The 54,224-nt window shown below is 62.4% G+C and carries 60 protein-coding genes and 1 tRNA gene (2 of these 61 cut by a window edge); 32 read left to right on the top strand and 29 right to left on the bottom strand.

The features are described from left to right. From E0502_RS10775 to E0502_RS10765, 3 genes are all read left to right on the top strand, one after another. Positions 1 to 227, top strand: partial view of a TadE/TadG family type IV pilus assembly protein gene (locus tag E0502_RS10775; RefSeq protein WP_137678009.1) — the 3' portion only. Its footprint begins 166 nt before the window's first position; only the last 227 of its 393 coding nucleotides appear in the window; its start codon lies beyond the left edge, outside the window; its stop codon occupies positions 225 to 227. Between the two features lie 138 nt (positions 228 to 365). Further along, positions 366 to 1,820 carry a chymotrypsin family serine protease gene (locus E0502_RS10770; protein WP_137678008.1) on the top strand — a complete coding sequence of 485 codons (1,455 nt, stop codon included), beginning with the start codon at positions 366 to 368 and terminating at the stop codon, positions 1,818 to 1,820. Continuing rightward, positions 1,798 to 2,283: a hypothetical protein gene (locus E0502_RS10765; protein WP_137678007.1), complete on the top strand. Its 486-nt coding sequence runs from the start codon at positions 1,798 to 1,800 to the stop codon at positions 2,281 to 2,283. The genes E0502_RS10770 and E0502_RS10765 overlap by 23 nt, the downstream gene beginning before the upstream one ends. A gap of 52 nt (positions 2,284 to 2,335) precedes the next feature. On the opposite strand, the gene E0502_RS10760 is transcribed toward E0502_RS10765, so the two are convergent. Further along, on the bottom strand, positions 2,336 to 3,838 hold the full coding sequence (locus E0502_RS10760) for a SulP family inorganic anion transporter (RefSeq protein ID WP_137678006.1): 1,503 nt from the start codon (positions 3,836 to 3,838) through the stop codon (positions 2,336 to 2,338). 130 nt (positions 3,839 to 3,968) lie between these two features. Here E0502_RS10760 and E0502_RS10755 point away from each other — a divergent pair, with 130 nt between their 5' ends. Continuing rightward, a complete protein-coding gene (locus E0502_RS10755) occupies positions 3,969 to 4,307 on the top strand; it encodes an excalibur calcium-binding domain-containing protein (protein WP_240049024.1) in 339 nt (112 codons plus the stop codon). A gap of 9 nt (positions 4,308 to 4,316) precedes the next feature. Here E0502_RS10755 and E0502_RS10750 read toward each other — a convergent pair whose 3' ends face one another. The 3 genes from E0502_RS10750 to E0502_RS10740 are packed head-to-tail and all read right to left on the bottom strand — an operon-like array spanning position 4,317 to position 6,728. Then, the gene (locus E0502_RS10750) at positions 4,317 to 4,928 is read right to left on the bottom strand and encodes a 2-hydroxychromene-2-carboxylate isomerase (RefSeq protein WP_137678005.1); all 612 of its coding nucleotides are present in this window, start codon (positions 4,926 to 4,928) and stop codon (positions 4,317 to 4,319) included. Positions 4,929 to 4,936: 8 nt separating this feature from the next. Further along, entirely contained in the window at positions 4,937 to 6,145 is a 1,209-nt protein-coding gene (locus E0502_RS10745; RefSeq protein ID WP_137678004.1) for a trans-sulfuration enzyme family protein, read from the bottom strand. 43 nt (positions 6,146 to 6,188) lie between these two features. Further along, positions 6,189 to 6,728, bottom strand: coding sequence for a TetR/AcrR family transcriptional regulator (locus E0502_RS10740; protein WP_137678003.1), 540 nt, complete (start codon positions 6,726 to 6,728; stop codon positions 6,189 to 6,191). Between the two features lie 74 nt (positions 6,729 to 6,802). Here E0502_RS10740 and E0502_RS10735 point away from each other — a divergent pair, with 74 nt between their 5' ends. After that, positions 6,803 to 7,201 carry a hypothetical protein gene (locus tag E0502_RS10735; RefSeq protein ID WP_137678002.1) on the top strand — a complete coding sequence of 133 codons (399 nt, stop codon included), beginning with the start codon at positions 6,803 to 6,805 and terminating at the stop codon, positions 7,199 to 7,201. Here E0502_RS10735 and E0502_RS10730 read toward each other — a convergent pair. Beyond that, on the bottom strand, positions 7,198 to 7,401 hold the full coding sequence (locus E0502_RS10730) for a hypothetical protein (protein WP_137678001.1): 204 nt from the start codon (positions 7,399 to 7,401) through the stop codon (positions 7,198 to 7,200). The two genes, E0502_RS10735 and E0502_RS10730, sit on opposite strands and share 4 nt — an antisense overlap. 304 nt (positions 7,402 to 7,705) lie before the next feature. Between E0502_RS10730 and E0502_RS10725 the strand changes: the two genes are divergently transcribed. Further along, positions 7,706 to 8,872: a phospholipid carrier-dependent glycosyltransferase gene (locus E0502_RS10725; protein ID WP_240049023.1), complete on the top strand. Its 1,167-nt coding sequence runs from the start codon at positions 7,706 to 7,708 to the stop codon at positions 8,870 to 8,872. Here E0502_RS10725 and E0502_RS10720 read toward each other — a convergent pair. From E0502_RS10720 to E0502_RS10690, 7 genes are all read right to left on the bottom strand, one after another. Next, positions 8,869 to 9,501: a DUF2238 domain-containing protein gene (locus E0502_RS10720; RefSeq protein ID WP_137677999.1), complete on the bottom strand. Its 633-nt coding sequence runs from the start codon at positions 9,499 to 9,501 to the stop codon at positions 8,869 to 8,871. The two genes, E0502_RS10725 and E0502_RS10720, sit on opposite strands and share 4 nt — an antisense overlap. 10 nt (positions 9,502 to 9,511) lie before the next feature. Then, on the bottom strand, positions 9,512 to 10,603 hold the full coding sequence (locus E0502_RS10715) for a glycosyltransferase family 2 protein (protein WP_137677998.1): 1,092 nt from the start codon (positions 10,601 to 10,603) through the stop codon (positions 9,512 to 9,514). 9 nt (positions 10,604 to 10,612) lie between these two features. Beyond that, entirely contained in the window at positions 10,613 to 11,671 is a 1,059-nt protein-coding gene (gene leuB, locus E0502_RS10710) for a 3-isopropylmalate dehydrogenase (RefSeq protein WP_137677997.1), read from the bottom strand. A 112-nt stretch (positions 11,672 to 11,783) separates the two neighbouring features. Then, positions 11,784 to 12,383: a DNA repair protein RecO gene (recO, locus tag E0502_RS10705; RefSeq protein WP_137677996.1), complete on the bottom strand. Its 600-nt coding sequence runs from the start codon at positions 12,381 to 12,383 to the stop codon at positions 11,784 to 11,786. Positions 12,384 to 12,395: 12 nt separating this feature from the next. After that, the gene (locus tag E0502_RS10700; protein WP_137677995.1) at positions 12,396 to 12,647 is read right to left on the bottom strand and encodes an accessory factor UbiK family protein; all 252 of its coding nucleotides are present in this window, start codon (positions 12,645 to 12,647) and stop codon (positions 12,396 to 12,398) included. 37 nt (positions 12,648 to 12,684) lie between these two features. Beyond that, positions 12,685 to 13,233 (bottom strand): TspO/MBR family protein, encoded by a 549-nt coding sequence (locus E0502_RS10695; protein ID WP_137677994.1) that lies wholly within the window; start codon positions 13,231 to 13,233, stop codon positions 12,685 to 12,687. A 97-nt stretch (positions 13,234 to 13,330) separates the two neighbouring features. Further along, positions 13,331 to 14,080: a TlyA family RNA methyltransferase gene (locus E0502_RS10690; protein ID WP_137677993.1), complete on the bottom strand. Its 750-nt coding sequence runs from the start codon at positions 14,078 to 14,080 to the stop codon at positions 13,331 to 13,333. Between the two features lie 79 nt (positions 14,081 to 14,159). On the opposite strand from E0502_RS10690, the gene E0502_RS10685 reads away from it, so the two are divergent. The 3 genes from E0502_RS10685 to E0502_RS10675 all read left to right on the top strand — a co-directional run bounded on the left by E0502_RS10685 (position 14,160) and on the right by E0502_RS10675 (position 16,983). Continuing rightward, the gene (locus tag E0502_RS10685) at positions 14,160 to 14,684 is read left to right on the top strand and encodes a hypothetical protein (RefSeq protein ID WP_137677992.1); all 525 of its coding nucleotides are present in this window, start codon (positions 14,160 to 14,162) and stop codon (positions 14,682 to 14,684) included. Beyond that, positions 14,669 to 15,235 (top strand): hypothetical protein, encoded by a 567-nt coding sequence (locus tag E0502_RS10680; RefSeq protein ID WP_240049022.1) that lies wholly within the window; start codon positions 14,669 to 14,671, stop codon positions 15,233 to 15,235. The genes E0502_RS10685 and E0502_RS10680 overlap by 16 nt, the downstream gene beginning before the upstream one ends. Positions 15,236 to 15,903: 668 nt before the next feature. Continuing rightward, entirely contained in the window at positions 15,904 to 16,983 is a 1,080-nt protein-coding gene (locus E0502_RS10675) for a branched-chain amino acid aminotransferase (protein WP_137677991.1), read from the top strand. A gap of 3 nt (positions 16,984 to 16,986) precedes the next feature. Here the strand turns inward: E0502_RS10675 and E0502_RS10670 are convergent, their stop codons facing one another. Then, positions 16,987 to 17,586 (bottom strand): hypothetical protein, encoded by a 600-nt coding sequence (locus E0502_RS10670; protein ID WP_137677990.1) that lies wholly within the window; start codon positions 17,584 to 17,586, stop codon positions 16,987 to 16,989. A 110-nt stretch (positions 17,587 to 17,696) separates the two neighbouring features. Here E0502_RS10670 and trhO point away from each other — a divergent pair, with 110 nt between their 5' ends. Genes trhO through E0502_RS10655 form a run of 3 tightly spaced genes read left to right on the top strand, consistent with a single transcriptional unit; the run spans position 17,697 to position 19,760 of the window. Beyond that, entirely contained in the window at positions 17,697 to 18,647 is a 951-nt protein-coding gene (trhO, locus tag E0502_RS10665; protein ID WP_137677989.1) for an oxygen-dependent tRNA uridine(34) hydroxylase TrhO, read from the top strand. Further along, positions 18,644 to 19,297, top strand: coding sequence for a glutathione S-transferase (locus E0502_RS10660; RefSeq protein WP_137677988.1), 654 nt, complete (start codon positions 18,644 to 18,646; stop codon positions 19,295 to 19,297). The genes trhO and E0502_RS10660 overlap by 4 nt, the downstream gene beginning before the upstream one ends. Before the next feature lie 34 nt (positions 19,298 to 19,331). After that, positions 19,332 to 19,760 (top strand): hypothetical protein, encoded by a 429-nt coding sequence (locus E0502_RS10655; RefSeq protein WP_137677987.1) that lies wholly within the window; start codon positions 19,332 to 19,334, stop codon positions 19,758 to 19,760. Here E0502_RS10655 and E0502_RS10650 read toward each other — a convergent pair. Next, positions 19,757 to 20,686 carry a LysR family transcriptional regulator gene (locus E0502_RS10650; RefSeq protein WP_137677986.1) on the bottom strand — a complete coding sequence of 310 codons (930 nt, stop codon included), beginning with the start codon at positions 20,684 to 20,686 and terminating at the stop codon, positions 19,757 to 19,759. The two genes, E0502_RS10655 and E0502_RS10650, sit on opposite strands and share 4 nt — an antisense overlap. Before the next feature lie 103 nt (positions 20,687 to 20,789). On the opposite strand from E0502_RS10650, the gene E0502_RS10645 reads away from it, so the two are divergent. After that, on the top strand, positions 20,790 to 21,503 hold the full coding sequence (locus tag E0502_RS10645; RefSeq protein ID WP_137677985.1) for a pirin family protein: 714 nt from the start codon (positions 20,790 to 20,792) through the stop codon (positions 21,501 to 21,503). A gap of 74 nt (positions 21,504 to 21,577) precedes the next feature. Beyond that, a complete protein-coding gene (locus E0502_RS10640; RefSeq protein WP_137677984.1) occupies positions 21,578 to 22,162 on the top strand; it encodes a nitroreductase family protein in 585 nt (194 codons plus the stop codon). 71 nt (positions 22,163 to 22,233) lie between these two features. Here E0502_RS10640 and E0502_RS10635 read toward each other — a convergent pair whose 3' ends face one another. The 4 genes from E0502_RS10635 to E0502_RS10620 form a co-directional block, all read right to left on the bottom strand. Further along, positions 22,234 to 22,815 carry a hypothetical protein gene (locus E0502_RS10635; protein ID WP_240049020.1) on the bottom strand — a complete coding sequence of 194 codons (582 nt, stop codon included), beginning with the start codon at positions 22,813 to 22,815 and terminating at the stop codon, positions 22,234 to 22,236. A 122-nt stretch (positions 22,816 to 22,937) separates the two neighbouring features. Further along, the gene (locus E0502_RS10630) at positions 22,938 to 23,546 is read right to left on the bottom strand and encodes a hypothetical protein (RefSeq protein ID WP_240049019.1); all 609 of its coding nucleotides are present in this window, start codon (positions 23,544 to 23,546) and stop codon (positions 22,938 to 22,940) included. Between the two features lie 81 nt (positions 23,547 to 23,627). After that, positions 23,628 to 25,685, bottom strand: a complete 2,058-nt coding sequence (locus E0502_RS10625) for an NAD(+) synthase (protein WP_240049156.1) — start codon at positions 25,683 to 25,685, stop codon at positions 23,628 to 23,630. A 342-nt stretch (positions 25,686 to 26,027) separates the two neighbouring features. Beyond that, positions 26,028 to 27,041 (bottom strand): DNA topoisomerase IB, encoded by a 1,014-nt coding sequence (locus tag E0502_RS10620; protein ID WP_137677981.1) that lies wholly within the window; start codon positions 27,039 to 27,041, stop codon positions 26,028 to 26,030. Between the two features lie 110 nt (positions 27,042 to 27,151). Between E0502_RS10620 and yghU the strand changes: the two genes are divergently transcribed. The 3 genes from yghU to E0502_RS10605 all read left to right on the top strand — a co-directional run bounded on the left by yghU (position 27,152) and on the right by E0502_RS10605 (position 29,518). Continuing rightward, complete coding sequence (gene yghU / locus E0502_RS10615) at positions 27,152 to 28,003, top strand: glutathione-dependent disulfide-bond oxidoreductase (RefSeq protein ID WP_137677980.1); 852 nt, start codon at positions 27,152 to 27,154, stop codon at positions 28,001 to 28,003. Beyond that, the gene (locus tag E0502_RS10610) at positions 27,997 to 29,394 is read left to right on the top strand and encodes a glycoside-pentoside-hexuronide (GPH):cation symporter (RefSeq protein WP_137677979.1); all 1,398 of its coding nucleotides are present in this window, start codon (positions 27,997 to 27,999) and stop codon (positions 29,392 to 29,394) included. The genes yghU and E0502_RS10610 overlap by 7 nt, the downstream gene beginning before the upstream one ends. Before the next feature lie 49 nt (positions 29,395 to 29,443). Beyond that, positions 29,444 to 29,518: transfer RNA gene (locus tag E0502_RS10605), tRNA-Gln, on the top strand. 40 nt (positions 29,519 to 29,558) lie between these two features. Here E0502_RS10605 and E0502_RS10600 read toward each other — a convergent pair. The 7 genes from E0502_RS10600 to E0502_RS10570 all read right to left on the bottom strand — a co-directional run bounded on the left by E0502_RS10600 (position 29,559) and on the right by E0502_RS10570 (position 39,090). Further along, positions 29,559 to 30,476, bottom strand: a complete 918-nt coding sequence (locus E0502_RS10600; protein WP_161593765.1) for a DUF1499 domain-containing protein — start codon at positions 30,474 to 30,476, stop codon at positions 29,559 to 29,561. A 56-nt stretch (positions 30,477 to 30,532) separates the two neighbouring features. Next, a complete protein-coding gene (locus E0502_RS10595) occupies positions 30,533 to 31,213 on the bottom strand; it encodes a retropepsin-like aspartic protease family protein (RefSeq protein ID WP_137677977.1) in 681 nt (226 codons plus the stop codon). Between the two features lie 45 nt (positions 31,214 to 31,258). Beyond that, entirely contained in the window at positions 31,259 to 32,227 is a 969-nt protein-coding gene (locus tag E0502_RS10590; protein WP_137677976.1) for an NAD(P)/FAD-dependent oxidoreductase, read from the bottom strand. Between the two features lie 38 nt (positions 32,228 to 32,265). Next, positions 32,266 to 33,252, bottom strand: a complete 987-nt coding sequence (egtD, locus tag E0502_RS10585) for an L-histidine N(alpha)-methyltransferase (protein ID WP_137677975.1) — start codon at positions 33,250 to 33,252, stop codon at positions 32,266 to 32,268. After that, entirely contained in the window at positions 33,252 to 34,538 is a 1,287-nt protein-coding gene (egtB, locus tag E0502_RS10580; protein ID WP_137677974.1) for an ergothioneine biosynthesis protein EgtB, read from the bottom strand. Before egtB ends, egtD begins: the two co-directional genes overlap by 1 nt. An 87-nt stretch (positions 34,539 to 34,625) precedes the next feature. Next, positions 34,626 to 36,014, bottom strand: a complete 1,389-nt coding sequence (locus E0502_RS10575) for a class II 3-deoxy-7-phosphoheptulonate synthase (protein ID WP_137677973.1) — start codon at positions 36,012 to 36,014, stop codon at positions 34,626 to 34,628. Between the two features lie 127 nt (positions 36,015 to 36,141). Then, positions 36,142 to 39,090 carry a M16 family metallopeptidase gene (locus E0502_RS10570; RefSeq protein ID WP_137677972.1) on the bottom strand — a complete coding sequence of 983 codons (2,949 nt, stop codon included), beginning with the start codon at positions 39,088 to 39,090 and terminating at the stop codon, positions 36,142 to 36,144. Positions 39,091 to 39,187: 97 nt separating this feature from the next. On the opposite strand from E0502_RS10570, the gene E0502_RS10565 reads away from it, so the two are divergent. The 7 genes from E0502_RS10565 (at position 39,188) to E0502_RS10535 (ending at position 43,534) form a co-directional block, all read left to right on the top strand. Beyond that, positions 39,188 to 39,766, top strand: coding sequence for a NifU family protein (locus tag E0502_RS10565; protein WP_137678781.1), 579 nt, complete (start codon positions 39,188 to 39,190; stop codon positions 39,764 to 39,766). A 32-nt stretch (positions 39,767 to 39,798) separates the two neighbouring features. Continuing rightward, the gene (locus tag E0502_RS10560) at positions 39,799 to 40,407 is read left to right on the top strand and encodes a malonic semialdehyde reductase (protein WP_137677971.1); all 609 of its coding nucleotides are present in this window, start codon (positions 39,799 to 39,801) and stop codon (positions 40,405 to 40,407) included. Between the two features lie 70 nt (positions 40,408 to 40,477). Then, a complete protein-coding gene (tsaB, locus tag E0502_RS10555; protein WP_137677970.1) occupies positions 40,478 to 41,125 on the top strand; it encodes a tRNA (adenosine(37)-N6)-threonylcarbamoyltransferase complex dimerization subunit type 1 TsaB in 648 nt (215 codons plus the stop codon). Further along, positions 41,125 to 41,577, top strand: a complete 453-nt coding sequence (gene rimI, locus E0502_RS10550) for a ribosomal protein S18-alanine N-acetyltransferase (RefSeq protein WP_338047319.1) — start codon at positions 41,125 to 41,127, stop codon at positions 41,575 to 41,577. The genes tsaB and rimI overlap by 1 nt, the downstream gene beginning before the upstream one ends. Positions 41,578 to 41,718: 141 nt before the next feature. After that, on the top strand, positions 41,719 to 42,159 hold the full coding sequence (locus E0502_RS10545) for a Ros/MucR family transcriptional regulator (RefSeq protein WP_137677968.1): 441 nt from the start codon (positions 41,719 to 41,721) through the stop codon (positions 42,157 to 42,159). 77 nt (positions 42,160 to 42,236) lie between these two features. Further along, positions 42,237 to 42,671 carry a Fur family transcriptional regulator gene (locus tag E0502_RS10540; RefSeq protein ID WP_137677967.1) on the top strand — a complete coding sequence of 145 codons (435 nt, stop codon included), beginning with the start codon at positions 42,237 to 42,239 and terminating at the stop codon, positions 42,669 to 42,671. Next, a complete protein-coding gene (locus tag E0502_RS10535) occupies positions 42,671 to 43,534 on the top strand; it encodes a lysophospholipid acyltransferase family protein (RefSeq protein ID WP_137677966.1) in 864 nt (287 codons plus the stop codon). Before E0502_RS10540 ends, E0502_RS10535 begins: the two co-directional genes overlap by 1 nt. 18 nt (positions 43,535 to 43,552) lie before the next feature. On the opposite strand, the gene E0502_RS10530 is transcribed toward E0502_RS10535, so the two are convergent. Continuing rightward, a complete protein-coding gene (locus E0502_RS10530; RefSeq protein WP_137677965.1) occupies positions 43,553 to 44,068 on the bottom strand; it encodes a hypothetical protein in 516 nt (171 codons plus the stop codon). A gap of 87 nt (positions 44,069 to 44,155) precedes the next feature. Between E0502_RS10530 and miaB the strand changes: the two genes are divergently transcribed. The 4 genes from miaB (at position 44,156) to E0502_RS10510 (ending at position 47,781) form a co-directional block, all read left to right on the top strand. Next, complete coding sequence (miaB, locus tag E0502_RS10525; RefSeq protein WP_137677964.1) at positions 44,156 to 45,508, top strand: tRNA (N6-isopentenyl adenosine(37)-C2)-methylthiotransferase MiaB; 1,353 nt, start codon at positions 44,156 to 44,158, stop codon at positions 45,506 to 45,508. Between the two features lie 125 nt (positions 45,509 to 45,633). After that, a complete protein-coding gene (locus tag E0502_RS10520; RefSeq protein ID WP_137677963.1) occupies positions 45,634 to 46,662 on the top strand; it encodes a PhoH family protein in 1,029 nt (342 codons plus the stop codon). 2 nt (positions 46,663 to 46,664) lie between these two features. Beyond that, complete coding sequence (locus E0502_RS10515; protein ID WP_240049151.1) at positions 46,665 to 47,333, top strand: SH3 domain-containing protein; 669 nt, start codon at positions 46,665 to 46,667, stop codon at positions 47,331 to 47,333. 58 nt (positions 47,334 to 47,391) lie between these two features. After that, positions 47,392 to 47,781, top strand: a complete 390-nt coding sequence (locus E0502_RS10510; protein WP_137677961.1) for a hypothetical protein — start codon at positions 47,392 to 47,394, stop codon at positions 47,779 to 47,781. A gap of 72 nt (positions 47,782 to 47,853) precedes the next feature. Here the strand turns inward: E0502_RS10510 and E0502_RS10505 are convergent, their stop codons facing one another. After that, the gene (locus E0502_RS10505; RefSeq protein WP_204517956.1) at positions 47,854 to 48,735 is read right to left on the bottom strand and encodes an OmpA family protein; all 882 of its coding nucleotides are present in this window, start codon (positions 48,733 to 48,735) and stop codon (positions 47,854 to 47,856) included. 441 nt (positions 48,736 to 49,176) lie between these two features. On the opposite strand from E0502_RS10505, the gene ybeY reads away from it, so the two are divergent. The 3 genes from ybeY (at position 49,177) to E0502_RS10490 (ending at position 51,561) form a co-directional block, all read left to right on the top strand. Continuing rightward, a complete protein-coding gene (gene ybeY / locus E0502_RS10500; protein ID WP_137677960.1) occupies positions 49,177 to 49,665 on the top strand; it encodes an rRNA maturation RNase YbeY in 489 nt (162 codons plus the stop codon). Beyond that, positions 49,662 to 50,603 carry a hemolysin family protein gene (locus tag E0502_RS10495; protein WP_420813500.1) on the top strand — a complete coding sequence of 314 codons (942 nt, stop codon included), beginning with the start codon at positions 49,662 to 49,664 and terminating at the stop codon, positions 50,601 to 50,603. Before ybeY ends, E0502_RS10495 begins: the two co-directional genes overlap by 4 nt. A gap of 73 nt (positions 50,604 to 50,676) precedes the next feature. Beyond that, positions 50,677 to 51,561 carry a LysR substrate-binding domain-containing protein gene (locus E0502_RS10490; protein ID WP_137677958.1) on the top strand — a complete coding sequence of 295 codons (885 nt, stop codon included), beginning with the start codon at positions 50,677 to 50,679 and terminating at the stop codon, positions 51,559 to 51,561. Here the strand turns inward: E0502_RS10490 and E0502_RS10485 are convergent. Then, on the bottom strand, positions 51,558 to 52,484 hold the full coding sequence (locus E0502_RS10485; RefSeq protein WP_137677957.1) for a Tle-like phospholipase domain-containing protein: 927 nt from the start codon (positions 52,482 to 52,484) through the stop codon (positions 51,558 to 51,560). The two genes, E0502_RS10490 and E0502_RS10485, sit on opposite strands and share 4 nt — an antisense overlap. A 19-nt stretch (positions 52,485 to 52,503) precedes the next feature. After that, entirely contained in the window at positions 52,504 to 52,962 is a 459-nt protein-coding gene (locus E0502_RS10480; protein ID WP_137677956.1) for a peptidylprolyl isomerase, read from the bottom strand. Between the two features lie 194 nt (positions 52,963 to 53,156). Here E0502_RS10480 and mgtE point away from each other — a divergent pair, with 194 nt between their 5' ends. After that, on the top strand, positions 53,157 to 54,224 hold the 5' portion of the coding sequence (gene mgtE, locus E0502_RS10475; protein WP_192895953.1) for a magnesium transporter. 378 nt of this gene lie beyond the right edge of the window; the window shows 1,068 of its 1,446 coding nt (coding positions 1-1,068); the start codon lies at positions 53,157 to 53,159; its stop codon lies off the right edge, out of view.

Raw genomic sequence — 54,224 nt, 5'->3', positions numbered from 1 at the left:
AGGTCGACCCGACCGCGACGGAAAGCGAAGTGCTCGACCGGGTGCGGAGCGAACTTGTCACGATGGACCCGGACAATATCACCAAGCTGACTTTTCAGCGCGGCACCACCGACGGCGCCGATTACGGCAGGGTCACTGTCGAATACAAGGTCGAGGCGCTGATCCCGCTGCTGCCGGTCCCGCCGATCACGCTGAGCGAAACCAAGCAGGTATGGCTGCCGCAATAACCACGCGGCTCGGCATCCGTTGTTTAGTAACAAAACAAACTATTGTTAAGTTGTTGAGTTTTTTATTGTTTTACTGGAACCAATACTTAGCCCAATTGTAAATTGCATAGTGAGGACTCCCGTCAAGAGGAGTTGACCATGTCAATTCGCAAACTACTACTGAGCGCATCCTGTCTTTCGTTGTTCGCCGCACCCGCCGCGCTTGCCAGCCCGGACGGCGGTGATCCAGTCCTTGTCTCCGATGCCGAAGCCCTGGCCATGGACGCACAGCAGTATGCGCGTGCCTATGGCGTCAGTTTCGAAGAGGCCGCACGCCGCATGCTGTTGATGCACGACAGCGGCGACCAGGTGGCTCAGGTGGAAGAGACCAATTCGAGCCAGCTCGCCGGGGCATTTTTCGATCACTCGGGCGAATTTGAACTGGTCGTCAGGGTTACCGGCAATGCCGGACGCGGTCCGGCTCGGTTCCAGCGCCGTGCCGCCAACGCTGAAGCCCGCGAAAAGCGTGCGGAGATCCGTCAGATGGAAATGGCCGAGCGGCGCGAACAGCGCGCTGCCCGGCTGGCAGAAGTTGGCCTGTCCGAAGCGCAGATCGACAAAGCTGCCGAGATCATCGATTCCCCGCAATCGGCTGCGATCAGCTATCGCACCGGCGCTCCTAAAACGGAGAAAGCCGCGCGCAGCAACATCAGGCAAAATCGTACGGCAATCGCGAACGTTCTGGGCCAGAACAATTTCGGCTACGGCTACAATGTCCGCGACGGCAGTTACCGCGTTATGGTGACCGCCGAAGGCACAGAAGCCGAACGGCTTGCTAGCAAGAAGAACGCGCTGGAGGCCTTGCTCGGCGGGCCGGTCGATCTGGAGATCAGTGCGGTGCCGACGGTGCTTAACCACACGCGTGGCGGGACCGCGCTCAATGCATCCAGCACGTCTTCAAGTCATAGCTGCACCGGCGGGTTTGTCGGTTATGAAGGCTCGGACCGGACAAAGCTCGGCCTTCTCACCGCTGGCCATTGCCGGAACAGTGCTTATTTCAAGAACCCGTACGACGGATCGAACTACGCCATCAGTGTTCCGACTGCCAGCCGCGATCGGTTTGACGCAGGGATGGACATGCAGTGGATGACGGCAAGTCACGTCGCTGAAGGGAAGTTTTACGCGACAAACTCCTCGTCCGTGCGCACCGTGACGGGCTACCGCTCCCGCTCGAACACCAGTGACACCGGCTTCTTTGGCACAGCAGACGGTTCCTTCATCTGCCATTATGGCAAAACGACAGGGCAAAGCTGCGGCGAAGTCTACGACAAATATGCTGCGCCCGACTACCAACCTTACGGTTGCTCTATGGGCCCTACCATAGTTGCTTGCGACGATGAATTTGTGGAGGTTCGCAACAAGGTGGTGAGCGGAGAGGCCCAGCTGGCTTGCTGGGATGGCGATAGCGGCGGACCATGGTTCGCATATGGCGTTGCCTTCGGCATTCACTCGGGCGGCGCACCGACGAGCTCAGCTCCCGGGCGATGCACAAAGGCATTCTACACCCCCATCGAAAAGGCGGCGAACATCAATGCGACGATTTACATCCCATAAGCTGGCGTTCTCCTCCGTATTGACTGGCGCTTGCCTGGCAATAACGGCCTGCTCGAACATAACTGAGGACAGCGAGGAACCCGGTCCGACAGCGGCAACTTCGGCCGCAGCCGAACCGTCCACATCCGACGCGGGGCAATATGGCGGCATCCCGCAATATAAATCCACGCCGGGTGCGGCCGGGCTCAACGCCCAATTTGCCGGGACGGTCCGTATCAGTCAGGGATGTGTCTACGTTGTTGACGGCGATATCCGCTTGCTGCCGGTGTTCCCGAGCGGATCGGTCAGCTGGGATGCTTCGCGTAGCACATTCACTTGGCGCGGTGCGACCTACGCCGACGGATCAAGCATCACGTTGGGTGGCAGCGAAGGGCGCGGCGGACCGGATATGGATCCGGATCTGTTCACGGTGCTTCCGGACGCCGGGTGCAACTCCGAAGCACTCTGGATAGTCTCGCCCTGACGACAGCCGGTCGGTCCGCCCGTTTGCGGTGGGCCGACCGGTCAGCGGTGCCTCAATGCGGCGCGAGGCCGGTTTCCAGTCCCGTGCGATCTTCCAGCGCGAAGCGGTCGAACAGATCGGCGCTGGCTTTGTTGAGCCCGACGATGCGCGTGTGGCGGCCGTTGCAGCGCATCCGCTCGACAACTTTTTCCAGCGCTTCGATCGCCGAAATGTCCCAGAAATGCGCCTTGGACACGTCGATCACGACATGGTGCGCGGCGTCTTCATACAAGCTTTCCGGCCCCAGCCGTTCCTTGAACCGGTCGACGCTGGCAAAGAAGATCTGGCCGGTGACGACATAGACCGCGCTGTGTTCGCGCCGGATCCGTTCGACCGTGAACATATTGCGCACCTTGCCGGCGAAGAAAATGCCTGACAGCAGCACGCCGGTCAGCACACCCATCGCCAGATCGTGCGTCCAGACCGTGACGATGACAGTCGCCAGCATCACGGCGGAACTTGCCGGCGGATGGCGGCGCAGGTTGGCGATGGAATTCCAGCTGAAGGTCGCGATCGAGACCATGATCATCACTGCGACGAGCGCGGGCATCGGCACCCGCCCGACCCACGGGCCGAGCAGCGTAAGCAGGAACAGCAGGAAGGCACCGGCGGTGAAGGTCGAGAGCCTGCCGCGCCCGCCACTGGCAACATTGATCACCGACTGGCCAATCATCGCGCAGCCGCCCATCCCGCCGAACAGCGCAGCAACGATATTCGCTCCGCCCTGCCCGGCACATTCCTGGCGCTTGTCGCTGTCGGTATGAGTCATGTCGTCGACGATCTGCGCGGTCAGCAGGCTTTCCAGCAGGCCAACGGCGGCCATGGTCGCGGAATAGGGCGCGATGATGCGCAGCGTTTCCCACGTCAGCGGCACGTCGGGCCAATGCAGCACCGGCAGGCCGTCAGGCAGTTCGCCCATCTGGCCGACGGTGTTGACCGGAATGATGAAATACACCGCAACGACCGTCAGCAGCACGATAGCCACCAGCGGGCTCGGCACGGCCTTGGTCAGCCGCGGCAGGCCGTAAATGATGGCGAGACCGGCGGCGACCATGGCATAGGTTTCCCAGCCCATCCCGATCAGTTGCGGCAGCTGCGCCATGAAGATCAGGATCGCAAGCGCGTTGACAAAGCCGGTGATCACGCTGCGGCTGACAAACTGCATCAGCAGATCGAGCCGCAAGACAGCGGCAATCGCCTGGAATATCCCCATCAGGATCGTCGCGGCGAACAGATATTCCACCCCGTGATCGCGCACCAGCGGTATCACCACCACGGCAACTGCCGCCGTAGCAGCGGAGATCATGCCCGGACGTCCGCCGATCAGCGCGATGACCATCGCAATCGCGACAGAGGCGTACAGCCCGACACTCGGGTCGACCCCGGCGATCAGGGCGAAGCCGATCGCTTCGGGGATCAGCGCGAGCGCGACCACGATACCGGCAAGAATGTCGGCGCGCGGCTGCGCGAACCAGTCGCGGCGGAAATCCTCCGCGATGCTGCGGGTCTTGGTCATGGCAAAGTCCGAAAATTGGCGATGGCAACACTACGGTTGCCGGAAAAGACGAGCCGCGCCCCTAGCCATTTATGCTGCAACGCACAACCGGCGTTGGCCCGAATTAACGTTTCGGTGCTATGCCGGGCCGATGCACAAGCGACTCGCAGCATTGCTCGGCTCGGCCATGATCGGCGCACTTGCCATGCCCGCTGTCCCTGCCGCTGCGCACCCTGGCGGCCTGAACAGCGAAGGCTGCCACAACAACCGCAAGACCGGCGATTATCATTGCCACCGCGGCGCAGCTCGAAGAAGCGCCCCTCCGGCGCGGGCGGAATCGAGGGGCGGGCAGGTGTATTACGCGAACTGCGATGCCGTGCGTGCTGCGGGCAAGGCCCCGCTCAGGCGCGGCGACCCCGGCTATCGTCCGGCATTGGACCGCGATAGTGACGGGTTTGCCTGCGAATATTCGCGCTTCAATCCGCGTTGAACCGGCTGGTTATTCAGCCAGTACTTCCTCGATCTGGCCAAGGCGTTCCTTGCCAAAGAACATTTCACTGGCCCCATCACCTGTGACGAAGAATGTCGGGATGCCGAAAGCGCCGCGTTCGACCGCATCGTCGGTGCCATCGACCAGGGCTTGCTTGATCGCCGGGTCCTGTGTTTGCGCGACAAGGCTTTCCGCATCGAAACCTGCGGCACCGATGGCAGCGGCAACCTCGTCAAGATCGGTCACATCCATTCCCCGTTCCCAGATCGCGGGCAGCAGCGCTTCGACAAAATCCACCCGGTCGCCCCCTTCCAGCGCGACCAGCATGCGCTGCAGCGTAATCGAATTGAACGGGAATTTCGGGTTCATGGTAAATTTGCCAAGCCCGTGCTTCGCGATGAACCGGTTCATCTCGAGCATGGCGTAATCGTTCTTGCCCTTCACCTCGGCATCGCGAACAAACGGCGGCGCATTGCCGGTCAGGCGGTGCATACCGCCAAGGAACACCGGGGTCACCCGCAGTTCGGCATCATGCCGCGCAATGATCTCGCGCAGCGGATACCACGCGAGGTATGCGTTTGGGCTGACGAAATCGAACAGCAGTTCAACGGTTTTGGTCATATTGCCTCCTACAGGCCTGCTGCGCTTAGCGCGCGGTCGATGTCTTCGGTCAGGTCTTCGATGTCTTCAAGCCCGACGTTGATCCGCAGCATGCCTTCGGTGACGCCCATTTCCTCACGCGCTTCATCCGTCATCCCTGCGTGTGTCGTGCTGGCCGGGTGGCACATCAGGCTGCGCGCGTCGCCGATGTTGTTGGAAATGTCGATCAACTCCAGCGCATCGAGAATGGCGTGGGCCTGCGCGCGTCCGCCATCGACAACGAAGCTGAAGATCGGTCCGGCGGCGTCCATCTGCTGCATCGCAAGGGCGTGGCGCGGATGGCTGGCGAGACCCGGGTGAAGGATTTTCGGCACCCGGCTCTCGATCATTGTGCCCAGCGCCAGTGCATTTTCGCTCTGTTTGTGGGCGCGCAGGCTTAGCGTTTCCAGGCCTTTGTGAACCACCCACGCGTTGAACGGCGCGAGGTTCGGGCCGGTGTTGCGTTGAAACGGGAGCAGCACGTCATTGATAAACTCTTCGGAGCCGCAGACCGCGCCGGCCAGCACCCTGCCCTGCCCGTCCATCAGCTTGGTCGCGCTATAGGCGATCACATCCGCACCGAATTCCATCGGCCGCTGCAATGCGGCGGTGGCGAAGGCGTTGTCGACCACAGTGGTGATGCCGCGGGACTTCGCCAGCCCGCAGACATACGCGAGGTCGACGATATCCAGCGTCGGGTTGGCCGGGGTCTCGAAGAAGAACACCTTGGTGTTGGGGCGGATCGCCGCGTCCCATGCTTCGTTGACCGCGCTGTCGATGACGGTGGTCTCGATGCCGAACTTGGGCAGCAGGGTGTCAACCAGCCAGCGGCACGAGCCGAACGCGGCGCGCGCGGCGACCACATGATCGCCGGTTTCGAGCTGGCACAGCAGCGCGGTGGTCATCGCCGCCATTCCGCTGGCCTGTGCGCGGCACGCCTCCGCACCCTCCAGCAGCGCGATGCGTTCTTCCAGCATGGCGACAGTCGGGTTCTGCAGGCGCGAATAAGTCATGCCCTCGGCCTCGCCCGCGAAGCGATCCGCCACTTCGCCCGCCGAATGGAACGTGTAGCCAGAGGTGAGGAACAGCGCCTCGCTCGTCTCGCCATGTTCGCTGCGCCAGGTGCCGCCGCGCACCGCCTGCGTTGCTGGGCGCCAATTGCGGGTTACACTGCGGTCGGTTCCGGTCGTCTTCTTCATGGCGGATACGCTTAGGCGGGGAGCCGTGGCGCGACAAGCGGGGCTAAGTTTCCAGCGCGGAAAGCCCGCCTTTGCCGATGTCTTCGCGGCCGATGGCGGCAAGCATCTGCGCGCCTTCGATCTGGGTCAGGACCAGCCGCGCCCCGGTCTGCGGATCCGGATCGTCTGCGGGCAAGTGGTCGGTCACCCATTGCAGCAGCATATCCATGATCGACCCCGCGGCCTGAAGGTAGGCCCGATTGCCCGCTGCGCAGCCGGCGACGATGTCCCACCACAGACGAAAGAACTGCTGAAAGGCGGGCTGTCCGGTGATCTCCAGCACCTGCTCGACACAGGCGCGCCGCGTATCTGCCCGTCCCGGCGGAAATGCGCTGTCGAGTGAGGCAGCAAACATCGCCGCCAGATATTCGAGCAGCGCGGCAACCAGCGCCTGCTTGTTGCCGAAGTGATAGATCAGCATCCGGTCGCTGGTCCCTGCCGCCTTGGCCAGCGGGCGCAGGCTGGCATCGTTCAGCCCGTTCTCGAGCACATGCGCGGCGAGCAAGGGCAGGAGCGTTTCGCGGGAAAGGCGGGTCTTGGCCATGACGCCTTGTAGCGAGTGCTACATCGCGCTACAAGTGTAGCATCTGCTACAAACGATTCGCGGAGAAACCAGCCATGTCGCCCTATCTGATCCTATTCCTTGCCGGTGCTGCGGTTGTCGGCCCGGTCGTGCTCTACCTCGCTTTCGCCAAAAACCCGAAGGGCAGCGCCGCCTTTGCCGCAGCATTGAGCGGCGCCTTTGCGGCCTTCACCGCCGTGACGATCGCAACCGAAGGCGTGATGCCGGTGATCGACAACCATTCGACCAATCTGTGGGGCGTACAGGTGTGGTACGATCTGCTGATCTCGGTCGGGATCGCGCTGCTGTTCGTGGTTCCGCGCGCCCGCAAAGCCGGAATGAATGTGCCGCTCTGGGTCATCGCGGTGGGGCTCACGGCCAGTATCGCGTTGCTCGCCATGGTCGCGCGGCTGTTCTGGCTCGAACGGCAGGCTGCAGCGGCGCAATCTGCCTAAGCGGTTCTGCCTGTAACCGGGTGGCTAGCACGGTGTTCAGCCGCATCCTGTTCGAAATCGAATTCGCGCCAGCCATTGCGGTCACGCAGCATGGGTGTGCCGCAGCTCTGGCATTTGCAGCGGAAGTTCAGCCCGTCATGCCACACGCGGTTCCGGTTGATCGAATGACCGGAAACAGAACAGACAAGCTTTCTAAACATGGCGCGCCTCCAAACCTCGCGGGCGCGCACAATCGCGCGACCTGCATCGTGTTTCCCCCGTTCGCGCGACCACCATTTTCTGTTTTCAGTGCAGTCCTCTAGCAGAGGATTGTTTACATTTCGAGACAGAAACCAATCCCCGTCCGGCATTCAAACCGGCTTGTCGCATATCGAAGCTTTGACTACGCCCAGTCCGATGTCCGGACGTGCCGACCTTCCCGTAGACCCCTGGCGCTGGAACCTGCTTTTGACGGCCGGATTCCTCACCCTTTGCCTATGGCGCATTGGCACCCCTTCGATCCCCATGTTCGACGAGGTGCACTATCTGCCGGCAGCGCGCGAACTGCTGACAACCGGCGGCTGGACGAACCGCGAACATCCGATGCTGGGCAAGGAGCTGATTGCGCTGGGTATCGCGCTGTTCGGCGACAATGCGTTTGGCTGGCGGGTTCTGCCCGCCCTGTTCGGCGCACTTGCGCTGTATTCCGGGATGCGCGCGATGTGGTTCGCCAACCTCTCGCGCTTTGCATCGCTTGCCTTCGGGGTCCTGCTTGGCACCGGCTTCCTGCTCTTCGTCCATGCGCGGATCGCCATGCTCGACGTATTCATGGCCGCGTTCTTCCTGCTCGCGCTGTGGCACTGCGCTGCTGCGGTGCGCGAGCCGGAGACCGGGCGCTGGCGGCTGATCGTTGCAGGCGTCGCGCTGGGCCTCGCAATGGCGTCCAAATGGAATGTCGTGTTTCTGGCGATGCTGCCCGGACTGGCCTTCTTCATTGCGCGCCTGACCGCCGGGCGCCGCCGCCTCATCACCAGCAGGCGGGGCATTCCGGTCGCCGGCATGGCCTTGTGGGAAGCCGCACTGCTGCTCGGCGTTCTGCCGCTGTTTGCCTATTGGCTGACCTTCCTGCCCGCCTATTTCGCGCCGGAGAATCCGCTTGAACCGGGCGGTTTCGTGGCCCTGCACAGCGAAATCATGCGGCTTCAGGCGTCGGTGGTGAAACCGCATCCGTACCAAAGCGTTTGGACCGACTGGCTCTTCAACTTGCGGGCGATCTGGTATCTTTACGAGCCGATCGACGGGGCGCAGCGCGGGGTGGTGCTGCTGGGAAATCCGCTGACCATGCTGCTCGGCATTCCGGCCATGCTGTGGGCCGCGTGGGCAGGTGTGGCGCAGCGCCGGTGGGACGCACTGGCAGTGGTGCTGCTCTTCGCAGTCGCTCTCGGCATGTGGCCGCTCGCGGACAAACCGATCCAGTTCTACTACCACTATTTCCTGCCCAGCTGCTTCCTGCTCGCCGCACTGGCACTGGCGTGCGACGCCCTGTGGCAGCGCGGCTGGCGGTGGAGCGTGCTTGCCCCGCTAGCCGGATCGGTATTGGTGTTCGCTTATTTCTACCCGATCCTCAGCGCATGGCCGCTGGCAAACGAAATGAGCTTTACCAACTGGGCTTGGATCGACGGCTGGCGCTAAGTGCGCGCGCGTTTGCCGGCGAGCACTGCGATGGCCGCAGCGATCAGCGCGCCGCCGAACGCCAGCGCCATATCCCTTTGCGCATCCCACATGTCGCCCTGCTGCCCATTGTAGGCATCGGCATTGCCCGGTGCCATGACCAGCGTCAGCCACCATTCGAAGATTTCATACGCCGCGCTGGCCGCCAGCACCGCTTCGACCGCGACGTAGATCGACCAGCGCGGCGACAATCCCCCTATGCGGTTCAGCAGTTCTCTCAGCACCGGAAACCACAGCAGGCCGAAGGCAAAGTGGACCAGCCGGTCGTAATGGTTGCGCTCCCAGCCGAACAATTCGCTCGGCGTGGTCAGTCCCAGCGATGCGATCCACGCGTCATAGGGCACGAACGAATAGATATAGCGTCCGCCGATTGTGTGCAGTGCAAGGAACAGGCACAGGCAGGCGAGCGATGCGGTGGAGACGCCCCACCGGTGCCCGGCAAAAGCAAGCATCGCGAGTGTGACGAACGTTGGTATCGTCTGGAGCGGAGTGAGCGCCGGATAAGGCGAGTTCCATATGCTCGCGGCGGCGAACAAGGCCGCTGCTATCAATATCCGGATCTGTCCGGCAGTCAGCCTGCCGCGCGTCATTGGTCCTGGATCACTTGTACCGTCCCCACACGAAATTGCTCGACAAGGCGTAATTCCACACCGCGCCGATCACGATCCCGCCGAGTGCCGCAAGCGCCCAGAAAACGCCCTGCCCCGCAAGGAACCCCGCCATCGCGACATTGGCCAGCGCGCCCACCGCACAAGTCGCGCAGAAACCAATCCAGCCGCGCAACACCGGCCCCAATCCTCTCAGGCGCTTGTCCCGATAAGTCAGCCAGTTGTTGAGCCAGAAGTTGAATGTCATCGCGGCAAATGTCGCCGCCGCCTGCGCAGGAAGGAAAGCAATATCGAGCCAGCGGAACAATACGGCGAGCACCGCCATGTGCACGCCGACTCCGAACCCGCCGACCGTGCCGAACAAAGCAAAGCGCGTCGGAATGATGCGTCCGAAAATGCGTTCATACAGCCCGATCAGGAATTCGAAGGCAACCGCACGGTCCAGCTTGCTTGTGCCGCTGCGCCGCGCGGCGAATTGCAGCGGTAGCTCTTTCACCCGCAACTTTTCAGACGAGGTCGCCAGAATATCGAGCAGGATCTTGAACCCCACACCCGATAGTCGCGGGGCGAGCGCCCTCGCGCGCGAGGATTGCATCAGGAAATAACCGCTCATCGGGTCGGTCAGCTCAACTCCGGTGATGCGCCGCGCGATGCGATTGGCCCAGCCCGAAGCTTTCTCCCGCCGTTCGCTCGCCAGCCCGGCCGCGTTGCCGCCTTCGACGAAGCGGCTGGCGACCGCGATATCGGCCTGGTTGGATTGCACCGCCTCCAGCATCCGTGGCAGCAAGGCCGGATCATGCTGGTGATCGGCATCCATCACCGCAACGAAGGGCGCGGCAGTTGCACACATGCCTTCGATCGCGGCTGAGGCCAGACCGCGCCGCCCGATGCGCTGGATCACCCGCATGCGCGGATCGGTCAGCGCAAGCTTGCGCGCTTCCTCTGCGGTGCCGTCTGCGCTGTCGTCATCGACCACCACGACTTCCCAGCCATCGGCCCCCAGCGCCGCTTCGATGCGCTGCACCAGCGGGGCAATATTCTCGCGTTCTTCGAGGGTTGGCAGGATGATGGCGAGCTGAAGCACGCCGCAGACTTAGAGCCGTTCGAGCACCGCGTCACCGATTTCCTGCGTCGAGGCTCTGCCGCCCAGATCGGCGCCGTGCACTCCGGCGGCCAGCGCGCTTGCCACAGCCGCTTCGATCCGCGCGGCATCCTCTCCGCGACCGAAGCTGTGGCGCAGCATCATTGCGGCAGACAGGATCATTGCCATCGGATTGGCTTTGCCTTGCCCTGCGATGTCGGGCGCGGTGCCGTGGATCGGCTCATACATGCCGAAGGTGCCATGCGCGGTTTGCCGCTCCCCCAGCGAGGCGCTGGCGAGAAGGCCGATCGAGCCGACGCACATGCTCGCCTGATCGGACAGAATATCGCCGAACAGATTACCGGTTACAATCACATCGAACCGGCCCGGATCGCGCACCAGCTGCATCGCCGCGTTGTCGACATACATATGGTCGAGCGCCACATCGGGATAATCTGCAGCGGTTTCGACCACCACGTCGCGCCACAGCTGGCTGGTCTCCAGCACATTGGCCTTGTCCACACTGGTCAGCCGCTTCTGCCGCCCCTGCGCCGCGCGGAATGCAGTGTGCGCGATGCGGCGGACTTCATCTTCGGCGTAAGACATCATGTCCCACCCCTCGCGCTGGCCATCGTCCCGCGTGCGCGTGCCCTTCTCGCCGAAATAGACATCGCCGTTGAGCTCGCGCACGATCAAAAGGTCGATCTGCCGCGCGATCTCTGGCTTGAGGCTGGACATGTCCTCCAGCCCGGCAAACATCGTTGCCGGTCGCAGATTGGCGAACAGGCCGAGCTGCGAACGCAGGCCGAGGATCGCCTGTTCGGGCCGCAAGTGCCGTTCCAGATTGTCACACTCGGGATCACCCACCGCGCCGAACAGCACCGCGTCGCTGCCGCGCGCATTGATCAGCGTTTCTTCGGGCAGCGGATGCCCGTGGCGTTTGTAGGCAATCCCGCCCACATCGCCTTCGAGATAGACCGCGCCCGGCAGCCGCAGCGCATCGAGCACCCGCAGCGCCTGTGCCATGATCTCGGGACCGATCCCGTCACCTGCAAAAATTGCAATTTTCACACCCGTTCACCTTCTTCGTCATTGCGAGCGAAGCGAAGCAATCCAGTGCGGCACGGCACCTCGCTGGATTACCGCACCGCCTGTCGGCGGCTCGCAATGACGGAGTACAACCTCAAACCATCCGCCCCAGTCGCTCGCGCAGCCTGTTTCGAGCGGCCATAACATCGGCTTTGCGGTCGGCAAGCAGGTACCGTTCGATCAGCGCCCCCTGACGGCCAAAGATTTCCAGCAGCGGCGCAAGCTCCGCTTCAGCCGCCGGTACTGCGCCGCCATAGCCAAGCTCGCGCAGCATCAGCGCCTCATAGGCAATCATGCCGCGCAGCCATTCGCGCGCCGATCCCGCGTTGCATACCGCATCGAGCAGTCCGCCCAGCGCCGAATAGAGCGAGGGATAGGCATTGCGTTCCGGCAAGGTCGCTGCGGTCAGCGCGGTCGCCCAGGAAATCGCCGCCGCCGCCAGCGGTTCACCCAGCCACGGCCCGCGGCTTTCCACCAGCTCCAGCCGCGCGAAAGGCAGCTGGCTATCGGATTTGGCGCGCAATTCAGCCTCGACACGATTGCCCGGGATGAGCACGGGGCGCAGGTTACGGCCACGGCCGCCCGCAACATAGGCCGCGACGAGTCCGTATTCCTCGGTCAGCATGCGCGCGACGACTGCCGTCTCGCCATGCGAGCGGGCAGCAACCAGGATGGCAGGGGCGCGCAGGTTCATCGCGCGCCGATCTTACTTCGAAGCGAGCTTCGCCTCCAGCGCCGCCAGCCGCTCGGCCAGCTTCTCGTTTTCTTCGCGCGCTCTGGAAGCCATTTCCTTCACCGCGTCGAATTCTTCGCGGCTGACGAAATCCATTCCGCCCATCACTTCTTTCATCCGGTCTCGGGCACTCTCGCGGGCTTCGCGGGTCATCCCGGCAACGGTGCCTGCTGCGCTGTTGGCGAGTTTGACGAAGTCGGCGATAAGGGGGTTCTGGCTTTGCATCCCAGCTATTTGGCTATGCGAGGCCGCTTGCGCAACATCAAAACTCAATCCGCTGCACCGGCTGCGTCGGATCGACTCCGTCGGCCCCGGGATTCAATTGCAGGAACTGGTAGTTGAGCACCGATGCGAACAGCACCCACGCGAGATAGGGAAGCAGCAGCAAGCCGGCCAGCATCCGCACGCGCCAGAAAGCGGCGATCGTGGCCAGCAGCGTCACGGCGAGTGCGCCAAGCACGATGAGCCCGCCGGTCATCTGGTAACTGCCGAAGAACACCGGCGTCCACGACAGATTGATGATGAACTGCACCACGAACAGCACGATCGCGAGCGTCCGCCCGCGTGCGCCCCAGGCTGCACACACCAGCGCCAGCGCCAGCCCCATCATCACGTAAAGAATCGACCAGACGATCCCGAACCACATCGGGTCGGGGAAGATCGCCGGTTTCTCCAGGCTTTGAAACCACAGCGTGTCGGGGCTGCCAAACATGCCCGACAGAAAACCGAGCAGCACGCAGGTGGGCACGGTGAATAGCGCCCATCGAATGAAACTGGCGCGCAATTGCCCTTTGGAGGCGAGGACGTTCATGACTTCTCCCGGTCCGATTCGTAGACAGCAGATAGTGGCCGCAGCCGGTCCAACCCGCAATGGTGCAAGACAAGCTGTGCCGTCGCGGGAAAGCCTGTCACGGTGAAACGGTCCCCCGGTGCGCCGCAATCAGGAATTCCACATTGCCTTCCGGCCCGGTGATCGGGCTTTCCACAATGCCGTCGACCTGCCACCCATCCGCTTCGAGCCATTCGCGCACTTCGCTGCAAACCCGCTCGTGCAGCGCAGGGTCGCGCACCACCCCGCCCTTGCCGACCTCTTCGCGGCCGACTTCGAACTGCGGCTTGATCAGCGCAATCAGGCGGCAATCGGGTTCGGCCAGCCGCAGCGGCACTTCGAGCACTTTGGCCATGCCGATGAAAGACGCATCGCACACCACCCAGCCATAACTGCGCCCGATCAATTCCGGCGTCAGGATGCGCGCGCTGGTCTGTTCGAGCACGGTCACCCGCTCATCCTGCCGCAATTTCCACGCCAGCTGGTTGGTGCCGCTGTCGACCGCGATCACATGCTGCGCACCGCCCTGCAGCAGCACATCGGTGAATCCGCCGGTTGAACTGCCCACATCCATCGCTGTGACCCCTGCCGGGTCGAGAGCAAAATGCTCGATCGCATGGGCCAGCTTGATTCCGCCTCGGCTGACCCACGGATGGTCCCGCCCGCGCACTTCCAGCGCCGTATCCTCTGCCAGCTGCTGTCCGGCCTTGACCATCTTGGCCTCACCGGCGAACACCAGCCCGGCCATGATCAGTGCCTGCGCCCGTGTACGGCTCTCCGCCAGCCCGCGCTGGACAAGCAATTGGTCGAGACGTGTCTTGCGCACCATGCACATGCCGATAGAAGGGCTGCACCCCACTTGCCAAGCGCAAGTCACGGACCACGCACACAAACGGACTTCCCGCCCGATGCCACGACACCTTGCCCTGCCTTTGATCTGCTCGCTTGCGCTGGCCGCATGCGGCGATGGCTCGGAGCCAGCACCGACTGCCAGCGAAGCGCCGCCAAGTGCGCTGGTCGGCAATCCGGCGGCCGCGGTTGCACCGGGTCAAACGCCGATGGCCGGCGAATGGTCGGTCAGTGAAGATACGAGCGGCGTTGCTGCCGCTTTCGTCCCGGCAAGTGGCGAGCCCGTCATGACCATCCGCTGCGACCGCGCAGCGCGGCAGGTTGCGGTCGAGAAGCCCGGCGCGCTCGCTCCGGGCGTAGAATATTCAATCATTGCAGGCGGAGAACGCTTCATTCTGCCGATGCAGACAAGCACCGGCGCAGTGCCCACCATGTCGGCGCAGGTTCATCCGCAACAGCCTATCCTTGCCTCAATGGCGCTGCCCGGCACCACATTCATCCTCCTCGGCCCCGGATTGACCGAGACCGTAATGCCTGCCGCCCCTGGAATCCGGAGAGTAATCGATACATGCCTCAGCTCATGACCTTGCGCCGCAATCTGCCCAAAATCGCCGTCAGCCTGTTTTCGCTGGCAGCCATGTGCTGCACCCCGGTGCCCGAAGCTGCGCCGCCAGTGGTGACGGTACCCATGCCCGTGCCAACGCCAACCGTCGCGCCGCCCACGCTGTCGGAACCGGTCTACGAAAATTATCTCGACGCGCCGCAAACACCGGGTGACTGGACCTATTCGCGCGATGCGGGGGAAACGCTGGCGCTGTTCGCGTCCGGCGGCAATCGCCCTGAATTCATCGTCCGATGCAATTTGCGCTCGCGCCAGGTCGGCCTCGGGCGGGCAGGCGTTGCCGAAGTGCCGGTGCCGATGCGCATTCGCACGGAAACGGAAGAGCGGTTGATGTCGGCCAGTCCGGTAAACCCCGGCAGGGCCTTGGTCGTAACCGAACTGACCGCGACCGACCCCTTGCTTGACGCAATCGCCTTCAGCCGGGGGCGCTTTGCGGTCGAGACCGCCGGGTTGCGCACACTTTATTTGCCCGCCTGGCCGGAGATCACCCGCGTGATCGAGGATTGTCGATAAATAGGGTGTGTTGTTTTGCGCACCCACCTGCGTGGGTGCGTCCTCGGTGCTGATCCCTCCGCTGCGCTGCGGGGCACCTGCGGACGCGCGGTCGCGCTTGCGCTCGGCTTCGCCTCGCGGATCCTTGGCTTCAAAAATCGGGGTTAAACTGAAATCGGGGCCGGCGGAGGCCCCGCAAGGGCGACCACCCGCCCGCAGGCGCCCTGAGCAGCGCGAAGGATTGGCGCCGAGGACGCAAGCGCGGAGGCGCTTGCGAAAAACAAAAAACCCACTCTCCGGGACGGCGCGCAATTGTGACGTGGGAAAAGTTTATTTCAAGACTTGTTTTAACGGTCTGGTTGAATCAGATTGCTTCTCGAGGCCAGCGGCGAACGCGGTACTCGGCCCCCGGTGAAACGGTTTGGGTCTTGCTTAACAGCTTGAAAGGAGGTGATCCGATGTCTCATGGTTCAGTAGCGAGGTCGGTGAAATCCCGCACGGAGCATATTCGGTAAATTTCCTTAGCCGAGTAAGGCTTACGTGAGCGGCATTTCCGGCCGCTGACCATGCGAAAGGCGGTTCCTCCTACGGGCGAGGGCCGCCTTTCTCATTTGCGGAGCATGGCTGTTCGATTGATCGATCTTCCATCATTCTTGCTCTCCGAGCATCTCGCGACTAATCCCCCTCGCATGAAATTTCAGACCCTCGCTCACCCGGCCCCTCTGCCGTCCGACAGGCGTGCGGCGGCGCTCGAAAATCCCGGTTTCGGCACGCTGTTCACCGATCACATGGTGACGATAGATTACGACGAGGCAAAAGGCGGCTGGCATTCGGCAACCCTCGGTCCGCGCCAGCCGATCGCGCTCGATCCGGCGGCTTCGGTGTTGCACTACGCGCAGGAAATCTTCGAAGGGATGAAAGCCTACCGGCAGCCCGATGGCTCGCTGGCGCTGTTCCGTCCGGAGGAAAATGCAAAACGCTTCAACAAGAGCGCCGCACGCCTCGCCATGCCTGCCCTGCCCGAAGATCTGTTTCTTGAATCGATCCGCCAGCTGCTGTCGGTCGATGGCGAGTGGTATCCCAGCGTCGAGGGCGGTTCGCTCTATATCCGTCCGTTCATGTTTGCGACCGAGGCGTTCCTCGGCGTGCGACCGGCCAAGCAATACAAGTTCGTCGTGATCGCCAGCCCGGCGGGCAATTATTTCAAATCCGGTTCGCCCGCCGTCAGCCTGTGGGTCTCCGATTACACCCGCGCTGCCCCCGGCGGCACCGGCGCGGCGAAATGCGGCGGGAATTATGCTGCCAGCCTCGTTCCCACCGGGCAGGCCTTCGCCAAGGGCCACGACCAGGTGCTGTTCCTCGACGCGGTCGAGAAGAAATGGATCGAGGAACTGGGAGGCATGAACCTGTTTTTCGTCATGGATGACGGCAGCGTCGTCACCCCGCCGCTGACCGGCACGATCCTGCCCGGCATCACTCGTGACAGCCTGATCACCCTGCTGCGCGAAGAAGGCCTCAACGTGCGCGAGGAGATGTACAGCATCGACCAGTGGCGCGAGGATGCGACCAGCGGCAAGTTGATCGAGACCATGGCCTGCGGCACCGCAGCGGTGGTGACCCCCGTCGGCAAGGTGACGAGCGAGGATTACAGCTTCACCATCGGCAGCGGCGGCCCCGGCCAGATCACCAGCAAGCTGCGCGAGAAGCTCGTCGGCATCCAGACCGGCGCGGTCGAGGATACGCACGGCTGGGTGATGAAGCTGGGCTAGGCCTCAAAAATAGAATCGCGCGCCTTTGCCGACCTGCCCGAGACCTGCGAGCCGCACGATTTCCTCGATAAGAGGCATCAGCTTATTCGGGTGGTTGCACCCGATGTTGACGGAACTGGTGCGATACCCGTCCGCATCGGCGCGCTCGAGATCGAGCGTCTGGCAATGCATGTAGAGCGTATCGCCGTCCGTCTTGTCCCAAGTCCCGATCTCGTGCTCGAAGGTGCCCGATTGCGCGACAAGCCGGTTGATTTGTGCCATCTCCTCGCCCGATATCTGCACGGTGTGCGGCCCGATACGCTTCGATTCCTGCCGAATGCTGGCGCGACGGTTCGTCCCGTCGACAACCATCCGCCCACTCCCGTCGGGCAGCGTATCGATCCGCACCGAGCGGAAGAACAGCGCATGTCCGTGGACGAAGGTGAAGCGCAGGGTCTGGACCTGATCTTCGGCCAGATCGCGCCAGAGCGGCTTTTCACCGATCCGGCTGAGGTAACAATCGGACATACCGCCGTAGATGGTGTTCTGCCTGACTCTTGCGGGGAAGGTTCCGCATTCCGAGGCTTCAGGCCATACCGGTTCCGCCGCTACGGGCGTGAGCATCAGCAGAAGAATTGCAAGCGAAATGGGCGACCTCGCAAGGCGATTGGTGCAAGCTACCTGCCAAGTTACCCCATTGTCGTGAGGCTTGGCAATCGACTAAGGCGCGCGGCATGACATCTGTCTCATCCAACGGCTGCGTCACCGTCGCCGCGCTCTACCAGTTCACGCGGTTCGAAGACCCTGCTGCCCTGCGCGCGCCGCTGCTGGCGCTGTGCGAGGAAGTTGGCGTGCGAGGGACGGTGCTGCTCGCGCGCGAGGGGATCAACGGGACGATTGCGGGGAGCGAAAATGCCATCGCTCAAGTGCTGGGGCATATCCGAACCTTGCCCGGCTGTGCTGATCTCGACGTCAAATTCAGCCATGCCGAGGAAATGCCGTTCAATCGCACGAAGGTTCGGCTCAAGCGCGAGATCGTGACCATGGGCGAGCCCGAGATCGACCCGACCGCCAGTGTGGGGCGCTATGTCGCGCCGCAAGACTGGAACGCGCTGATTTCCGATCCGGATACGCTGGTGATCGATACGCGCAATGACTACGAAGTCGCCATCGGGACCTTTGCAGGCGCGGTCGATCCGCAAACCGCCAGCTTCCGCGATTTTCCCCGGTGGTTCCTCGAACACCGCGACGAGCTGCTCGACGGGAAGAAGAAGGTCGCGATGTTCTGCACCGGCGGCATCCGCTGCGAGAAATCGACCAGCTTTCTGCGTCAGGAAGGCGTCGAAGAGGTCTACCACCTCAAAGGCGGCATCCTGAAATATCTCGAGCAAGTGCCGCAAGCCGAAAGCCGCTGGAACGGCGAATGCTTCGTGTTCGACGAACGGGTTTCAGTCGGCCACGGGCTCGAACTGGGCAAGCATGGCCTGTGCCGCGCCTGCCGCCGACCGCTGAGCGAAGCAGACATGGCCTCGGCCGACTATGCCGAAGGGGTCAGCTGTCCGCATTGCATCGGCGAACGGACAGAGCAGCAGCGCGCCCGTTATGCCGAACGCCAGCGGCAGGAAGAGCTCGCCCGCAAGCGCGGCGAAAGCCATGTCGGCGCAACAAGTCAGGACCCGAAATGACCCCATTGCCGATCCTCTACAGCTTTCGCCGCTGCCCCTATGCGATGCGCGCACGCATGGCGCTGTGGATCAGCGGCACGACCTGCGAACTGCGTGAAGTAAAGCTGGCGGACAAACCGCCCGAAATGCTCGAAGCTTCACCCAAGGGCACGGTGCCGGTGCTGGTCCTGCCCGATGGACAGGTGCTTGAGGAAAGCATCGATATCATGCGCTGGTCGCTCGGGCACAACGATCCGGAGGGCTGGCTGGCTGGCGACCACCCCGGGCTGATCCAGCTCGGAGACGGATCGTTCAAGCACCACCTCGACCGGTACAAATACCCGACCCGTTATGAGGACGAGCCCGGCAACGCACGGACCGATCACCGCGGCGAATGTCTTGCCATTTTGAGTGACCTGAATTTCCGCCTGGCAGAGCGCGAGCAGCTGTTGGGCGAACAGCGGACATATGCCGATATCGCGCTGTTTCCCTTCATCCGCCAGTTTGCCAACACCGACCGGGACTGGTTCGACGCGCAGCCGATCCCCGACCTTCAGCGGTGGCTCGAGGGGCATCTGGAATCCGACCTGTTCGCGGCGGTGATGGGTAAACCCGCACCGTGGAAAGCGGGCGCCGAGACGGTGATTTTCGGGCCGGCCCCCACGCGCTGACAGGAGTTTAACCAATCCGGGCTAAACCACCGGAATGCTGTATTTTCTCGCTCGCTGCTTCGTCTGCATCCTGCTGTTCTGCGCACCGCTGCTGGCGATGATGGCCAGCTCGGGCGACCCGGCCATGGGCATGCTGCTCCTCATCCCGATGATCGGACTGATCCCCGCACTGATCATGGCGCTGTTGCTGTTCGTGCCGGTTGAAGCTCTGACCGGCAGGATGGGGCTACGCTGGCTGGCCAATGTTCTGGTGCCGATAATGGGCGTGGTCGGCGCGGGACTATGCCTGCTTGTCCTGGCCGCTGCACTGGGCGCTTCGGACGCCATGGCGCGGAATTTCGCGCAGCAGCCGTGGGCGTTCTATTTCTGGCTCGCCATGGGCGCGCTGTGGGGTGTGGTATGGCGCCTAACCGCGCTGGTGGGCCGCCTGCCTCTGTTCACCCGCCGCGCATCACCGGCCTAGCCGCGCGAGCGCACCGACGGCTCTACCGTCGTGCAATCGGCCAGCCGTTCACGGAACATGTCGATCAGCCAGCTGGCCGCCGGGCCCGGGCGTGCATCGCGGCGCCACAAGGCGTGCAAGGTGTAATCGGCACCGGGTCTTTCCGGGAGATCGAGCTCGACCAGTGCACCGCTCGCCAGATCGCCGCTCACCATGTGGCGCGGCATATTGCCCCAGCCGATATTTTCCTTGAGCAGCGAATGCTTGGCCCCGAGATCCGCCAGCCGCCAGCTTTGCGGGCTGAGGACAGAAAACTCGCGCCCCGCGGTCAACGCAGACCGGTCTGACAGCACCAGCTGCAAATGCTTGCGGCTTTGGCCCGGTGCCACGCCGGGCTGCGCCAGCGGATGATCGGGTGCGGCCACGGGGATCAGTTCGACCGCTCCTATCGCTTGCCGCTCCAGCTCGGGATAATCAGCCAGAACCGGCCCGCCAATTGCCAGTTGTGCCTCATCATCTAGCAGGCAGGCTGCCACCGCGCCGAGCGCTTCGACATTGAGCCGCAGAGCCACAGTGGGAAACATCGAGCGGAACGCGCGCAGAACCTGCGCGGTGACAACGCCAGGCACCATCACATCGACCACCAGTGCGAGGTCGCTTTCCAATCCCGAATGCAGATTGCGGGTCTTGGCGAGCAAGGCATCGACATTGTCCGCCACGGCGCGCGCTTCCGCCAGCAGGCCCTTGCCCGCATCGGTCAGTGCGGGTTTGCGCGACCCCTCGCGCGCGAACAACTTTACATCGAGCTGAGCTTCCAATTGCGCCACGCCGTAGCTGATCGCGGAAACCGCGCGCCCCATGCGCCGCGCGGCACCTCCGAAGCTGCCCTCCTCCACAATGGCGAGGAATATGCGCAGCTGATCGAGTGTCGGATCGCCCAGTTTCATTGTTCAGATTTCTTGAACATCTTGGACCATTTTATCGCAGTTTTCAGGTCACTGGGCAAGCCCTATCTCCGTCTCACACAAACCCTCCAGCAGGAGACGAACGATGATCGAACTAAGACCCTTCAACACGCTCGGCGCTGCGAACCACGGCTGGCTCGACGCGCATCACCACTTCTCTTTCGCCGGATATCATGATCCGGCGCGGGTCAACTGGGGTGCGCTGCGCGTGTGGAATGATGACAAGATCGCTGCAAAAAGCGGCTTCCCGACGCATCCGCACAGCGACATGGAGATCATCACCTATGTCCGCACCGGCGCGATTACTCACCGTGACAGCATGGGCAATGAAGGCCGCACCGAAGCGGGCGATGTGCAGGTGATGAGCGCAGGCAGCGGCGTGCGGCATTCCGAATTCAATCTGGAGGACGAGGACACCACGCTGTTCCAGATCTGGATCATCCCCGACGAGCGCGGCGGGAGCCCGAGCTGGGGCGCTCGCCAGTTTCCCAAGGGTGACCGCACCGGGCAGTTCGTCCCGCTCGCCAGCAACGCCGCCAATGATGACGATGCACAGCAAGGCGCATTGCCGATCCGCACCGACGCCCGCGTACTCGGCGCGACGGTCAAGGCGGGCGAGAGCGTGACCTACACGCCGCGCGATGCTTCGCGGCACCTTTATCTTGTCCCGGCCACCGGCAAGATTCGCGTGGAAGACGTTGAAGCCAATGCCCGCGACGGCGTTGCCATCACCCAGCAGGCCAGCGTGACGATCACCGCACTCGAAGACGCCGAACTGGTGCTCGTCGACGCTGCATAGGCACTCCGGACCCGGTCTCCCGATTTCCCCTTGGTGCAGGCCGGGTCCACCCCCACTAACGAAGGAAAAACACAATGACCAACACCCGCAACGCAGATCCGCGCGTCCTCCCGCTGATCGTCGAACGCTGGAGCCCGCGCAGCTTTACCGCCGAATCCATGCCGCAGACCGATCTCGAAGCCATATTCGAAGCGGCTGGTCTTGCCCCATCGGCCTACAACATCCAGCCATGGACCTTCCTCTACGCCCACCACGGTGACGAGAACTGGGACCGGTTTCTTTCGCTGCTGGTCGAATTCAACCAGAGCTGGGCCAAGGATGCCTCGGTCCTGCTGTTCGCGGTGTCAGACACACTGGCGCGCGGCGGTAGCGGCGAGCCCTCGCCCAATCACAGCCACAGCTTCGATGCAGGTGCCGCGTGGCAGAACCTCGCGCTGCAATCCGCCCATATGGGCTACGCAGCGCACGGCATGACCGGGGTCGATTTCGGCCGCGCGGCAGGCGAACTGGGTGTACCCGACGACCACCGCATCGAAGCCGCGATCGCGATCGGCAAGCAGGCCCCGGCCGAACGCCTGCCCGAAGCGCTGCGCGACAAGGAACAGGTCTCGGGCCGCAAGCCGGTGAATGAAATCATGCGTGCAGGCAATTTCGGTTGAGGTGAAATTCGAGGGGCCGGCGATCCTTCCGGCCCCTCGTCCCGTCCAAGGGATTTCGAAATATTCCGCCGTCAGCCCGGCGAGATATTCATCACATTGTACTGCACGACTTCCGACTGGTTGAGGCAATAGCGCTCTCCAGACCCGTCTTTGCCGCCGGTTGCCAGCTGCCGGTACATGATGTCGGTCAGCAGATCACGGCTGATCCCCATGCGGATCAGGAAATCATTGTCTTCGCTGGCAAGCAGTGCGGAAAGCTGCTCGATTTCACCGATCAGTTCGACAGTGTCTTCTGTGCCCTTGTCGACCGAATCCGCGATGACCTGTCGCTGGCCGGTATGGGTGAACATGTGGACCATGAAAATGCCGCCCGGATCGACCTGCCGCAGACGCCCGCCCATGAACACGAAATTGCAGGCGGAAAAACACGTCCAGCCTTCGGGAATTCGCGTACGCATACCGGGAAATGACCGGATGACCTTGCCGGTTTCATTGCCCGCTTTCGCATCGCCTCCGGGTGATTTGATCCAGATTTCCTCGATCATCTCGTCGGCGGCGATGGCATCATACATGCGGTCGGGCAATAGCTCGTCGATAACCCCCTCGGCGATAAGAACGCGCTTCCCGTCCCGGTTTGCCGGTGTGAGGGTCATCGCCTGCGACGGCCCCCAATCGGGCGCTTTGGGGCAACTGGGGTTGTTCGGGTCTTTTGCAGCCGAATTGGACAGCAGCATTGCCGCTGCCACCAGCGTTAGAGGAAGTTTCGCGCCAGGCCTCATGCGATTATCGAATAACGCCGAGAGCCTGGTGCCCGGCACATGCGCTTGTTGGCTTTGGTCTCTTCACCCTCGACGATCACCACATCGGTCACAGTGATGCAGTCGAGCTCGCTGTCTTCCGGCGTTTCGCGCGAAGTCACCGTTGAGGTCCCGCGGACGCCATCGCGCGTTTCGGATTTCCACACTGCCGTCGAACCGACCTGCGGGCGAGTGTCCTCGACATCTTCTTCCCCATCGAGCGGAACCGAGCGTGTCGCGCGCAAGGTCGCCTCAGCCGCCAGCTTCTGCTCTTCGGGATCGAGTTTACAGGCGATTTCCGTGCTGATCTGGTCGGAAAATTCGCCGACCGGGACATAGCTGGAGATACCGGTATCGCGAGCAACCTTGCGGGTGGTGCGGCCAAAAATCCCGCCAAGCACCCGGCTGCCGGCGGATGACTTCTTCTTGTTGCCGCATTCGTCCGTATCGGCCGCGTCGTCGACGACATTGCGCACGTCGCGCGGGATCAAACCGCCGAACTGCGCCTGTGCCGGCGCAACCAGCAGACCGGTCAGCGCAACCGCGCCCATTCCCGTACGAAAGGATCTGCGAACCCTGATACCCATGCCAATCGATCTCCCCATCGAAATTGTAACATCGCATAACCGCGCTCGCGATGATTGGACGTATTGGACATGGAAAGCGCTTCAGCTTTCAGGCACGCCCGCGCGCAATTCCGCCAGCCAGACATCTGCCACCGCATCGCTTGGCGCGCGCCAGTCGCCGCGCGGGCTGAGCGCACCGCCTGCGCTGACCTTGGGCCCGTTGGGCAGCGCGCTGCGCTTGAACTGGCTGAACTGGAAGAACCGCCAGAGGAATTTCTCCAGCCAGCTGCGAATGGTCGCGAGATCGTATTCGTTCTTCTTCGCTTCGGGAAAGCCCTCGGGCCATTGCCCCGATGCCGCATCCTGCCATGCATGCCACGCGAGAAAGGCGACATGGCTCGGTTTCTGCCCCCATCGGATGATGTGGTGAAGAAAGAAGTCGTTGAGCTCGTAAGGTCCGACTTTCTCTTCCGTGCTTTGCATCGCGCCGTCTTCTCCTGCCGGTACCAGCTCGGGGGAGATTTCCGTGTCGAGAATGGCCAGCAGGACCTTGTCGCATGTCTGGTCGAACTGGCCAGTCGTGGCTGTCCAGCGGATAAGATACTGGATCAGCGTCTTGGGCACACCGGAATTGACGTTGTAATGGCTCATGTGGTCGCCCACGCCATAGGTGCACCAGCCGAGCGCCAGTTCACTGAGGTCGCCCGTTCCGATCACCCAGCCGCCATGCTGGCCCGACAGGCGGAACAGGTAATCGGTGCGCAGCCCGGCCTGCACATTCTCGAAGGTCACATCGTGCAGCGGCTCGCCATCGGCGAAGGCATGGCCGATGTTTTCCAGCATCATGGTGGCCGTCGGCTTGATGTCGATCTCTTCAGCAGTGATGCCCACCGCCTCCATCAGCTTCCACGCGTTGGACTTCGTGTGATCCGATGTGCCGAAGCCGGGCATTGTGTATCCGCGGATGGTGGTCCGCGGCAGGCCGAGTTCGTCACACGCCTTGGCCGCCACGATCAGCGCGTGGGTGCTGTCGAGCCCGCCCGAAATACCGATGACCAGCGATTTCGGCCTCGTTGCTTCGATCCGGCGGATCAGGCCGGACACCTGGATATTGAACGCTTCGTAGCAATCCTCGTCGAGCTTGTTTTGGCGATTGGGCACGAAGGGGAAGCGGCGGATCGGGCGCCGGAGCCCCGCGTTCCCTCCATCGGGTTCATGGTCGAAGGCAATCGTACGGAACCAGTCCTCCGGCCTGCCGTCGGCTTCGGCGGCATCGTTGAACGTCCCCATGCGCATCCGTTCGCTCAGAATGCGCTGGCAGTCGACATCGGCAACGCACAGCTCGGGTCGGCGGTCGAACCGCACGCTTTCGACCAGCAGATCGCCCAGCTCGTAAATCATTCCCTGCCCGTCCCACGCAAGGTCGGTGGTGCTTTCGCCATAGCCACTGGCCGAATAGGCATAGGCGCAGACCGAGCGGGACGAGCTGGCCCGGCTGAGCAAATGCCGTTCGTCCGACTTGCCGATGGTGATGTTGGAGGCCGACAGATTGAGCAGGATCGTCGCCCCGGCCAGCGCCGCGCGTGTGCCGGGGGGATTGGGTGACCAGAAATCCTCGCAAATCTCTATCCCGAAGGTGAAGCCGGGGATGCCCGGATGGGCGAAGGTCAGATCGGTCCCGAAGGGTACGCTTTCGCCGCCCGCCGCAATTTCGAGGCCGACGCACTCGCGGCCATGGGCGAACCAGCGTTTCTCATAAAACTCGCGGTAGTTGGGCAGATAGCTTTTTGGCACTGCGCCTAGCACCTTGCCCCGGCACAGGACCAGCGCGCAATTGTAGACCCGCCCGCTACGCCGCAGCGGTGCGCCAATCACCAGCACTGTCGGGATTGTCCGGCTCGCCTCGAGAATCTCCGCAAGGTGATGCTCGACCGCATCGAGCAGCGCGGTCTGCATATGCAGATCATCGAGCGCATAGGACGACAGGCACAGTTCCGGGTAGAGCAGCAGATCGACATTCTGCGCGCCCGCTTTCTTCGCCTCGTCGATGATCCCTTGCGCGTTGTAGGCGACATCGGCGGTACGGACCTGCGGCGTGCTGGTCGCGACCCGCACGAAGCCGTGGGTGTGAAAATCGTAGAAACGATCGGCTGAAGCCATGCGGCTTGTCCCTTTCGGTTTGGATGATGCGGTCAGGTCCGCCGGTTCGAGCCAGTCCGCCGGCTGGCAAATGCCAAGCTGCGCAAGCCGTTTTTGCACTGCGGCCCGGGCGATCTTGCCCTTGGCCTCCCAGCCATAAACGGTCCGGCTGGGCCAAGCCTTGGGCTCGCCATAGCGAGTGCCAAACTCCCCCGCCGAGAGCGGCGGCGAATGCGCTTCACGCCACTGGCGGATTTTCTGGCCTGCCCGATGCATTGCCAAGAGGTATCCCGAAAGGATACGAAGTTCAATTGCAATGTTCCGGCGGTCTGCTACCGGGTTCCGCGACGGGCTCGTCAGCGCCTATGCCGCGAGCAGGTCGCGCGCGCCGGGGCTTTCCTCGAGATACTCGATCAACGCGCGTTCTTCCCGCGACAGCCAGCGGGTCGCGCGCGGCAGGCGAATTTCCTGACGCCATTCCTCTTGTCGCTCGAGCAATTCGAATATGGCCGGGTGGATATAGCTCTTGCGGGTCACGGCGGGCGTGTTGCCCAGCTTGCTCGCCACGCAATCGAGCAGATCCTTCATCGGCACTTGTTCGTCCGAACGATGCAGGAATGACAGACCCATCACGCTGGCATGCCAGGTGCGAAAATTCTTGGCAGTGAAATCAGCACCCATTGTGTCGCGCAGGTACTCGTTGACATCGTGCGAGCAGACGGCCTGCGATTCGCCAAATTCGTCGGCGTATTGGAAGACGTTCTGGCCCGGCAGATCCTGCATCTTGCGTACCACGCGGGCCAGGCTCCGGTCGGTCAGTGTCACTTCGCGCTGTTTGCCGCCCTTGCCCTTGTAGCTCAGGCGCAAAGTGTTGCCGGTGACTTGCGCATGGCGCTGCCTCAGCGTGGTCGCGCCGAAGCTCTTGTTCGCTTTGGAATAGCCTTCATTCCCGATCCGCACTGCGCCGAGATCGAGCAGCCGGACTACGCTGGCGATCGCCCGCTCGCGGGTCAGCTTGCGGCCCGACAGGTCTTCCTCGACCCGTTTGCGCACCAGCGGCAGCAGATTGCCGAAAGCGGCGCATCCGTCGAACTTCTCACTCTCGCGCGCGGTGCGAAACTCGGGGTGGTAGCGGTATTGCTTGCGCCCCTTCGCATCATATCCGGTGGCGAGAATGTGCCCGTTCGGTGCGGGGCAGAACCACGCATCGGCATAGGCCGGCGGCAAAGCGATTGCGCCGAGCCTTTTCTTCTCCGCCCTGTCCCGGATCAGCTTGCCTTCGGGGTCATAATAGGCCCAGCCCTTGCCCGCACCCTTGCGGCTAATCCCCGGCAGGCTGTCATCGACAAAAATCAGCTTGGAGGTGCGGGGCGACATGCGGACTCAACCTGTTGAAACGCGTACGGTTCCTGTGGCTGGCTTGCCAAGGCGCAACCTTTCACCCATCTCCGCCGAAAGCATTCGTATAACGAAACAGGGAAACTGCGATGGCCGATGCGACTTATACCCCGCCCGAAGTGTGGACTCACGATGCGGAGAACGGCGGCCGGTTTGCCAATATCAACCGCCCGACAGCCGGCGCGCGGGAGGACAAGGACCTGCCTGTCGGAACCCATGATTTCCAGCTTTACTCGCTCGCCACACCCAACGGGGTGAAAGCCACCATCATGTTCGAGGAATTGCTCGAAGCGGGCCATTCGGACGCAGAATACGACGCATGGACCGTCAACATCGGTGAAGGCGTGCAGTTCACCAGCGGCTTCGTCGATATCAACCCCAATTCCAAGATCCCCGCCCTGCTCGACCGCAGCGGACCGCAGCCCGTCCGGGTGTTCGAAAGCGGTGCAATTCTGATGCATCTGGCAGAAAAATTCGGCGCTTTCCTGCCGACAGATCACACCCGCGCCGAAGTGCTAAGCTGGTTGTTCTGGCAGGTTGGCAGCGCCCCCTTCATCGGCGGCGGCTTCGGCCATTTCTATGCCTACGCGCCGGAAAAATTCGAATACCCGATCAACCGCTATGCGATGGAGACCAAGCGGCTGTTCGACGTCGCCGACCGGCAGTTGGCGCAAACGCGGTACCTCGGCGGAGGCGACTATACGCTGGCAGACATTGCGACCTATCCATGGTTCGCGCCCTTCGTGTTCGGCGCGATCTACAATGAAGCCAAGACCTTCCTCTCGATCGACGAATATGAGCATGTCGCGCGCTGGGTCAAAGAAATCGCCGCCCGCCCCGCCGTTCGCCGCGGACGCATTGTCAACAAGGCCTGGGGCGAAGAAGACGAGCAGCTGCTCGAACGCCACTCAGCCGCCGACTTTGAAGGCAAAAAATTCTGACCCGGGAGAATCCGCCGAACAAGCAGCCCGAAAAAATCGGGGTCGTCGAGAAGCTCGGCTACGGTGTCGGCGATCTCGCGTCGGGTCTCTACCTCAACTTTTTCGGCTTTTTCCTGTTTTACTTTTTCGTCGATCTGCGCGGCATGGCACCGGCAGCGATCGGGCTGATGCTGCTGCTGACCAAGCTGGTCGACGCGGTGACGGACCCGATGATGGGGGTGATCGCCGACCGGACTCGCAGCCGCTGGGGCCGTTACCGGCCTTACATGCTCTACGGTGCGATACCATTCGGCTTCAGCGGAGTTCTCGTCTTCGTCGATCCGGGCCTGGGGGAAACCGGGATGCTGGTGTGGGCTTACGCCACATACACGCTTGCCATGCTGGCCTATACCGCCGTCAATGTGCCCTACGGGGGATTGCTCGGCGTCATTTCGCCGAGCGCCCGGGAACGGGCGAGCGTCACTGCGTACCGGATGTTTTTCTCGGCATCCTCGGCGATCGTGATCGGGGTGCTCGGGACCGCGCTGGTGCGATGGTTCGGCGGCGATGACGAAGCGGCGGGGATCATGTGGACCATGGCGTGCATCGCAGGCCTGTCGGTGTTTTGCCTGCTCGCGGTGTTTGCCGCCACGAAGGAACGCATTCCAGAGCCGGCCCACAACGGCTCGATCGGCGGCGATCTGAAAGTGCTGGTCACCACCGGTCCGTGGATTGCGGTTGCGCTGGCCGCCATACTGGGCGTGACGGCCATCGCATCGCGGCAGGCAAGCGCGCTGTTCTTTTTCGAATATGTCGCGGGCGACGACGGTTCGCCGATGTTCCTGTTCCTTGACCGCAGGGCGCTGTTCCTGACCGCTTTGGCCTTTGGCCAGATCGCCGGCGTGATTCTCGCCAGTGGCCTGCAACGCCATATCGAAAAAGCGCATCTGATCATCTTCGCCGGCGGTCTCAAAGCCGCCGGCATCATCGCGTTCTATTTTCTGCCGGTCGATGCCGCATGGGCGCAGACGATGGTGCAGCTCTGCGTCGGTATCGGATTCGGCATCCTGATGGTGGTTGCCTATGCGATGTTCACCGACATCGCGGAATATGTCGACTGGCGGGCGAACAAGCAGATGACGGCGCTGGTGGTTTCCGCATCGATCTTTGCAGTGAAAGCCGGCATTGCTTTTGGTCTGGCGATCCCGGGCTTCGTGATGGGCTGGACGGGCTTCGTCGCGGGGCAGGATCAATCGGACAGCGCAAAGTTCGGTATCGACCTCGCCTTCGCCTTGATTCCGGCGGCGGCGCTGGTGCCGGGCATGATTGCGATGCTGTTCTACCGCATCGATCGCAAGGCCTTGACGCAGATCGAAAGCGATCTGGCGGAGCGGCGTTTGCAAACCGGTTAGAATGCCCTCTTCACATCGCTGCAAGAGCCGCTATACGGACGCCCGCTGCTGGGGTGTAGCCAAGTGGTAAGGCAGCGGTTTTTGGTATCGCCATTCGCAGGTTCGATCCCTGCCACCCCAGCCAGCCTTACTTCCGCCGGAATAACCGGCGCAGAGCGGGATAGCTATTCTGCCGCGGCTTCTTCCGATGCGGTTTCGTCACTGTCCGTCTCCTCCGCTTCCGCTTCGGCAGCCTCTTCAACCACAGCTTTAGGATCGATCGGGCCGCGCGATGTCAGGCGGTCGAGCGTTGCCTGTCGCAGGTCGGCAATCCGCTTCGCATTGACGCCCAGATCGCTGGTGCCGACCCGCGAGGTTGAGCGGAAATCGACCGCAGAGCCTTCTCCGTCGGCGCGCACGCGGGCGACAACATCGTCGCGAAACCCGTACCAGAAGACTTCGTCGGTAGCCTCGACAATGCCGGTTGCAGGATCCGATGTGATATTATCGAAACCGCGCATTTCCATCGCCGCTTCGATAACTTCGACAACCTTGTCGACCGGCTCTTCGATCCGCAGCGTTGTCAGGTCGAGGTCGGGATAGCCGGATGCGATCAGTTCAGCAGCGGTCGTGTCCGCCAGATCCTCGTTGTCCTGCCACTTCTCCTGCTCGCCCAGCGGGGTCTGGAACTGGATCAGCGGGTTCGCATCCTCCGCCTCGCGTGCTTCCATCATCGCGGCAGTGAAGGCCGGTGCATCGGCCGGGTTGGTGGTTATGTCATAAATAAACGGCACGCCGCCTGCGGTCTCTCGCAACTGGTTGAGGCCGAGCATGAAAAACGCCGGAACGAGCAGCGCAATCAGGCAGGCAGCCCAGCCCTTGCGCGGCTTTACCAGCAGAGAAAACACCAGCCCGATCACAGCGACCAGAGCAATCACACCCGATGCGTAAAGCCCGGTCTGGATCGTCAGGGTCCCGAAAGCCAGCAGCTTGGGTATCAGATCCAGCTTTGCCGCGAACATCACAGCGAGCAGCCAGACGGGCAGGAGGATGGCGAGGGCCAGCGCGATGCGCGGCAGCTTGGCAGCGAGGGTTTTGATCATGGTCACGAGTGATGCCTCACTCATGTGCCCACGGCAAGCCGCTTATCATTTGGCAGTTATGATCCGTCCGACCACTCGACTGCGGGCTGCGGATTGTTCGGCACCAGGATCATGGTGTTGTCCTCGAAGCGCACGCTCTTGAGCCGCGACAGCAGGTTCATTCCGATCACATTGGTCTCGCCAAGGTTGGGGGCCGTGACCGCGTCGAGACCGCGCGCGGCGACATTGCCGAAGCGCAGTTCGTCGATCGTCGTGACATCGGCAGTGATCGTTCCGTTTGCGGTGCTCAACCTGATCGGGATGCCGCCGGGGCGCGGTTCGAGCCCGGCGCGCTGCGCAGTCCGTTCGGACACCGCAGTCAGCGTCGCTCCGGTGTCGACCATGAAATCGACCGGGACGCCGTTCACTTCCGCTCGCAGCCAGTAATGGCCGTCGTCAGCAATCGGAATCCGCGTCTCGCCTCCCTCGACAATCTGTTCCGGCAAGCCCGCCTCGGGGAATGCCACATCGAGCCTTGGGTTGAGCCGCGACACTTGCAGTACCACCAGGACCAGTATGCCGCCCAGCACCACCGTGCTGACGCTGCGGATGAGCCGGCCAAATGCCATGTCCCGGCCGACCATGACCGAGCCGATCCAGCCAGCCAGCACCGCAACCACCGTCGCCACCAGCAGGCCCGAGCGGGGAACCTGCCCGATCACATCGGCAAACGCGGCCCAGATCTGCGAAAAATCCATGCGAGGAATATAGGAAGAGTTTGCCTACAGGTCCATGAACGGGCTTTATCGGGCCTGCAGCAGCCGCCTTGCCAGGTGCAGGCCGGAAACGAACGCCCCTTCGACACGCGGCGATGCCAGCCAGTCACCGCACACCCCGATGCCCAGATCCTCATCGAAACGTGACGCCTCGCCGCCCGCCGGATCGGCCATTGCATAGCGCCAGCGATGCGCCACCAGATGGAGCGGTTCGCCCGGCTCGATACCGGTTTGTTCAGCGAAGTCTGCCAGCAGCGTGCGTGCTGCATCAGCCGGATCATGCTCGAGAATGTCGCGCGATCTCGCAGGGCTGGCGTGGATCACCCACGTCTCGTGCCCCCCGCGCCCCGGCTTTGCCCCGTTTCGCGCGGCCCAGCCAATCGGGCCGCTATCCGGGCGGACCGCATCGGGCAGCGGCAGACGGTCGGCAAAACTCGCCATGACCGCCCAGCAAGGGTCCGAGTGCGCTTCTGCCGCCAGCCCGGCCCATGCCGGGTGCGATGCGCCGAGCAATTCGGCAACTTGTTCGGCGGGCACCGCGACGATGATCTCAGCGAAGTGCTGCGTTTCGCCATCGATCGTCAGATGCCAGCCGCTTTCGGCCCGCTCGATTCGCTCGATCCGTGCACCCCATGTTACATCAAGCTTTTCCGCCATTGCCTTGACCGGCGCGTTCATGGCCGGGGTTCCGACCCATGCATCATCGCCCGCCGCCGGCCAGCGCGCGACAACGCCTGCGCGCTCCCACTCACTCACAGCAGCGATGAAGTCCGGATCGCGCGCGGTGAAATATTGCGCGCCGTGATCGAACCGCAGTGTCTCGCCGCCGACTTGGGCCCGGCGTGTCGCCATCCTGCCGCCGGGGCCGCGTCCCTTGTCGAACAGCCGAACATCGACGCCGTGCCGCGCCAGTTCCGTCGCGCAAGTCACGCCTGCGATGCCCGCCCCGATGATAGCGATGGTTGCGGGAGAGGTTGTCCCGGATTGTTCTGTCATCTTACCCTAACGTTGATCGGCTGCAGGAGTTTCATCGATCAGGGCGCGCTGCGAGCAATGGTTGCCTCGGCCAGGATGAGGGAAAAACGCTCTTCGCTGTCGAGCCAGCGTTCGACCGGAGTCCAGCCCCCGGCGAGCAGCAGTGTGCTGCCCGAGCGGCGGCTGAACTTGTGGCTGTTTTCCGTGTGGATGCTCTCGCCCTTCTTCAGGGAAAATTCGCAACCAGCGACTTCGAACGCCATGTCCTGCTGCGCCACCAAATGCATTTCGATGCGCGCGAAATCATCGTTCCACCGCGCTTCGTGAGCCAGTTGCTCGACCGGGATGGTCCCGCCCAGCTCGCGGTTGATCCGCCGCGCAAGATTGAGGTTGAATTCCGCCGTAACACCTTTGGCATCGTCATAGGCAGCTTTCAGCACTTCGCGGTTCTTGATCAGATCCATTCCGATCAGCAGCTTGGAACTTGCGCCCAACGTTTCCCGCATGGTTCGCAGCAAGTCGACTGCCGTGCGCGGGACCATATTTCCGATGGTGGAGCCGGGGAAGAAGCCGAGCTTGGGCATGTCCGAAACGCTTTCGGGCAATTCGACCCGCCGCATGAAGTCGGCTTCGACCGGATGAACCGGCAGGCCCGGAAACTTGGCAGCAAGGTCCGCCGCTGCCGCGCGCAGGAAATCGCCCGCGATATCGAGCGGGACATAGGCTGCGGGTTCGATCTGGCTGAGGAGCAGCGGCGTCTTGACCGACGAACCGCTGCCGAACTCCACCACGGCCCGGCCCTGCCCGATAGCTGCAGCAAAATCCGCCCCGCGTTGCTGCAAAATTTCCGTCTCGGCGCGGGTCGGGTAATATTCCTCGACCTGCGTGATATCCTCGAACAACTGCGAACCGGCGTCATCGTAAAGCCAGCGCGCGGGCACGGCCTTTTGCGGCTGCGCCAATCCCTCCAGCACATCGTTGCGGAATGCGCGGTCGACTCCATCGTCGTCGCGATCGACCAGCGCCAGGCCCGTTTTCGTCGTCATCAGATATCCTTTGCGAGGCGCAATCCGGTGAACTGCCAGCGCTGGTGTGGGTAAAAGAAATTGCGGTAGCTGCTGCGCGAATGGCCGCGCGCCGTGGCGCAGCTTGCGCCGCGCAGCACGACCTGTCCGCTCATGAACTTGCCGTTGTATTCACCGACCGCCCCCTCTGGCGGGCGATAGCGTGGATAGGGCAGATAGGCCGAGCGGGTGAACTGCCAGCAATCGCCGAACAGATCATTACCGCCGGTCGGAAGCGGCGGCCGCGCCCCTGGATCAAGCGGGCCCAGCTGATTGCCCGCCGCCGGATCATGCGCGGGACCGCTGTCAGCCTGCTGGCCCCGGGCGATCGCTTCCCATTCGAATTCTGTCGGCAGCCGGTGGCCGCTCCAGCTGGCATAGGCGTCCGCTTCGTACAGCGAGATATGCGTAACCGGCCGGTCGGGATCGCGCCGCTGCCAGCCGCCATGCGTGAATTGCTCGCCCTCATGCCAATAGAGCGGAGCGGCAATTCCTTCCGACTGAACCCATGCCCAGCCATCGCTCAGCCAGTGGCGCGGATCGGCATAACCGCCATCATCGATGAAATCCTGCCACTCCCCATTGGTGACGAGGCGGTCTGCGAGGGCAAACGGCTCCAGCAGAACGCGGTGGCGCGGCCCTTCGTTGTCATAGGCGAAACCATCGCCATCATCGCCGCCATCGCCGTCATGGCCGATCAGCGCGATCCCGCCGGGATGTTCGTGCCAGCCCAAGGGCCCCGCCGCTGCGGCGTCCGGCGGCGCGCTGTCCCACATCGCCGGGCCGAGCGGGTTCTGGAACAGGGCGTGCTTGATATCGGTCAGCAGCAATTCCTGATGCTGCTGTTCGTGCGCGATGCCGAGTTCGACCAGCGGCGCAAGGTCCTCGCGCTCGAACAGGCGTTCCATCGCCGCGTCGACAGCAGTGCGCCATTCAAGGATTTGCGCCACAGTGGGGCGCGACAGCATCCCGCGCGAAAAGCGTGCGATCCGCTCGCCTTCGGCTTCGTAATAGGAATTGAACACAAAGGGCCACCGCTCGTCATGAAGCGTGTAACCGTCCAGATGGTCGCGCAGCAGGAATGTCTCGAAGAACCAGTTCGTGTGGCCGAGATGCCATTTCGCCGGCGAGGCATCCGCCATCGACTGGATCGTCGCATCGGCATCGCTCAGCGGCGCGGCCAATGCCTGCGTCAGCGCGCGCGTGGCGCGGAAGCGGTCGATCAGGTCAGCGGGGCTCGCGCCGGGAGCGGCTGCAGTCTGCGGCAAGGTTCTCTCCTGTCGCGGCCAAACATGACGCAAGGCCGTGACAATTGAAAGTCTTGGCCCGTCAAACTTGTTCCGAGGTTTGTCGGCTCAGGCCGCGTCGGCCCGGCGATCGACCGTTTCGGCGCGCAATTGTTCAGCCAGCAGGAACGCCAGCTCGAGCGATTGCGCCGCGTTGAGGCGCGGATCACAGTGCGTGTGATAGCGGTCGCCCAGCGCTGCATCGGTGATCGCCACCGCGCCGCCGACGCATTCGGTCACGTCCTGTCCGGTCATTTCGATATGCACGCCGCCCGCATGAGTGCCTTCTGCGCGGTGGACCGCGAAGAAGCCTTTCACTTCGGACAGGATGCGGTCGAACGGCCGCGTCTTGTAGCCGCTGTCCGATTTGACAACATTGCCATGCATCGGATCGCAGCTCCACAGCACTGGGTGGCCTTCGCGCTTCACTGCCTGGACGAGTTTGGGCAGCCCGGCTTCCACCTTGTCGTGGCCAAACCGGCTGATCAGCGTGATCCGCCCCGGCTCGCGCGCCGGGTTGAGCGTATCGAGCAGCTTGAGCAGCGCGTCCGGCGCCAGATTGGGTCCGCATTTCATGCCCAGCGGATTGCCGATGCCGCGCGCGAATTCAATATGCGCGCTGCCATCGAAGCGGGTGCGATCGCCGATCCACACCATATGGGCGGAACAATCATACCATTCGCCGGTCAGGCTGTCGCGCCGGGTCATGGCCTGTTCGTACGGCAGCAGCAGCGCCTCGTGGCTGGTGTAGAAGCTGGTGCCCTGCAATTGCGGAACAGTGGCCGGATCGACCCCGCAGGCTTCCATGAAATCCAGCGCTTCGCCGATCCGGTCGGCGGTTTCGCCAAATTTGTCGGCCCACGGACTGCGGCCCATGAAATCGAGCGTCCATTGGTGAACCTGGCGCAGATTGGCATAACCGCCCCCGGCAAAGGCGCGCAGCAGGTTGAGCGTCGCGGCGGCTTGCGAATAGGCGCGGACCATGCGCTGCGGATCGTTGCGGCGTGTCGCTGCGTCGAATTCGATTCCGTTGACATTGTCACCGAAGTAACTCGGCAGAGTGACATCACGCCCGTCTGAATCTGTCTGCGTCTCGGTATCGGAACTGCGCGGCTTGGCGAACTGGCCCGCCATGCGGCCCACCTTCACCACCGGCAGCTTGCCGGCAAAGGTCATCACCACCGCCATCTGGAGCAGCACGCGAAACGTATCGCGGATGTTGTTCGGGTGGAATTCAGCGAAGCTTTCCGCACAATCGCCGCCCTGCAGCAGGAAGCCGTCGCCCGCGGCAACTTCAGCCAGGTCTTTCTTCAGCGCCCGCGCTTCGCCCGCGAAAACCAGAGGCGGATAGGCGGACAGGGTGGCCTCTGCCGCGGCAAGCTCTGCGGCATCGTCATACGACGGCAAATGCCGTGCTTCGTGCGCCTTCCAGCTGTCGGGTTGCCAGTTTTGTGCCACAGGTCTGATCGCTTTCGTTCGATTGCCGTGCGCGGATAGGCGCGATCCGATAGAAGAGCAAAGCCTGTCCGCAGGCAAGGACAGTAATGTTAAGTCCGCGCCAAGCGGGGCTTATCGACACATCCTTCTATCGGCCCATTATGGCATCCTGCCTCGCCGGAGAGACCGTATCGGCCAATTCCTGCCCCTGCGGTATGATCGCGACCTTGAAGCCCTGACCGCTGCCGAAATACTTCGCGGCGAGCGCCCGCATCGCTTCCGGAGTGGTCTGGGTGTAGTCGGCCAGCAGAGTGCGGATCGCGAAGATCCGGCGCGGGTCGTCGGTCGCCCCTTCCAGCTGATAGAGCCAGAACGTGTTCCCGGTTGAAGCGCGGCGGATCGTCTGGTTGAGCGGTTCCGTCACCCGATCGAGTTCGTCCGGCGTGACCGGCGCTGTCGCGAGATCGCGGGCAATCCCTTCTGCCGCGCTGAAGAATACGGGCACGTCTTCCGGTTTGAGCTGCGCCATCGCGGTAATCGTGCCGCCTGACGGGATGTCGGTCGGCCAGCGCGAGCTGACGTTGGGTGCGTAGCTGGCACCGGCGCGTTCGCGCATGGTGTCGATCAGGCGATTGTTGAACAGGCTGGTGAGGATTTCCAGCTGGCGCGATTCGCGCACGAGCTGGAAGCCGCCGCCGCTTTCCCATGCCACCACAGCGGCTGCCTGATTATCGTCCCCGCGGTGCGACAGGACTTCGATTTTGCCGAGATCATCGGGAAATCCGGGAACGCGGGCTGCGGCGGAAATCGGGATCGGCGTGCGTGCCGGCAAAGCGCCGACCGTGCGTTTAAGCGCCTCGACTGTCTCAGCGGTGTCGAAATCACCGAACACCAGAACTTCAACATCGCCTTGCGCCAGCAAAGGCTCCCACACTTCACGGAAGCCCTCCGGCGTCGCGGCTTCGATCTGTTCCAGCGTAGGCGAGGCGAAGCGTCCCTGCTTGCCGCTGAGCAGATATTCGAAATCGCGCCCGAGCACGCCGCCCGGGCTGGTCTCCTGGCTTTCATGGGTCAGCCGCTGTGCCGCCTTGGCGCGGAGAACAGGATTCTCGTCCCACCGCGGCATCGCGAGCTTGCCGGCAAAGAGATACAGTTGGTCAGCCAGATCCTGCCGGCGGGTCTGCGCGGAAAAGGCGAACACCGCATCGTCTATGCTGAAATCGAACCCCATGCGGCGGCCAGTGGAAATCTGGTCGAGTTCTTCCTGCCCCAGTTCGCCGAGGCCGGAACCGACCAGCGCCTGCCTGCCGAGCGCGATATAGGCGGCATCGTCAGCATCGAATGCGCGGTGGCCGGATCCGAACCGCAGCTTGACCGCGACCCGGCCAGGCTCCGCATCGCTTTGCCACAGCAGCGCGCGCGCGCCATTGGCGAAATTGATCTGTTCGATCTCGTACAGACCGATGGGACCGCGAGCCTCGATCTCGCCCGGCGCGCCAATCGGCGGCAGGTCATCGAACGAAATCGGCCCGCTCGCCAGCCGCGCGCCATCATTGGCAATCACCGGGCGCAGCATCGCCAGCCGCACCGTTGCCGCATCGGCTTCCCCGATCGACGGGCTGACATAGGTCGCCCGAATGACATCGCCTTCAAACAGCATCCGCGTGCGTTCCAGCACAGCCGCAGGTGTAATGCGCGATGTCATCCCGCGAAATACCTTGAGCACTGTATCGGGCGCAGCGACGGTCTCCCGAATGTCGACGGCGTTGATCACATTGTCAGCCAGCAGCGATCCTGCCTGCACCGCAGCCTGTTCGACCTGGCTTTCGAAGATACCGTCGAATTCCTGCACTTCGCGGTCGATTTCGTCCTGCGTCGGCGGGTTGGCACGGGCATCGGCAATCACCCCGCGCACGTCGGCCAGCGCGGCTTGCCAGTCATCGTCAATCGGCGCGAAGGATACGAAAGTCGCATCGGTCGAGCGGCTCACATCGTCCTGCTGCGCCTGCGCGTAGAGGAAGGAACCGCCGCCGCGGGCTGCCCGTTCCAGCCGGCGATTGATGATCGACTGCGCCAGCGCATCGAGCAGCAGTCCTTCGTTGTAGACTATGGTGTCGTTGACCTGGCGCCACGGGCGCAGGATCGCATAGGTCAGCGAGCGCGGCAGGTCGGGCTCGACCAGTACCAGAGTTTCGCCAATCGGGTTGGCCGGATCGGTGCCCTCTGGTGCAACCGGATCGCCGAAGCTTGGTGCGGCCACATGCGGGCCCTTGCCCTGCCAGTCGGCGAAATACCGTTCGATCAGCGCCGCGAAAATCTTCGGGTCGGCATCGCCTGCGACGACGATGACGGTGTTTCCCGGTCGGTACCAGCGGTCATGAAACGCCTGCATCGCGTCGGCGGTCGCGCCAATCAGCGTTTCTTCCGTTCCGATCGGGATGCGGCTGGCCAGTCTCTGCCCGGCGAACAGGGTTTCCCGGGTCTTTTCGGCGACCCGCATCTGTGCGCCGCCGCGTTCACGCTTTTCAGCCAGAACAATCGGCACTTCTGCAGCCAGATTGGCTTCGCTCAGAACCGGCTCGCGCATCATGCCGGAAAGCAGCTTGAAACTTTCCTCGATCGCCTGCGGTGTCGCGCCCGGCAGATCCAGCTTGTAGACCGTGTGGGTCGGACTGGTTTCTGCATTGGTGTCACTGCCGAACGTCGCCCCCAGCCGCTGCCAGGTCGGTATCGCCTGACCCTGCTCGAGATATTTGCTTTCACGGAAGCTCAGATGCTCGAGCAAATGCGCAAAGCCGCGCTCATCGTCTTCTTCATGCAGCGAGCCTGCATCGATCCGGATGCGGATGGAGACCTGTCCCGGCGGCACTCCGTTCTCACGCACTGCATAGCGCAGTCCGTTGTCCATCTCGCCCCACAGCCATTCCTCGTCCCGCGGGACATCGCTGCCTTCATAGATCCACGGCGTTTCACCGTCTGTCTGCAGCGCCTGGGGTTCCGGTAACGGCTGCCCTTCCTGCGCCGAAGCGACAGGTGCAAGCAAGGCAAGCGGGAGCAGGAAAGCGAAGTGCCGCAGGGCACGCAGATTGCGAGTCATGCGGGGAATATAGGGGCTGTGGTTCTGAAGGAGTAGTGAATAGGCGCAAAGGTTTTCACCGCTTGTTAGCCTGCTGCCGCGCGCCTACATGACAGTCATGTTCATCGAGACCGAAACAACGCCCAACCCCGCAGCGCTCAAATTCCTTCCGGGACAGCAAGTGATGCCGTCCGGCACACGCGAATTCGCCACGCCGGAAGACGCGGAGGCCAGCCCGCTGGCGCAAGCGATCTTCGACACCGGAGAAGTCGTGAATGTCTTCTTCGGCGGGGATTTCGTCAGTGTCACGGCAGCGCCCGGAGTTAGCTGGACCGATCTCAAGCCTCAGGTCGTTTCCCTGCTGCTTGACCATTTCGTGTCCGAAGCGCCCCTGTTCGCAGGCGGCACGGCGGCAGGAATTGCAGTCCCGGCGGAAGAATCGCTAATCGTCGAAGCCGATCCCGAGAATGCGGATATCGTCGCGCAGATCAATGAACTGCTCGAGACCCGCGTTCGTCCGGCGGTGGCCGGTGACGGCGGCGACATCGCCTATCGCGGGTTCAAGGATGGCGTGGTCTATCTGACTTTGCAGGGCGCGTGTTCCGGCTGCCCGTCCTCGACCGCGACGCTGAAACACGGAATCGAAGGTCTGTTGAAACATTATGTGCCTGAGGTCGTTGAAGTTCGCGCAGCCTGATTTACCCCCGCCGCGAATTCAGTGAGGATACCATGACCAAGCAGTTTCACGACCACGTCCTGTCGGACGACGCGCTCGACCAGATTTTCAACGAAGCGCGCAGCTACAACGACTGGCTCGACAAGGATGTGTCGGAAGAGCAGCTGCAAGCGATCTACGATTTGCTCAAGATGGGCCCGACTTCGGCCAATATGCAGCCCATCCGCCTGGTGTGGGTGAAATCCGATGCCGCGAAAGCCAAGCTGGTCGAACTGGCTTCGGACGGAAACAAGGACAAGATCAAAGCCGCGCCGGTTACCGCGATCATCGGCTATGACATCGATTTCCATGAAGAGCTGCCGTGGCTCTTCCCGCACGCCGACGCCAAAAGCTGGTTTGAAGGCGACGAGGAAGGCCGCAAGGAAGGCGCAGCACGCAATTCCGCATTGCAGGGCGCCTACCTGATCATCGCCGCGCGCGCGATTGGCCTCGACTGCGGGCCGATGTCCGGAGTTGATCTCGACGGTATCACGAAAGAGTTTTTTGCTGACCAGCCACGTGTCAGGGCCGACTGGGTTTGCTCGATCGGTTATGGCGATCCGGACAGCATATTCGACCGCAGCCCGCGGCCCGATTTCGGCAAATTCACCCGCATCGCCTGATTGCCAAACTGCAGCCCCGGTGCCATCCGCTCCGGCATGGTTTCGTCGCACTTGATCCGGACCCGCTGACATGCACACGCTCGCGATAGATTGCGCGACGGAAGCGTGCTCGGTGGCACTGTTCGACGGCAATCGCCTGATCGCCAGCGACTATGCAGTCCTTGGTCGCGGCCATGCAGAGCGGCTGGTACCCATGATCGCTGGCCTGCCGGGCAAAGGACAAGCGGAACGAATACTGGTTTCGCGCGGTCCGGGCAGCTTCACCGGCGTACGGATCGGGATTGCTGCAGCACGGGCACTGGCCTACGCTTGGAATGCGGAATGTCTGGGCTACCCGACGCTGGCGCTGGTGGCCGCGCAGGGTCGCCAGTCCCAAATCCAGTCCCGACTTCAGTCCCAACCCGAGCCTCAGCCCGTTACCGTCTGCATGCATGGCGGCCATGGCGAATGGTTCGTGCAGAATTTTGCTGCCGATATGATGCCCGAAGACGAGGTTCGGTCGCTTGCGCCCGATGCGGCGAAGATCGCCTGTCGCCATACGCTTGTTGCGGGCAACCGAGCGCACGAGCTCGCCAGCCTTTTCGCACCCGGTGAGGAGAAACTGGCAGTCGATCTCCTGCCCGATGCACGCCACGCACAGCTGCTGCGTGAAGAGCTTCTCTCGGCTGACAACGCGCCGCTGTATGGCCGCGCTCCCGATGCAAAGCCGAAGCTGTGATGGACGACATCGACCGCATCATGGAGGTAATGGGCAGCGCGTTCGAGCCCAAATGGGGGGAAGCCTGGAACCGCAATCAGGTGAGCAGCTCGCTCTCCCTGCCAACCACCAGCTACACGCTGATCGACAGCTACGGACAGTTTACAGACAATATCGCAACACCCGCCGGATTTACTCTGGTCCGCAGTGCACCTGGTGAAGATGAATTGCTGCTCATCGCTGTCAGACCCGAATATCGCGGCAAAGGATTTGGCAGGCGTTTGCTTGAGAAATTCATCGTCGACGCGAGAACTCGCGGTGCTGAAAAAGCATTCCTGGAGATGCGAGAGAACAACGAGGCTCTTCAGCTCTATCGTGAAGCCGGTTTCACGCAAATCGGGCGAAGGAAAAATTACTACAAGACATCTGACAACGAACGCCTTGATGCGATTACTTTTTGCCTGATCTTATGAACAGGTTGGCAAATTTCTATGGTTAATATTGGCTGGTGAAGAACAACACTCACTCTTGAAACAAGCGCTAATGCGGTCTAGGTGACTCGGCGCTGGCAGGTCAAAATAAATAAACCGCCATCAAAGATGAGGACACACAACATGCAAGAACTCGAACATGATATGAGCGAGACTCTGATCACGCTCACGTCTGATATCGTTGCTGCACACCTAAGCAATAACGATGTGGACATTGACAGCGTCCCGACGCTGATCACCAGCGTTTACGGGGCATTGGCCGCTTTGGGTAGTGATGAAGACAAGGAAGAACCGCGCCCGGAACCGGCCGTTTCGATCCGCGCCTCGATCAAGCCTGACTACATCGTCTGCCTCGAAGACGGCAAGAAGTTGAAGATGCTCAAGCGTTACTTGCGCACCAATTACGACATGACGCCGGAGGAATACCGCGCACGCTGGAACCTTCCCGCCGATTATCCGATGGTCGCGCCGAACTATGCCGAGCGTCGCCGCGAACTGGCGAAAAAGATCGGCCTCGGCCGCAAGCCCGGGCAAAAGCGTGGTCGCAAGAAAAAAGCGGCATAATCCACGCACACGCCACCTTGAGATGAACGCCCCGCGCCTCTAAGGCTCCGGGGCGTTTCTTTTGCGAGAGGATTTTTTTGGAACAGGGCATCGACCTCGAACAGCTGTGTGCCGAACGCGGGCTGCGCATAACCGAGCAGCGCCGCGTGATTGCGCGCGTCCTGTCCGAAAGCGACGATCACCCCGATGTCGAGATGCTGCACGAACGTGCCTCGGCGATCGATCCGAAAATCTCGATCGCAACCGTCTATCGCACGGTGCGGCTGTTCGAAGAGGCGGGCATCCTCGACCGGCACGATTTCGGCGATGGCCGCGCGCGCTATGAAGCGGCGCCAGAAGCGCATCATGATCACCTGATCGACGTAGAAACCGGCGATGTGGTCGAATTCGTCGATCCCGAACTCGAAGCGCTGCAAAAAGTCATTGCGGAACGGCTCGGCTACCGGCTGGTCGATCACCGGATGGAATTGTACGCGGTCAAAATCGGTCGTGACAAAGATCGCGGCATCTGATGTCACCGGAACTGCGTGAAGCCGCCGCACGAGGCGAGGAAACGCCGCTCACATTTTCAGAGAAATTCCGCTTTTTTCGCCGCGTCCTGTGCCTGATCGGCCTGCTGCTGGTGTTTGTGCCGCTGCACTATCTCTATCGGATCTTCAAATACGGCTCGCCTTTTCCGATGCTCTTCCTGCGCTATGCCGGCCGTGTCGCCGGGGCACGCGTGACGGCGATTGGCGTGCCTTTGCGGCGGGATGTCTTTTTCATCGCCAACCATGTCAGCTGGATAGATATTCTGACGCTGGCGGGGGCGAGCGGTACGGCGTTCGTCGCCAAGCATGAACTAAGCCAGGTTCCGGTTGTCGGCTGGCTGTGCACGCTCAACCGCACTGTCTTCGTCCAGCGTGAAAACCGGCTGGGAGTGGCCGAACAGATCAACGCGCTGCGTGAAGCGCTGGCGGACAATTGGTCCGTCACTGTCTTTCCGGAAGGCACCACCACCGACGGCCAATCGCTGCTGCCGTTCAAGACCAGCATGCTGAGCGTGCTCGAACCTCCGCCGAAGGACGTCCTCGTCCAGCCGGTTCTGATCGATTATGGCGATGCTGCGGAAGAAATTGCGTGGGTCGGCGACGAAAGCGGCATGAACAACGCGCGGCGCATCCTGTCACGTAAAGGCACATTCGAACTCAAGCTGCACTTCCTAGAACCTTTCAGTCCGGACGAATTCCGCGGCCGCAAAGCCATCGGCGCCCGTGCCCGTGCTGCAATCGAAGCCGCGCTGCTGACCAGCCTCGGCAAGCCGCTGCGGGTGTTCAAGCACGACGTGGTGCCAGTGCGCTACGCAGCGCCGCGTGAGCCGAACCCTATCGAATAGCTGGACTGCGCCAGGGCATCAGTCGCCTGCCGGTGCCCGCTTAAGCGTATAGTGGCTGGGTTCGCCCAACTCCTCGCCAGACCGATAGATTTCGGAACGCCGGATCGTTTCATTCTCGCCTGGAGTGAACCATAGATCATGAGTGTGCCCCTCGCCCTCGTCGAGATCGGTCACGTCGCGGAAGGTGAAGCGAATTTCTCCGCTCGCCACCGCTCGCGTCTCCAGCCTTGGCTGGTTGCCTTGCGGGCAATAGTGCGTCGCCATCAGCGCATCGCCGTCCATGTGATAGACGGTTATCGAATGCAGTCCCGCCTGCGTCTCCCACCGCTCGATCATCGCAGTGCCGCGTGCCGTCTTCTCGAATACGATTTCCAGCGCCGATGTTTCGGCCACTTGCCAGCGGCCCTCCCATGAACTGATCAGGGCGAATTGTTCTTCAGGAGTTAGTGTCGCGCCAGCGTCCTCGGTCGCAGCAAAGAGCGGAGTGGTCATGGCGGCAAGCGAGCAGAGCGCGGCGGTTCTGATTGGCTTCATCGCCACATGCTTACCGTCAAGGCGGCCCGGCGCAAGGGTTCGATCTTGTTGAACCGTCCACAGCTTTGCCCTAAAGGCGCGATCCTCATGAAACCGACCACGCCCCCCAAGACCTACCGGGTCAAGAGCTTCGGCTGCCAGATGAACGTCTATGACGGCGAACGCATGGCCGAATTGCTCGCCGAGCAAGGCATTGCGCCCGCGCCAGAGGGCGAAGATGCCGATCTGGTGGTGCTCAACACCTGTCACATCCGCGAAAAGGCGGCGGAGAAGGTCTATTCGGACATCGGCCGCCTGACCAAGGGCAAGACGCAGCAGAAGGCACCGATGATTGCAGTGGCCGGCTGCGTTGCGCAAGCCGAAGGCGAAGAGATCATGGTGCGCGCACCGGCGGTGTCGATGGTGGTCGGGCCGCAGGCCTATCACCGCCTGCCGGAAATGCTCGACAAGGCAGTCAGGGGCGAGCGTTCGACCGACACCGACATGCCGCCGATTGCCAAATTCGATGCGCTGCCGGCGCGAAGAAAAATCGGCCCGACCGCTTTTCTCACCATTCAGGAAGGGTGCGACAAGTTCTGCACCTATTGCGTGGTCCCTTACACCCGCGGCGCGGAAATCTCGCGTCCGTTCAAGGACCTCGTGACCGAAGCGCGCAAACTGGTTGAAGCCGGTGCGCGTGAAATCACCCTGCTCGGCCAGAATGTCAGCGCATGGTCGGGTGAGGACGACAGGGGCCGTGCGTGCGGCCTCGCGGGCCTGATCCGTATGCTGGCAGGCATCGATGGTCTCGAGCGTATCCGTTACACCACCAGCCATCCCGCCGACATGGACGATGATCTGATCGCCGCGCATGGCGAAGTCAGCAAACTTATGCCCTATCTGCACCTGCCGGTGCAGTCCGGCAGCGACCGCGTGCTCAAGGCGATGAACCGCAGCCATTCGGCGGAAAGCTATCTCCGCCTGCTCGAACGTTTCCGCGCCGCGCGGCCCGATCTTGCGCTGAGCGGGGACTTTATCGTCGGCTTCCCGGGTGAAACCGACGCCGAGTTCGAGGAGACGCTGCGCATCGTCGATCAGGTCGGCTACGCCCAGGCTTACAGCTTCAAATACTCACCCCGCCCCGGCACGCCCGCTGCGACCATGGACGGTCAGGTGCCGCGTGAGGTGATGGACGAACGGCTCCAGCGTCTGCAAGCCGCGCTCAATCGCCACCAGGTGGCGTTCAATCAGGCGAGCGTCGGCAAGAGCTGCGCAGTGCTGGTCGAACGCAAGGGCAAGCTGGACGGCCAGTGGCTCGGCAAGTCCCCGTGGCTGCAAAGCGTGTGGTTCACCGGCACCGCGGCGATCGGTGATCTGGTAGACGTCGAGCTGATCGAAGCCGGGGCGAATTCGCTGGAAGGTCGGCTTTCCCGTGTTGGGGATGCGCAACAGACCGCTTGATTGCTGCCACAGCAAGAGCTTCGGCTCGATAGGAAAACACCGACTTTCCCCAGCCGCGTTCAGCAATCGTTCTTGCGTCTTGTGCGTACTGTCCTAGACTTCGAGTCACCAAGCAAAGGAGCCGCATGGGACGCAAACCTACTCGCGCAACACCAAAGATTTCGTCTGCGCCACAGCCGGCCCGCGAAATTCGCCGCGCACAAGTCGATATGTCTTTCGAAGACCAGTCGCTGCTGGTCCCGCTGTTCGGACAATTCGACGCCAATCTCGTCCAGGTGGAGAACCGCATCGGTGTGTTCATCTCCGCCCGCGGAGACAATTTGCACATCGAAGGGCCGGAAGACAGTGTGGCCCGCGCGCGCGATGTCCTTCAGACGATGTATGACAAGCTGGCCCTGGGGCAGGATCTCGATGCAGGCGCAATCGAAGCGCTGATCTCCATGTCGAATGAACCCACGCTCGAAGGGATCGTCAACGCGGACAAGAATTCGCCGCCGATCATGATCCGCACCCGCCGCAAGACCATTGTCCCGCGCAGCGCGGCACAAGCGGGCTATATGCGCCAGCTTGCCCGCGAGGATGTGATCTTCGCGCTCGGCCCGGCGGGCACCGGCAAGACTTATGTTGCGGTGGCACAGGCGGTCAGCCAGCTGATCACCGGCAGCGTGCAGCGCCTTGTGCTGAGCCGCCCCGCGGTCGAAGCAGGCGAGAAACTCGGCTTTCTGCCCGGAGACATGAAGGACAAGGTCGACCCCTATCTGCGCCCGCTTTACGATGCGCTGTTCGACTGCATGCCGCCCGAACAGGTCGAACGCCGGATCGCCAGCGGTGAAATCGAGATCGCCCCGATCGCCTTCATGCGCGGGCGCACTCTGGCCGATTCCTTTGTCATCCTCGACGAGGCACAGAACACCACAAGGGAACAGATGAAGATGTTCCTCACCCGCTTCGGCCAGAATAGCCGGATGGTGGTGTGCGGTGACCCGAAACAGGTCGACATACCGGGCGGCGACCGACATTCCGGTCTGGCCGATGCGGTCGGTCGGCTGGAAGACGTGGAAGGCATTGCAGTCACCCGCTTCACCGCCGCCGATGTCGTGCGCCATCCGATTGTGGGGCGGATCGTCGAAGCTTATGAAGGCAAGGCCGAGTGAAGATGGTGCTGCTCGCGGCGACGGCCGCGTTCGGCATCGCGAGCGCCGCTGCAAGCGCACACAAGGTCGAGGGGACACGCGCCGTCCCGCCAACCTCGTTCGAGGCGTGCAACGGCATCTACCTGTACAGCGCAGACAAAGACCCGGCGGGCCTCAACATCCGATCCGGCCCGGGCACACAGTACAAGGTGCTCGGCCGTACCAACTGGCAACATTTGAAGATGACCGAATTCAAGGTGCTCGGCAGCCAGGACGGCTGGTTCAAAGTGCTTCCGAACGCCGAATGGAATTATCGCACCCAGAAGCTGGAACCGCTGGCGGGATATGCCGGAGAGGGCTGGGTCTCCGCCAAGATGCTCGAAATGACCTATTACGAGGGCGACGAGTTCGATCTCCATGCTGTTCCGGGATCGAAGGATAAACAGCACTTCATTCGCGAACTCGAGGTCAGCGGGCCGCAGAAGCTGGCTTCTTGCAAGGGACGCTGGGTACAGATCGAGCATTCCGAATGGACGCTGGCTGACGACCCCGAGGATGAGGTTGAAACGGTCTATGCCGGCTGGATCCTCGGATTTTGCGCCTCGGGCAAGCCCTGCCCGTTCCTGCCGACTGGCGGAGTCGGCAAAGGCGGAGCGCGCAATCTTAGCGAGGGCCGAAGCCTGAACAATTGAGCCGGGGCTGCCGCCTCCGGACTTGGCAAGCAGGAGAGCAAGGCATAGTCTCCAAGATATGAGAGCCCTTGTTCTACTTGCCCTGCCCCTCGTGCTCGCGGGTTGCGAGACGGTTCCGCCCGAAGTTGCAGAAGCCATTTCGAAAGACATGCACGGCTTCGAGCGCAATTCGCCCGAATGGAACGGATTGAAATTCGCACGCGGACGCTGCTCGGATTGCCACGCGGTCGAGCTGGATCAGGCTTCGCCGGGCACCGCCCCCAGATTTGACGCCATCGCGAACACGCCCGGTCTCACCGGCGCGAGCCTGACCGAATGGCTCGGCCGCCCGCATAATTACCCCGATGCGATGTATTTCGAAATCCCGGCAGAACATATCGGCGAACTCGTCGCCTATATGCTGACACTCCAGTCGGACAATTACGAGCCGCCGATAGAGGCCCGGTAGTCAGTACCGGATCGCGCAAGCAAAAGGGCGGACCGAGGCCCGCCCTTCCTGTGCTTGCACCGGTTGCGAAAATTACATCCCGTCGACCGCCTTGCTGACGAGGATGTTCACGGCCACGCGGCGGTTCTGCGCCTTGCCGTACGCAGTGCTGTTGTCCGCCGCCGGATCGGATTCCGCCATGCCGGTCGGGGTCAGCATGCGGTACGGTTTCCAGCCGCACTGCTGCTGGAGGTAGTTGACCACGCGCTCGGCGCGCTTCTCGCTCAGTTCCTGATTGATCTCGTAGCTTCCCGTGGAATCGGTGTAGCCGACCACCAGCAGCAAGGCATTGTCCATCGCATTGGCTTGTTGCGCGGCGCTGCACAGTTCATTGCGCGCTTCGCCCGAAAGATTGTATTTGCCGGTGTCGAAATAGACGTTGGTCGTGCCCTTGATGTTGTATTCATCGATATTGGCAACGCGGCCACGCAGTGCGTCGGTGGCGGCGGTCTGCTCGGCAAAGCCCTGCTGCGTGCCGTTGGCGATCATCGCTGCGGTCTTCAGATCCTTGCTTTTGAGATCGATTTCACTGGCGACAAGCCCGTCTTCCCACTGAACGGTTTCAATTTTCACCGGCAGGCCGTTGAGCAGCGAGCTGCTATCGAGCGAAGCCTTGCTGAGGCCGAGGAAGCCGCCGCTGGACTTGATCTGCGTGGCGGTGCTGACGTGGACCACGGTACGTGCGCCGCCGGGGCTGACCACTTCGATGCGGTTGCCGTTGCGCTGGGCGATCATACCTTCGATTTCCGGACCTTCCGGCATCCCTGACAGATCGCCCGGAACCGAGCCATAGACCGTAGTCATGACCTGTTCTTCATAGACTGTATCGTCCTGTGCGGAAACGCCGGCCGGAATGCCGAGCGCCAGCGCGGCCATCATCGGCAGAGCGAGCCGTCTGTTAAGCTTGATATGCATTGAATAATTCCTTCAAATTCTTGTCTGACCGCGCGCTCCCCTGTGGCACGGCCGTGAACATCACCCCGGTGGATGCATCCCGAATGTGTAGACCATCATACGTGGTCGATCATGGATTTGGAATGCAATTGGTTGCGCCGCTGTTCCGGTTCGCCTGTCTGGCAAATGAATAAATGGCGCAATTCTGCCGATTCCGGGGGTGGTTTGCGCAAAAACTACGGCGAACCGAGTGCACCCTTTGCCGGGTTTAAACGTCACTTGCCGCTGGTTGCCCTTTCCTACCGGCCCTTCGAGCCGCTATGCTCGGGCGATGCGATACGCAAACCCGCAGTCGGACTATCCATTCGCTTTGCTGACCGGATCTGCGGGACGGTTCATTGCGCCTGAACCGTGTGCCATCTGTCCTGCGCAGCCGTCGTGCCAGGCTTGCGGATCAAGCTGATGGATCTGGACATCGACATCGAAGGCTGGCCTCCGGGCGAGTGGGAGGATCTTGCCAGCCGCGCTGCGGACGCGGCCGCAAAGGTCGCGCCTGAACTGGCCAATTCGCGCCTGACCACCAGCGTGCTGTTTACAACCGATCAGGAACTCCAGGCGCTCAATCGTGACTGGCGGGCGAAGGACAAGCCGACCAATGTGTTGTCGTTCCCGATGCTGACACGAGAGGAATTGCTGGCGCTGGCGCCGGACGGCGGGCCGGAAATGCTCGGCGATCTCGCCCTCGCCTGTGAAACCTGCATGCGCGAGGCGGCGGAGAAATCCATTCCGCTCGATCACCATGCGGCGCATCTGGTGATCCATGGGCTGCTCCATCTGACCGGTCTCGATCACGAAATTTCAACCGCTGACGCCGAAGCAATGGAAGCGCTGGAAATTGCAGCGCTTGCAATAATGGGTATCGCGGACCCATATGGGGACCGCAACATATGAGGAGCACACCGGGGGCCATGCCCGACACCGATCAATCCGCGGGAGACGCGGAGAGTAGCAACGGCCTGTTGGCCGCCGTGAAACGCCTGTTCGATCCCAATGCACGCGACCGTTCGCTGCGTGCCCAGCTTGAAGAGGCTATCGACGAACGCGAAGAAGACGAATCGGCGGGGATTGAGACCCCGACCGAAGGCGATCTCTCGCCCGTCGAACGGCAGATGCTGCGCAATCTGCTCCATTTCAGCGAACATGACGCGGACGACGTGGCAATCCCGCGCGGCGAGATCATCGCGGTCGAAGCCACGATCAGCTGGGACGATCTGGTGCGCAATTTCTCGGAGAACGGCCATTCGCGCATGCCGGTCTATCGCGACGAGCTCGACCGGGTGATCGGGATGATCCACATTAAGGATGTGTTCCCCTATCTCGCGGAAAACCGCCAACCGCCGAGCGACTGGACGGTGTTGATGCGGCAGCCGCTCTATGTACCGCAGAGCCGCAACGCCATCGATGTGCTGGCGGACATGCGCAGCCAGCGTATGCACCTCGCGATTGTGGTCGACGAGTTTTCCGGCACTGACGGGATCATCACGATCGAGGACCTGGTCGAGGAAATCGTCGGCGAAATCGAAGACGAACACGATGACCTGCCTGAAGAGCTCATTTCGCCAATCGGTGACGGCATGTGGGATTGTGACGCGCGCGCCGAACTGGACGACGTGGCGGAGCGGATCGATCCGCGCCTGGCCGAAGTCGAGGAATCGGTCGACACGCTAGGCGGCCTGACCTTCGTGCTGGCTGAGCAGATCCCCCCGGTGGGCACGGTGGTCGAGCATCCGAGCGGGTGGCGGATCGAAGTCACAGCAGCGGACAAGACCCGCGTAAAGCGGCTCCGACTGCACCAGCCAGTTGCGTCCGGCGGTACCAACGGCAAGTAATTTGGCGCGCCAGTTCGGTTTTTTGCATCCAAACCGGTAATCCGGGCGTATATTCCAAAACGAGAGGAATAGTATGGCCACCCGTAGGCTCCCGCCGCTTCGCGCACTCGAGGCTTTCTTGCGCACTGTCAGGCTCGGCTCTGCCCGTGCAGCGGCCGAGGAGCTTGGCCTAAGCCCCTCCGCCCTATCGCGCCGGATTGCCAATCTCGAAGAATTCACCGGCAAGAAGCTGTTCACCCGCGCCAAGCAGGCAATGTCGCTGACCGACGAAGGTCAGGCATTTCACGATGCCGTCCTGCCGCATCTGGATGCTCTGGCGCTGGCGATCGAGAACCATTCGGAGAACATGTCGCTCTTGCGCCTCCACCTCGGCGTGCTGCCGTTGTTCGGCAGCCAGCGCCTGTTCCCGCATCTGGGGGAACTACGGCAACGGCATCCCTTGCTGCATATCGACATCGACACCGGACCGCATCTGGATGAGCGGGTTGGCGACACGCTCGATGCAGCGATCATCCTCTCGCGCGGCCCGGCCTCCGGCCTTCACGCGGTGCGACTGGATCACAATATGGTCCACGCCATCTGTAGCCGCGAGACCGCGGAGAAGCTCGGCAAGGAACCGGATCTGGAAAAGCTCGGCAAGCAGACATTCCTGATCCACAACGAATTGCCGGAGAGTTTCCAGGCGTGGAAGCAGGCGCTCGACCTGTCCGCGCTCGAACCGGCAGCGATCGATCACTACGATTCCGGCCAGCTCATGCTCGAAGCCGCCGCGCAGGGACTCGGCATTGCGATCATGCATGACGACCACATGAAACGTGCCGCCGACAAGCGGCTCGCCCATCTCTACGACATTGAGGTCGAAAGCCCGTACAGTTACTGGTTCATCTGCAAGCCGCAGTCGCTCGAGAGCCGCCCTGTCCGCCTGTTTCACGACTGGCTGGTGCGCGCGGGGCTTTAATTCGCCTTGGGCTTGGGCGAATGGGCACAGGGCGCGGGCCCCACTCCCGGCTTCAGCAATGTCGATTGCTTGCCGGGGTGAACCTTGTTGGCATCGCCGCATTCGACTTCCGGCTTGCCAATAGGGTTGCGCGAAATCATGTGCAGTGCCTCGGTCTCGCTATACGCAGCGATCCATGTGAGGCAGTCCGCCAGCGCGCGGATGCTATGCTTTGACGCTGCGGACGCCGACGGGTTGCAGTTGATCACGACTTGCTCTGCCGCCGGTGCTGTCTTGTAACGGCGTAGAAGGCGGAGAAATTCGCCGCGTTCGGAAATGGACAGCCGATTGGTGTCGTTCAGCATGGGATCGCCGCTGAAAAACGGCGACGTGTTGAAGACAAATGCACGCACCTCGGGCTGTTCGATCGAGACCTGCGTGGCCAGCGCGCCGCCGAGCGAGTGCCCGGTCACTTCGATCTTCACGCTTTGCTTGCCGTCCGCGTCCAGTGCAGCTCTCTCGGCAGCGTAGACGGAGCGCGCGCCTTCGCGTTGCCGATCGCCCAGCGAACCGGAAAACACGTCATCGAAAGAGCCAGCTTCAGTGCCGCGAAAAGCGATGACCCGGGCGGCCAGTTTGCCGCGCTTGCCGCGCTCCACTTCGAAGCGGTCGAACACCGAATAGGCCAGCCCGCTATCGTCGTTGTCAGCCGCTTCTCGCCGAACGAACGCCGTGGGCAATTCGCGGTAGGTGTCTTCGTCCTGATAGGCATTCGAACTGAGCATGGCGTAGGCGTAGCTCTGGATTGCCGCCTCACGCACAAAGCCGCACCACCCGCCGGGTTCCATCCGGCAGGGGCTGCGGCTTTGCGTCAGGTCGGGCAGCGGCGTGATGCAGCCTGCCAGCAGCAGGGGAAGCCCCGCAGCCGCTATCAGGTGTTTCATCGCGCCGCCGACCGCAAGATCAGGAAATGGCGGCTTTGATGATCTTGCCGGGGCTTGCCGGCGGCTCGCCCTTGGGCAGCGCGTCGACATGGTCCATGCCGCTCTCCACCTGGCCCCACACGGTGTATTGCCCGTCGAGGAAATGGGCATCGTCGAAGCAGATGAAGAACTGGCTGTTTGCGCTGTCCGGCACTGCGGTGCGGGCCATCGAACAGGTGCCGCGAACATGCGGTTCGGCGTTGAATTCCGCCTTCAGATCGGGCTTGTCGCTACCGCCCATGCCGGTGCCGTTGGGGCAGCCGCCCTGCGCCATGAAGCCCGGAATCACGCGGTGGAACTTCACCCCGTCGTAGAAACCCTCCGATACGAGCTCGGTAATCCGCTCGACATGACCCGGCGCGAGATCGGGGCGCAATTTGATCACGACATCGCCTTCGCCGTTGCCAGTGTCGAGAGTGAGGGTAAGCGTGTCGGCCATCTGGAATTCTCCGTGTTTGGTGTCTGGCGAAGGATATAGGGCCCGTGCCGCCAATGTCACCCCGCAGCGTACTCTTGCGTCATCCGGCGGGCGGAAACGATTGCGGGCGCAGCACGCGATCGGGCGGCTTGCTTTTCGCTATCTCTTCCGTAGAGCGGGCCCTTCCCTAGAGCGGGCTTCCAAGGGACAACACCATGGACGAACGGCGCGATGACGATGTGATGCTGGCCGATCCGCACGAAGCGGAGGATGGCGCACGCCCGGACGACCGGATCGACGATGAACGGCTGGACGAGGAAAACACGCTCAAACGCGAGTATGTGCGGAGCGTGCGCGATGCCTTGGAGGCGGGCGACAAGGGCGCGGTCTATGACCTTGTCGAACCGCTCCACCCGGCCGACATTGCCGACCTTATCGAGCTGTTCGAAAAAGACGAACGTGCGGCATTGGCCGCTGCAATAACCGATCTCATGGGGTCGGAAGTCGTCGCCGAATTGAACGACTTCGTCCGCGAAGAAATGATGGAAGCGCTGCCCGCCGATGCAGTCGCGGCCATCGCGGAACAGCTCGAAACGGACGACGCCGTCCAGCTGATCGAAGATCTCGACGATGCCGACCAGCAGGCGGTTCTGGCCGAACTCGACGATGAAGACCGCGTCGCAATCGAAAGCGCGCTGGCCTATCCGGAAGAAACCGCCGGCCGTCTGATGAGCCGCGACGTGGTCGCAGTGCCGGAACATCTCACCGTCGGCGACCTGATCGATTTCCTGCGCGAACGCGGCGAGATCGGCAGCGAGTTCTTTGAAGTCTTCGTGGTCGATCACAAGCACCATCCGGTCGGCACCTGCGCGCTGAGCTGGATCCTAACCACCCCGCGCAACATCGCACTGACCGATGTGATGAAGCGCGACCAGACGCTGATCCCCGACATGCTCGACCAGGAAGAGGTCGCGCTGATGTTCCAGAAATACGGTCTGATCTCCGCCGCAGTGATCGACGAGAGCGGTCGGCTTGTCGGGCAGATGACGGTCGATGATGTGGTCCACATCATCTCCGAAGAGGCGCAGGAAGACGCCATGCTGCTGTCCGGCGCGGGCGAAGGCGATATCAACGAGCCGATCCGCGAAACCTATGCTGCGCGGGTACGCTGGCTGGTCGCGAACCTCGGGACAGCGCTGATCGGCAGCACCATCATCTGGCTGTTCGGTGCCGCGATCGAAGAACTGGTCGCGCTTGCCGTGCTGATGCCGATCGTGGCCAGT

Origin of the sequence: Parerythrobacter lutipelagi (assembly GCF_005434975.1) — a bacterium.
Taxonomy (GTDB): domain Bacteria; phylum Pseudomonadota; class Alphaproteobacteria; order Sphingomonadales; family Sphingomonadaceae; genus Parerythrobacter_A; species Parerythrobacter_A lutipelagi.
Note: the sequence above shows the minus strand (reverse complement) of the source record. Positions and strands in the feature narration are given on the sequence as shown.

Bases quoted from the DNA above. Each gene is read 5' to 3' on its own strand.
- E0502_RS10635 (WP_240049020.1), bottom strand. From the start codon at position 22,815: ATGACCCTCACACCGGCAAACCGGGACGGGAAGCGCGTTCTTATCGCC.
- E0502_RS10565 (WP_137678781.1), top strand. From the start codon at position 39,188: ATGTTCATCGAGACCGAAACAACGCCCAACCCCGCAGCGCTCAAATTC.
- E0502_RS10700 (WP_137677995.1), bottom strand. From the start codon at position 12,647: ATGCAAAGCCAGAACCCCCTTATCGCCGACTTCGTCAAACTCGCCAAC.
- E0502_RS10730 (WP_137678001.1), bottom strand. From the start codon at position 7,401: ATGTTTAGAAAGCTTGTCTGTTCTGTTTCCGGTCATTCGATCAACCGG.
- E0502_RS10750 (WP_137678005.1), bottom strand. From the start codon at position 4,928: ATGACCAAAACCGTTGAACTGCTGTTCGATTTCGTCAGCCCAAACGCA.
- E0502_RS10720 (WP_137677999.1), bottom strand. From the start codon at position 9,501: ATGACGCGCGGCAGGCTGACTGCCGGACAGATCCGGATATTGATAGCA.
- E0502_RS10680 (WP_240049022.1), top strand. From the start codon at position 14,669: ATGCCTCAGCTCATGACCTTGCGCCGCAATCTGCCCAAAATCGCCGTC.
- ybeY (WP_137677960.1), top strand. From the start codon at position 49,177: ATGGATCTGGACATCGACATCGAAGGCTGGCCTCCGGGCGAGTGGGAG.
- E0502_RS10725 (WP_240049023.1), top strand. From the start codon at position 7,706: ATGTTCGACGAGGTGCACTATCTGCCGGCAGCGCGCGAACTGCTGACA.
- E0502_RS10600 (WP_161593765.1), bottom strand. From the start codon at position 30,476: ATGATCAAAACCCTCGCTGCCAAGCTGCCGCGCATCGCGCTGGCCCTC.
- tsaB (WP_137677970.1), top strand. From the start codon at position 40,478: ATGCACACGCTCGCGATAGATTGCGCGACGGAAGCGTGCTCGGTGGCA.
- E0502_RS10650 (WP_137677986.1), bottom strand. From the start codon at position 20,686: ATGAAACTGGGCGATCCGACACTCGATCAGCTGCGCATATTCCTCGCC.
- E0502_RS10640 (WP_137677984.1), top strand. From the start codon at position 21,578: ATGACCAACACCCGCAACGCAGATCCGCGCGTCCTCCCGCTGATCGTC.
- E0502_RS10590 (WP_137677976.1), bottom strand. From the start codon at position 32,227: ATGACAGAACAATCCGGGACAACCTCTCCCGCAACCATCGCTATCATC.
- E0502_RS10625 (WP_240049156.1), bottom strand. From the start codon at position 25,685: ATGGCTTCAGCCGATCGTTTCTACGATTTTCACACCCACGGCTTCGTG.
- E0502_RS10770 (WP_137678008.1), top strand. From the start codon at position 366: ATGTCAATTCGCAAACTACTACTGAGCGCATCCTGTCTTTCGTTGTTC.
- E0502_RS10675 (WP_137677991.1), top strand. From the start codon at position 15,904: ATGAAATTTCAGACCCTCGCTCACCCGGCCCCTCTGCCGTCCGACAGG.
- E0502_RS10505 (WP_204517956.1), bottom strand. From the start codon at position 48,735: ATGCATATCAAGCTTAACAGACGGCTCGCTCTGCCGATGATGGCCGCG.
- recO (WP_137677996.1), bottom strand. From the start codon at position 12,383: ATGAACCTGCGCGCCCCTGCCATCCTGGTTGCTGCCCGCTCGCATGGC.
- E0502_RS10595 (WP_137677977.1), bottom strand. From the start codon at position 31,213: ATGGATTTTTCGCAGATCTGGGCCGCGTTTGCCGATGTGATCGGGCAG.
- E0502_RS10760 (WP_137678006.1), bottom strand. From the start codon at position 3,838: ATGACCAAGACCCGCAGCATCGCGGAGGATTTCCGCCGCGACTGGTTC.
- E0502_RS10515 (WP_240049151.1), top strand. From the start codon at position 46,665: ATGGTGCTGCTCGCGGCGACGGCCGCGTTCGGCATCGCGAGCGCCGCT.
- E0502_RS10755 (WP_240049024.1), top strand. From the start codon at position 3,969: ATGCACAAGCGACTCGCAGCATTGCTCGGCTCGGCCATGATCGGCGCA.
- yghU (WP_137677980.1), top strand. From the start codon at position 27,152: ATGGCCGATGCGACTTATACCCCGCCCGAAGTGTGGACTCACGATGCG.
- E0502_RS10630 (WP_240049019.1), bottom strand. From the start codon at position 23,546: ATGGGTATCAGGGTTCGCAGATCCTTTCGTACGGGAATGGGCGCGGTT.
- E0502_RS10490 (WP_137677958.1), top strand. From the start codon at position 50,677: ATGGCCACCCGTAGGCTCCCGCCGCTTCGCGCACTCGAGGCTTTCTTG.
- E0502_RS10695 (WP_137677994.1), bottom strand. From the start codon at position 13,233: ATGAACGTCCTCGCCTCCAAAGGGCAATTGCGCGCCAGTTTCATTCGA.
- miaB (WP_137677964.1), top strand. From the start codon at position 44,156: ATGAAACCGACCACGCCCCCCAAGACCTACCGGGTCAAGAGCTTCGGC.
- E0502_RS10510 (WP_137677961.1), top strand. From the start codon at position 47,392: ATGAGAGCCCTTGTTCTACTTGCCCTGCCCCTCGTGCTCGCGGGTTGC.
- E0502_RS10495 (WP_420813500.1), top strand. From the start codon at position 49,662: ATGAGGAGCACACCGGGGGCCATGCCCGACACCGATCAATCCGCGGGA.
- E0502_RS10545 (WP_137677968.1), top strand. From the start codon at position 41,719: ATGCAAGAACTCGAACATGATATGAGCGAGACTCTGATCACGCTCACG.
- E0502_RS10560 (WP_137677971.1), top strand. From the start codon at position 39,799: ATGACCAAGCAGTTTCACGACCACGTCCTGTCGGACGACGCGCTCGAC.
- E0502_RS10735 (WP_137678002.1), top strand. From the start codon at position 6,803: ATGTCGCCCTATCTGATCCTATTCCTTGCCGGTGCTGCGGTTGTCGGC.
- trhO (WP_137677989.1), top strand. From the start codon at position 17,697: ATGACATCTGTCTCATCCAACGGCTGCGTCACCGTCGCCGCGCTCTAC.
- E0502_RS10655 (WP_137677987.1), top strand. From the start codon at position 19,332: ATGCTGTATTTTCTCGCTCGCTGCTTCGTCTGCATCCTGCTGTTCTGC.
- E0502_RS10520 (WP_137677963.1), top strand. From the start codon at position 45,634: ATGGGACGCAAACCTACTCGCGCAACACCAAAGATTTCGTCTGCGCCA.
- E0502_RS10620 (WP_137677981.1), bottom strand. From the start codon at position 27,041: ATGTCGCCCCGCACCTCCAAGCTGATTTTTGTCGATGACAGCCTGCCG.
- E0502_RS10660 (WP_137677988.1), top strand. From the start codon at position 18,644: ATGACCCCATTGCCGATCCTCTACAGCTTTCGCCGCTGCCCCTATGCG.
- E0502_RS10480 (WP_137677956.1), bottom strand. From the start codon at position 52,962: ATGGCCGACACGCTTACCCTCACTCTCGACACTGGCAACGGCGAAGGC.
- E0502_RS10570 (WP_137677972.1), bottom strand. From the start codon at position 39,090: ATGACTCGCAATCTGCGTGCCCTGCGGCACTTCGCTTTCCTGCTCCCG.
- rimI (WP_338047319.1), top strand. From the start codon at position 41,125: ATGGACGACATCGACCGCATCATGGAGGTAATGGGCAGCGCGTTCGAG.
- E0502_RS10690 (WP_137677993.1), bottom strand. From the start codon at position 14,080: ATGGTGCGCAAGACACGTCTCGACCAATTGCTTGTCCAGCGCGGGCTG.
- E0502_RS10645 (WP_137677985.1), top strand. From the start codon at position 20,790: ATGATCGAACTAAGACCCTTCAACACGCTCGGCGCTGCGAACCACGGC.
- E0502_RS10530 (WP_137677965.1), bottom strand. From the start codon at position 44,068: ATGAAGCCAATCAGAACCGCCGCGCTCTGCTCGCTTGCCGCCATGACC.
- E0502_RS10740 (WP_137678003.1), bottom strand. From the start codon at position 6,728: ATGGCCAAGACCCGCCTTTCCCGCGAAACGCTCCTGCCCTTGCTCGCC.
- E0502_RS10485 (WP_137677957.1), bottom strand. From the start codon at position 52,484: ATGAAACACCTGATAGCGGCTGCGGGGCTTCCCCTGCTGCTGGCAGGC.
- E0502_RS10535 (WP_137677966.1), top strand. From the start codon at position 42,671: ATGTCACCGGAACTGCGTGAAGCCGCCGCACGAGGCGAGGAAACGCCG.
- E0502_RS10670 (WP_137677990.1), bottom strand. From the start codon at position 17,586: ATGCTCACGCCCGTAGCGGCGGAACCGGTATGGCCTGAAGCCTCGGAA.
- E0502_RS10745 (WP_137678004.1), bottom strand. From the start codon at position 6,145: ATGAAGAAGACGACCGGAACCGACCGCAGTGTAACCCGCAATTGGCGC.
- E0502_RS10685 (WP_137677992.1), top strand. From the start codon at position 14,160: ATGCCACGACACCTTGCCCTGCCTTTGATCTGCTCGCTTGCGCTGGCC.
- E0502_RS10765 (WP_137678007.1), top strand. From the start codon at position 1,798: ATGCGACGATTTACATCCCATAAGCTGGCGTTCTCCTCCGTATTGACT.
- egtD (WP_137677975.1), bottom strand. From the start codon at position 33,252: ATGACGACGAAAACGGGCCTGGCGCTGGTCGATCGCGACGACGATGGA.